General features: G+C 72.2%; 49 protein-coding genes and 1 pseudogene (2 of these 50 cut by a window edge). 29 read left to right on the forward strand and 21 right to left on the reverse strand.

The window, feature by feature from the left end:
- Positions 1–174 carry the final stretch of a hemerythrin domain-containing protein gene (locus tag ACWD4U_RS20510; RefSeq protein WP_363453732.1) on the forward strand. Its footprint begins 324 nt before the window's first position, so 174 of the gene's 498 nt are visible here — the last part of the coding sequence; the start codon falls outside the window, past its left edge; the stop codon is at positions 172–174.
- 79 nt (positions 175–253) lie between these two features.
- On the opposite strand, the gene ACWD4U_RS20515 is transcribed toward ACWD4U_RS20510, so the two are convergent.
- Positions 254–535 carry a hypothetical protein gene (locus tag ACWD4U_RS20515; protein ID WP_363453730.1) on the reverse strand — a complete coding sequence of 94 codons (282 nt, stop codon included), beginning with the start codon at positions 533–535 and terminating at the stop codon, positions 254–256.
- A 98-nt stretch (positions 536–633) separates the two neighbouring features.
- On the opposite strand from ACWD4U_RS20515, the gene ACWD4U_RS20520 reads away from it, so the two are divergent.
- The gene (locus tag ACWD4U_RS20520) at positions 634–1,644 is read left to right on the forward strand and encodes a PHP domain-containing protein (protein ID WP_363453728.1); all 1,011 of its coding nucleotides are present in this window, start codon (positions 634–636) and stop codon (positions 1,642–1,644) included.
- Positions 1,645–1,775: 131 nt separating this feature from the next.
- Here the strand turns inward: ACWD4U_RS20520 and ACWD4U_RS20525 are convergent, their stop codons facing one another.
- Positions 1,776–2,402 (reverse strand): endonuclease, encoded by a 627-nt coding sequence (locus ACWD4U_RS20525; RefSeq protein ID WP_363453726.1) that lies wholly within the window; start codon positions 2,400–2,402, stop codon positions 1,776–1,778.
- Between the two features lie 575 nt (positions 2,403–2,977).
- Here ACWD4U_RS20525 and ACWD4U_RS20530 point away from each other — a divergent pair.
- A complete protein-coding gene (locus ACWD4U_RS20530; protein WP_449787249.1) occupies positions 2,978–3,910 on the forward strand; it encodes a glutaminase in 933 nt (310 codons plus the stop codon).
- 118 nt (positions 3,911–4,028) lie between these two features.
- Here ACWD4U_RS20530 and ACWD4U_RS20535 read toward each other — a convergent pair whose 3' ends face one another.
- The gene (locus ACWD4U_RS20535) at positions 4,029–4,571 is read right to left on the reverse strand and encodes a helix-turn-helix transcriptional regulator (RefSeq protein WP_363453724.1); all 543 of its coding nucleotides are present in this window, start codon (positions 4,569–4,571) and stop codon (positions 4,029–4,031) included.
- Here ACWD4U_RS20535 and ACWD4U_RS20540 point away from each other — a divergent pair.
- Positions 4,554–5,438 carry a hypothetical protein gene (locus tag ACWD4U_RS20540; RefSeq protein ID WP_363453722.1) on the forward strand — a complete coding sequence of 295 codons (885 nt, stop codon included), beginning with the start codon at positions 4,554–4,556 and terminating at the stop codon, positions 5,436–5,438. The genes ACWD4U_RS20535 and ACWD4U_RS20540 overlap by 18 nt on opposite strands.
- A 52-nt stretch (positions 5,439–5,490) precedes the next feature.
- On the opposite strand, the gene ACWD4U_RS20545 is transcribed toward ACWD4U_RS20540, so the two are convergent.
- From ACWD4U_RS20545 to ACWD4U_RS20590, 10 genes are all read right to left on the reverse strand, one after another.
- Positions 5,491–6,372, reverse strand: a complete 882-nt coding sequence (locus tag ACWD4U_RS20545; RefSeq protein ID WP_363453720.1) for a fatty acid desaturase family protein — start codon at positions 6,370–6,372, stop codon at positions 5,491–5,493.
- Between the two features lie 134 nt (positions 6,373–6,506).
- Positions 6,507–7,760, reverse strand: a complete 1,254-nt coding sequence (locus ACWD4U_RS20550; RefSeq protein ID WP_363453718.1) for an ATP-grasp domain-containing protein — start codon at positions 7,758–7,760, stop codon at positions 6,507–6,509.
- Between the two features lie 72 nt (positions 7,761–7,832).
- Positions 7,833–9,059: an ATP-grasp domain-containing protein gene (locus tag ACWD4U_RS20555; RefSeq protein WP_363453716.1), complete on the reverse strand. Its 1,227-nt coding sequence runs from the start codon at positions 9,057–9,059 to the stop codon at positions 7,833–7,835.
- A 124-nt stretch (positions 9,060–9,183) separates the two neighbouring features.
- Positions 9,184–11,097: a condensation domain-containing protein gene (locus ACWD4U_RS20560; protein ID WP_363453714.1), complete on the reverse strand. Its 1,914-nt coding sequence runs from the start codon at positions 11,095–11,097 to the stop codon at positions 9,184–9,186.
- A 59-nt stretch (positions 11,098–11,156) separates the two neighbouring features.
- Positions 11,157–11,393, reverse strand: coding sequence for a phosphopantetheine-binding protein (locus ACWD4U_RS20565; protein ID WP_363453712.1), 237 nt, complete (start codon positions 11,391–11,393; stop codon positions 11,157–11,159).
- A 77-nt stretch (positions 11,394–11,470) separates the two neighbouring features.
- On the reverse strand, positions 11,471–12,841 hold the full coding sequence (locus ACWD4U_RS20570; RefSeq protein WP_363453710.1) for a preATP grasp domain-containing protein: 1,371 nt from the start codon (positions 12,839–12,841) through the stop codon (positions 11,471–11,473).
- The gene (locus ACWD4U_RS20575) at positions 12,841–15,546 is read right to left on the reverse strand and encodes an amino acid adenylation domain-containing protein (protein ID WP_363453708.1); all 2,706 of its coding nucleotides are present in this window, start codon (positions 15,544–15,546) and stop codon (positions 12,841–12,843) included. Before ACWD4U_RS20575 ends, ACWD4U_RS20570 begins: the two co-directional genes overlap by 1 nt.
- Positions 15,543–17,300 (reverse strand): ABC transporter ATP-binding protein, encoded by a 1,758-nt coding sequence (locus tag ACWD4U_RS20580; protein ID WP_363453706.1) that lies wholly within the window; start codon positions 17,298–17,300, stop codon positions 15,543–15,545. The genes ACWD4U_RS20575 and ACWD4U_RS20580 overlap by 4 nt, the downstream gene beginning before the upstream one ends.
- The gene (locus tag ACWD4U_RS20585) at positions 17,297–19,006 is read right to left on the reverse strand and encodes an ABC transporter ATP-binding protein (protein WP_363453704.1); all 1,710 of its coding nucleotides are present in this window, start codon (positions 19,004–19,006) and stop codon (positions 17,297–17,299) included. The genes ACWD4U_RS20580 and ACWD4U_RS20585 overlap by 4 nt, the downstream gene beginning before the upstream one ends.
- A gap of 149 nt (positions 19,007–19,155) precedes the next feature.
- Positions 19,156–20,124, reverse strand: a complete 969-nt coding sequence (locus tag ACWD4U_RS20590) for a methyltransferase (RefSeq protein WP_449787250.1) — start codon at positions 20,122–20,124, stop codon at positions 19,156–19,158.
- 546 nt (positions 20,125–20,670) lie between these two features.
- Between ACWD4U_RS20590 and ACWD4U_RS20595 the strand changes: the two genes are divergently transcribed.
- The 11 genes from ACWD4U_RS20595 to ACWD4U_RS20645 all read left to right on the forward strand — a co-directional run bounded on the left by ACWD4U_RS20595 (position 20,671) and on the right by ACWD4U_RS20645 (position 33,016).
- The gene (locus ACWD4U_RS20595) at positions 20,671–21,807 is read left to right on the forward strand and encodes a glycine amidinotransferase (protein WP_363453700.1); all 1,137 of its coding nucleotides are present in this window, start codon (positions 20,671–20,673) and stop codon (positions 21,805–21,807) included.
- A gap of 32 nt (positions 21,808–21,839) precedes the next feature.
- Entirely contained in the window at positions 21,840–22,949 is a 1,110-nt protein-coding gene (gene dpgA, locus ACWD4U_RS20600) for a 3,5-dihydroxyphenylacetyl-CoA synthase DpgA (protein WP_363453698.1), read from the forward strand.
- A 29-nt stretch (positions 22,950–22,978) separates the two neighbouring features.
- Entirely contained in the window at positions 22,979–23,767 is a 789-nt protein-coding gene (gene dpgB, locus ACWD4U_RS20605; RefSeq protein ID WP_363453696.1) for an enoyl-CoA-hydratase DpgB, read from the forward strand.
- The gene (gene dpgC / locus ACWD4U_RS20610) at positions 23,764–25,083 is read left to right on the forward strand and encodes a (3,5-dihydroxyphenyl)acetyl-CoA 1,2-dioxygenase DpgC (protein WP_363453694.1); all 1,320 of its coding nucleotides are present in this window, start codon (positions 23,764–23,766) and stop codon (positions 25,081–25,083) included. The genes dpgB and dpgC overlap by 4 nt, the downstream gene beginning before the upstream one ends.
- A gap of 7 nt (positions 25,084–25,090) precedes the next feature.
- Positions 25,091–26,383 (forward strand): aminotransferase-like domain-containing protein, encoded by a 1,293-nt coding sequence (locus ACWD4U_RS20615; RefSeq protein WP_363453692.1) that lies wholly within the window; start codon positions 25,091–25,093, stop codon positions 26,381–26,383.
- The gene (locus ACWD4U_RS20620) at positions 26,380–27,573 is read left to right on the forward strand and encodes a cytochrome P450 (protein WP_363453690.1); all 1,194 of its coding nucleotides are present in this window, start codon (positions 26,380–26,382) and stop codon (positions 27,571–27,573) included. Before ACWD4U_RS20615 ends, ACWD4U_RS20620 begins: the two co-directional genes overlap by 4 nt.
- A gap of 91 nt (positions 27,574–27,664) precedes the next feature.
- Complete coding sequence (locus tag ACWD4U_RS20625; RefSeq protein WP_363453688.1) at positions 27,665–28,426, forward strand: O-methyltransferase; 762 nt, start codon at positions 27,665–27,667, stop codon at positions 28,424–28,426.
- Positions 28,423–29,499, forward strand: coding sequence for an LLM class flavin-dependent oxidoreductase (locus ACWD4U_RS20630; RefSeq protein WP_363453686.1), 1,077 nt, complete (start codon positions 28,423–28,425; stop codon positions 29,497–29,499). Before ACWD4U_RS20625 ends, ACWD4U_RS20630 begins: the two co-directional genes overlap by 4 nt.
- Complete coding sequence (locus ACWD4U_RS20635) at positions 29,492–30,403, forward strand: 3-oxoacyl-[acyl-carrier-protein] synthase III C-terminal domain-containing protein (RefSeq protein WP_363453684.1); 912 nt, start codon at positions 29,492–29,494, stop codon at positions 30,401–30,403. The genes ACWD4U_RS20630 and ACWD4U_RS20635 overlap by 8 nt, the downstream gene beginning before the upstream one ends.
- Positions 30,396–31,187, forward strand: a complete 792-nt coding sequence (gene dpgD / locus ACWD4U_RS20640) for an enoyl-CoA-hydratase DpgD (RefSeq protein ID WP_363453682.1) — start codon at positions 30,396–30,398, stop codon at positions 31,185–31,187. The genes ACWD4U_RS20635 and dpgD overlap by 8 nt, the downstream gene beginning before the upstream one ends.
- Positions 31,188–31,441: 254 nt before the next feature.
- Positions 31,442–33,016 carry an ATP-binding protein gene (locus tag ACWD4U_RS20645; protein ID WP_449787251.1) on the forward strand — a complete coding sequence of 525 codons (1,575 nt, stop codon included), beginning with the start codon at positions 31,442–31,444 and terminating at the stop codon, positions 33,014–33,016.
- 75 nt (positions 33,017–33,091) lie between these two features.
- Here the strand turns inward: ACWD4U_RS20645 and ACWD4U_RS20650 are convergent.
- A pseudogene (locus ACWD4U_RS20650) lies at positions 33,092–34,684 on the reverse strand (alpha-galactosidase D); the annotation flags it as partial.
- A 685-nt stretch (positions 34,685–35,369) separates the two neighbouring features.
- Here ACWD4U_RS20650 and ACWD4U_RS20655 point away from each other — a divergent pair.
- Both ACWD4U_RS20655 and ACWD4U_RS20660 read left to right on the forward strand, forming a co-directional pair.
- Entirely contained in the window at positions 35,370–36,920 is a 1,551-nt protein-coding gene (locus tag ACWD4U_RS20655) for an alpha-L-arabinofuranosidase B (protein ID WP_363453678.1), read from the forward strand.
- Positions 36,921–37,014: 94 nt separating this feature from the next.
- Positions 37,015–38,568 carry an alpha-L-arabinofuranosidase B gene (locus tag ACWD4U_RS20660; RefSeq protein ID WP_363453676.1) on the forward strand — a complete coding sequence of 518 codons (1,554 nt, stop codon included), beginning with the start codon at positions 37,015–37,017 and terminating at the stop codon, positions 38,566–38,568.
- Between the two features lie 131 nt (positions 38,569–38,699).
- On the opposite strand, the gene ACWD4U_RS20665 is transcribed toward ACWD4U_RS20660, so the two are convergent.
- Positions 38,700–39,407 carry a FadR/GntR family transcriptional regulator gene (locus ACWD4U_RS20665; RefSeq protein WP_363453674.1) on the reverse strand — a complete coding sequence of 236 codons (708 nt, stop codon included), beginning with the start codon at positions 39,405–39,407 and terminating at the stop codon, positions 38,700–38,702.
- A 567-nt stretch (positions 39,408–39,974) separates the two neighbouring features.
- Here ACWD4U_RS20665 and ACWD4U_RS20670 point away from each other — a divergent pair.
- The 3 genes from ACWD4U_RS20670 to ACWD4U_RS20680 all read left to right on the forward strand — a co-directional run bounded on the left by ACWD4U_RS20670 (position 39,975) and on the right by ACWD4U_RS20680 (position 47,875).
- A complete protein-coding gene (locus ACWD4U_RS20670) occupies positions 39,975–42,206 on the forward strand; it encodes an alpha-L-fucosidase (protein ID WP_363453672.1) in 2,232 nt (743 codons plus the stop codon).
- A gap of 206 nt (positions 42,207–42,412) precedes the next feature.
- Positions 42,413–44,464 carry a family 43 glycosylhydrolase gene (locus ACWD4U_RS20675; protein WP_363453670.1) on the forward strand — a complete coding sequence of 684 codons (2,052 nt, stop codon included), beginning with the start codon at positions 42,413–42,415 and terminating at the stop codon, positions 44,462–44,464.
- A 309-nt stretch (positions 44,465–44,773) separates the two neighbouring features.
- Positions 44,774–47,875 (forward strand): RICIN domain-containing protein, encoded by a 3,102-nt coding sequence (locus ACWD4U_RS20680; RefSeq protein WP_363453668.1) that lies wholly within the window; start codon positions 44,774–44,776, stop codon positions 47,873–47,875.
- Positions 47,876–48,104: 229 nt separating this feature from the next.
- On the opposite strand, the gene ACWD4U_RS20685 is transcribed toward ACWD4U_RS20680, so the two are convergent.
- Together ACWD4U_RS20685 and ACWD4U_RS20690 are read right to left on the reverse strand one after the other, a co-directional pair.
- The gene (locus ACWD4U_RS20685; RefSeq protein WP_363453666.1) at positions 48,105–48,260 is read right to left on the reverse strand and encodes a hypothetical protein; all 156 of its coding nucleotides are present in this window, start codon (positions 48,258–48,260) and stop codon (positions 48,105–48,107) included.
- 158 nt (positions 48,261–48,418) lie between these two features.
- Positions 48,419–49,114, reverse strand: a complete 696-nt coding sequence (locus tag ACWD4U_RS20690) for a TetR/AcrR family transcriptional regulator C-terminal domain-containing protein (protein WP_363453664.1) — start codon at positions 49,112–49,114, stop codon at positions 48,419–48,421.
- A gap of 126 nt (positions 49,115–49,240) precedes the next feature.
- On the opposite strand from ACWD4U_RS20690, the gene ACWD4U_RS20695 reads away from it, so the two are divergent.
- The 3 genes from ACWD4U_RS20695 to ACWD4U_RS20705 all read left to right on the forward strand — a co-directional run bounded on the left by ACWD4U_RS20695 (position 49,241) and on the right by ACWD4U_RS20705 (position 51,028).
- Positions 49,241–49,852 (forward strand): hypothetical protein, encoded by a 612-nt coding sequence (locus tag ACWD4U_RS20695; RefSeq protein ID WP_363453662.1) that lies wholly within the window; start codon positions 49,241–49,243, stop codon positions 49,850–49,852.
- Between the two features lie 36 nt (positions 49,853–49,888).
- Positions 49,889–50,062 carry a CsbD family protein gene (locus ACWD4U_RS20700; RefSeq protein ID WP_363453660.1) on the forward strand — a complete coding sequence of 58 codons (174 nt, stop codon included), beginning with the start codon at positions 49,889–49,891 and terminating at the stop codon, positions 50,060–50,062.
- Between the two features lie 609 nt (positions 50,063–50,671).
- The gene (locus ACWD4U_RS20705; protein ID WP_363453658.1) at positions 50,672–51,028 is read left to right on the forward strand and encodes a PRC-barrel domain-containing protein; all 357 of its coding nucleotides are present in this window, start codon (positions 50,672–50,674) and stop codon (positions 51,026–51,028) included.
- Between the two features lie 282 nt (positions 51,029–51,310).
- Here the strand turns inward: ACWD4U_RS20705 and ACWD4U_RS20710 are convergent, their stop codons facing one another.
- Entirely contained in the window at positions 51,311–51,661 is a 351-nt protein-coding gene (locus ACWD4U_RS20710; protein ID WP_363453656.1) for a hypothetical protein, read from the reverse strand.
- Entirely contained in the window at positions 51,636–52,322 is a 687-nt protein-coding gene (locus tag ACWD4U_RS20715) for a hypothetical protein (protein WP_363453654.1), read from the reverse strand. Before ACWD4U_RS20715 ends, ACWD4U_RS20710 begins: the two co-directional genes overlap by 26 nt.
- A gap of 110 nt (positions 52,323–52,432) precedes the next feature.
- Here ACWD4U_RS20715 and ACWD4U_RS20720 point away from each other — a divergent pair, with 110 nt between their 5' ends.
- From ACWD4U_RS20720 to ACWD4U_RS20735, 4 genes are all read left to right on the forward strand, one after another.
- Positions 52,433–52,870: an Hsp20/alpha crystallin family protein gene (locus tag ACWD4U_RS20720; RefSeq protein WP_363453652.1), complete on the forward strand. Its 438-nt coding sequence runs from the start codon at positions 52,433–52,435 to the stop codon at positions 52,868–52,870.
- 133 nt (positions 52,871–53,003) lie between these two features.
- Positions 53,004–53,303 carry an STAS domain-containing protein gene (locus ACWD4U_RS20725; protein ID WP_363453650.1) on the forward strand — a complete coding sequence of 100 codons (300 nt, stop codon included), beginning with the start codon at positions 53,004–53,006 and terminating at the stop codon, positions 53,301–53,303.
- A gap of 52 nt (positions 53,304–53,355) precedes the next feature.
- The gene (locus tag ACWD4U_RS20730; RefSeq protein ID WP_363453648.1) at positions 53,356–53,760 is read left to right on the forward strand and encodes a DUF2267 domain-containing protein; all 405 of its coding nucleotides are present in this window, start codon (positions 53,356–53,358) and stop codon (positions 53,758–53,760) included.
- Between the two features lie 57 nt (positions 53,761–53,817).
- Positions 53,818–54,216: a DUF2267 domain-containing protein gene (locus ACWD4U_RS20735; RefSeq protein WP_363453646.1), complete on the forward strand. Its 399-nt coding sequence runs from the start codon at positions 53,818–53,820 to the stop codon at positions 54,214–54,216.
- A gap of 473 nt (positions 54,217–54,689) precedes the next feature.
- Here ACWD4U_RS20735 and ACWD4U_RS20740 read toward each other — a convergent pair whose 3' ends face one another.
- Entirely contained in the window at positions 54,690–55,049 is a 360-nt protein-coding gene (locus tag ACWD4U_RS20740) for a hypothetical protein (protein ID WP_363453644.1), read from the reverse strand.
- Between the two features lie 839 nt (positions 55,050–55,888).
- On the opposite strand from ACWD4U_RS20740, the gene ACWD4U_RS20745 reads away from it, so the two are divergent.
- Positions 55,889–56,206 (forward strand): MerR family transcriptional regulator, encoded by a 318-nt coding sequence (locus tag ACWD4U_RS20745; protein ID WP_363453848.1) that lies wholly within the window; start codon positions 55,889–55,891, stop codon positions 56,204–56,206.
- 212 nt (positions 56,207–56,418) lie between these two features.
- Positions 56,419–56,577 carry a hypothetical protein gene (locus ACWD4U_RS20750; protein WP_363453642.1) on the forward strand — a complete coding sequence of 53 codons (159 nt, stop codon included), beginning with the start codon at positions 56,419–56,421 and terminating at the stop codon, positions 56,575–56,577.
- A 608-nt stretch (positions 56,578–57,185) separates the two neighbouring features.
- Here ACWD4U_RS20750 and ACWD4U_RS20755 read toward each other — a convergent pair.
- Positions 57,186–57,487: the 3' portion of a hypothetical protein gene (locus ACWD4U_RS20755; protein WP_363453640.1), read on the reverse strand. The gene runs 19 nt beyond the window's last position; 302 of the gene's 321 nt are visible here — the last part of the coding sequence; the start codon falls outside the window, past its right edge; its stop codon occupies positions 57,186–57,188.

Here is a 57,487-nt window from a genome sequence, read left to right on the forward strand (position 1 = left end):
GGCCATCACATCGAAGAAGAGGAGAACGACTGGTTCCCCAAGGTGCGGGCCGCTCTCGGGCGCAAGGAGCTTCAGGAGATCGGCGCCCGCATGCTCGAGGTCCGCGCCACCGCACCCAGGCGACCGCAGCACCCGGGCGCACTCAAGATGGCAGCCGACGCGCTCCTCGGATGAGGGGAGCCCCCTGAGAATCGCCGAGCCGGTGGACCCGACGCGTGGGCCGGCTCGGCGTGGCCCGAACCACCGACGCTCCTTACTCGAGGGCGCGCAGGATCGCCACCGTGTTGCCCTCGGCGTCCAGGCACTGGGTCGTATACGAGCCGTCCGGGTCGGCCAGGACGCCCAGCACGGTGCCGTCGCCGGCCTCGTCCGGGATCATCAGCCGGTCGTTCGCGAAGTCGCCCTCCACCGGCTCCACCGGGCAGTCGGCCGGGTCGACCGAGGCGCGCTGGAGCATCTCGCGGAGGTTCTCCAGCCTCCAGTCATCGCCCTCGGCGGCGCGCGCGTGCAAGGTGGCGCAGGCGCGCTTGAGCATCCCGGTGCCCGGCTCGATCCCATCCCTGAGGCGCGGTCCCGTGCCGCGGCGTCTTCGAGGAGTCCGCCGACCAGGCGGGCAGAGCAGAGGCTGGAGGTATGGATCCGGTCGACGCACTGCGGCGGATCGCGTTCCTGCTCGAGTGGCGCGGCGCGTCCCCCTACCGGGTGAGGGCGTTCCACACCGCGGCCGATGCCGCCCGCAGACTGCACACGGGCCCGGTCGACCCGGGCGAAGCCCGGCGGTTGCAGGGTGTCGGCCCGGTCACCGCCGAGGTCATCGCACAGGCATCACGGGGCCGCGCCCCGACCTATCTCATCAGGCTCCAGGCCGAGGCAGGCCCGGCGGCCCGCTCCGCCTGGGAACTGGCGGAGGCCACCGAAGGCGACTGCCACCTGCACTCCGACTGGTCGGACGGCAGGCATCCGATCGAGGAGATGGCCGAAGCGGCCCGTGCCATGGGGCACCGGTGGGCCGTCCTGACCGATCACTCGCCGCGACTCGTGATCGCCCACGGCCTCAGCCCCGACCGGTTGCGGCGTCAGCTGGAGGAGGTGGCCGCCGTCAATGCCCGCGCCACCGGCTTTCGCCTGTTGAGCGGCATCGAGTGCGACATCCTGGAGGACGGCTCACTCGACCAGGAGGACGACCTCCTCGCACGGCTCGATGTCGTCGTCGCATCGGTGCACTCCAAGCTGCGCTCGGATGCCGAGGCGATGACCGCCCGGATGGTGGCGGCGGTGCGCAACCCGCACACCGACGTCCTCGGCCACTGCACGGGTCGCATCGTCACGGGCCGTGGCCGCCCGCAATCCTCCTTCGACGCCGAGGCCGTCTTCGCGGCGTGCGCCGAGGCCGGAACAGCAGTCGAGATCAACTGTCGGCCCGAGCGGCGCGACCCACCCGACGACCTGCTGCGCCGGGCAGCCGAGGCGGGCTGCCTGTTCGCGGTGGACACCGATGCACACGCACCCGAGCAGCTGCACTGGCAGTCCTCCGGATACGCGCGCGCCGCCCGCGCCCATCTCGGACGCGACCGGCTCCTCACTACCTGGCCCGTCGAGCGGCTCCTGGCGTGGACCGCGGTCGGCGGGCGCTCACGAGGGTAGTCGTGTCGATCGGATGTTCGGGCGGGGCCGAGGAGCGATGCCGGCGGGGGCTGCCGCCTCCTCGCCGGTGCCGTCCGACAGACGTGCGAGCACCTACCCCGGCGCGAGCGGAACCTTCTGAAACGGTGGCGTCAGGCTGCTTGGAGTTCCTTCGCCGCGTCCTTCGAGAGGCTGACCCGGACCAGGGCGGCGGCCAGTCTGGCGTGGTCCGTCGGCGGCACCAGGTCGCCGAGTCCGCGGGGCGTGTGCGGTAGACCGAGGTCCCGCGCCGTCCCGCACGCGCGGTCGTCGAAGAACGGACGCAGCTGAGGCCAGACCGCCTGGGCCTCCCGGCAGAAGATGTCCGTGCCGACCGGGCCGATCCTCGGAATCTCCTGCAGCAGGTCGCGCAGTGCGTTCAGGTCGCCGTCGGCGTCCTCCTGCATCCGGCGCAGGTCTCCGTGCCAGCGGTCGAGCACAAGCTGCGCCCCGTCGCCGAGAGCCGTGGCGGTGCTCTCGTCGTACCGGACGTAGCGGGCGCGGCCCAGCGCGTTCACGCGGTCCTGCCAGTCGGAGTCGGCCATCGCTCGAGGTGTTCGCAGTCCGGCCCGGAACAGCTCCCGGGCGGCGGCGGTGGCCGTGTCGGACTTGATGCGGATCGCGCACAGCACCGTGAGTACCAGCAACTGGTACAGCGGCGCCGGCTTGTCGCGCAGCGTGATGCCGGCGTCCTCGGCGTACGTCCGGCCGTGTTCGGACAGCAGCCTGGAGGTGATCATGTCGACTCTCATCCCTCCGGCACCTCGCCTTCCGTAAGCCCCCCAGTGCCGCGACTGCCCCGAATCCGCGCCGCCACACCGACGTGTCGGACGACCTCGGCCGGTCACGCGGACCTGAACCCCGGAGGGAAGAACGGCTGTGCCCGGAGCGTCCGCCTCGGCGGAATGGCGCCGCAGACGGGGCTCCCGCAAGACCCGTGAGCCCAGCGGCGAGGGCGGCACCCGGTTCGGGCGGGACCGCGGGTCGGCGACGGTGGCGACGGCGTCCGACGGGTGACGCAGTGGAGGTAGCCGGCGCCTTCGAGGTCGGCGGTGATCCGCTGCACGGCCCGCTCGGTGCGGCGCAGCGGGCCGCGATGTCCCGGACGCACAGTGCGGGATCGCGAGCGTTCTGGACCAGCACCCGTGCGTAGAGATCAGGGCCTGCTCGGCCCGGCGTGCGCGTTCCAGGAGCCGGCTCGGGAATCAGGCGCCGGAGCGGACTCGCGGTGTCACCGGGCCCCGGCCGAGCAGCGGTCTGCCGCGCGTCCGGGGCGCAGAGCTCTGCTTTCGCCTGGGTCGGAACATCCGGTTCAATGGCCCGCGTGGATCAGGACGTGGAGTACGGGCAGCTGCTGAAGGACGTGATGGCGATGGCGCTGGCGGGGGAGGCGCGGGGGCGGCCGGCGGACTACATTCCGGCGTTGGCGGCGGCGGATCCGTCGGCGTTCGGGATGGCGTTGGCGACGGTGGACGGCGCGGTGTTCGGGGTCGGGGAGTGGGAGGTGCCGTTCTCGATCCAGTCGGTGTCGAAGCTTTTCACTCTGGCGCTCGCACTGGCGGAGGGCGGGGACGGGCTGTGGGCGGGGGTCGGCCGGGAGCCGTCGGGGAACCCGTTCAACTCGCTGGTGCAGTTGGAGTCGGAGCAGGGGATCCCGCGCAATCCGTTCATCAACGCGGGGGCGCTGGTGGTCACGGACCGGCTGCTGGATCTCACCGGGAACGCGGCGGGTGCGGTGCGGGACTTTCTGCGCGCAGAGTCGGGGAATCCGGCAGTGGGGACGGACGACGCGGTGGCGGCGTCGGAGGCGCGCCACGGGCACCGCAACGCGGCGCTGGCGCACTTCATGGCGAGCTTCGGGAACCTGCGCAATCCGGTGGAGAGCGTGTTGGTGCACTACTACGCGCATTGCGCGATCGCGGCGTCCTGCCGGGACCTGGCGCTGGCGGGGCTGTTCCTTGCGCGGCACGGGGTACGGGCGGACGGCTCGCGGCTGCTGTCGCGCAGTGAGGCGAAGCGGATCAATGCGGTGATGCTGACCTGCGGGACGTACGACGCGGCAGGGGACTTCGCCTACCGGGTGGGGCTGCCGGGCAAGAGCGGGGTCGGCGGCGGTGTGCTGGCGGTGCTGCCGGGGCGGGGGGCGGTGTGCGTGTGGGGTCCGGGGCTGGACGCGGCGGGCAATTCGGTGCTGGGGGTGGCCGCGCTGGACGCGTTCACGACGGCGACAGGCTGGTCGGTGTTCTGAGCCGCGGTCGCCGGGGGGCGACATCGTGCCAGGCCGAGCCGGGCGCCGGTAGAGGCGAGCTCGGAACCGTGGCCGCGGTGTGCATTGGGCTCCTGGTTTTCGAGAGAACCACGGTGGGTCATTCCCGTGCGGGGGTCAGGGCGTGGGCGAGTTGGACGCTGGAGTGCAGGCCGAGTTTGCGGTAGACGCGGGTGAGGGTGGCTTCGACGGTCTTGACGCTGACGCTGACGCTGACGGTGAGGGCGGCGGCGATGTCGCGGTTGCTGGCGCCGGCGGCGGCGAGTTGGGCGCAGCGTTGTTCGGCGGAGGTGAGGCGTGGGCCGGCGTGGTTGTCCGGGGGGTTGTGCTCCAGGTGGTGGAGGGTGCGCTCGGCGGTGTCGGCCCAGGGCGGGCCTGGTGCGCGGTGAAGAGGTCGGCGGCGCTTTGGGCGGCGGTGCGGGCGCCGGCGCGGCGGCGTCCCGGGGCGGTTCAGAGGGCGGGGTGTGCGCGTTTCCGGTTTGCGGTCGGGTCGGGGTTTGGCGCGCTGTGCGTTCAGGTCCGCGAAGACGGGGCGTTCGGTGTCTGCTTCGACCTGGACGATGGCGAAGAGCGTCGGCGTGGCACCCTTGGCCCGTCCGGAGCCACGAGGGAGTTGAGGTCGGCGGTGCCCAGCAATATCCATGTGGAATTGATGGTTGACGTTCCCGATGACGCTCTCTACCGGTCGTGGGTGCGGAGTTGGTTCTCCAGCGCTCTCGACGTCCTCGGGCACGCTCTGGGCTTGCGGTACGAGCACGCAGACACGGCGCAGCCGGATGAGCTGCCCGACAGCTCTCACAGCGCTGTTGTCTTCTTGGCCCGGGAGTCGCTGGTGATGGGCGAACGCAGTCAACGCCGGGCGTTCTCCTCCGAGAATCTCGACTGGCTCTGCGACGCGGCTGTCGCCGGTCACATCACGCGCTGCGAGGCCGGCTGGGGCCGTCTGCGGGACTTCTTCGGCATCAAGGTGTGGCGCGATGACACGGACAGGAGTTGGGCGCAGTTCATCCTGGAGGTTCCCGAGGAGCACCTTCGCTCGGCGGTCGGCCGATCGGTCCAGGAGGCCGTCCTTCGGGTGCTGCGCGAGCTGGCGGAGGTCTCCAACCCGGTCTTCGGCGCATTCGGGTACGGCGACCTGACGGGGACTGAGTTCGAACACTGCACCGAGAGTTACGGGGCTTGGGACGCCTACCCCACTGCCCGCCGGTACCTGCGCGGGTACGGCTGGCTGACCGTCGTGCCGACCGAAGTCGTCGAGCGGCTCGGGGGCGTCGCCGGCCTGGAAGCCGGCGGGTCGTTCGTCGAGGTTTCCGGACTGGCCGGCGGCGGTGCCTGGCTCAGGGCCGGCATGGACTTCTTCGACTACGACTTGTCGTCTGCCGGGGGAGTGTTCCAGGCCGTCGCCGCAGCACTGAGGCCCGGAATGCCCGGCGTCCGAGAAGAGCTCGGCGTACCGGCACCACGCACCCCCGTCGTCCTGCAGGACGCGGCCGACTACGGAGCGCAGTAGTCGCGGCGAAGCGCACAGCCCGGAACTGGTCGTCCAGAACGCGCCGCAGGGATCAGCGGCGTCGGCCGAAGGAGTTGGCGAGGGCCTCGCGCAGCACGCGGCGGTAGAACGCCGGGTAGCTGCGCTCGACGTGCACGGCGAGCCGGCGGACGTCCTGGTGGCGGGGTGGCAGGCGGTTGATCGGGACGGTCATCGCGGCGTGGTGCTCGATGTGCAGGTTGTTGCCGTTGGTGAACCAGGTGCTGAGCCGACTGCCGTGGATCGAACGGGTGTTGCGCAGCACGTCGGTGGAGTCGGTGTCGCACAGGATGTGCTCGGGCAGCTCGACCAGGAAGTGCAGCGGCACCGCGACGAGCAGCGGCAGCAGCCACAGCCGCAGCAGCAGCCCGCCGAACCCGAGGGCCGCGGCGGCGCCGGCGGCGGCCACGGCGAGACCCATCAGGCGGTACTCGTTGACGACGTCCCGGCGCGCGCGGACCGAGATCTGGCCGAGGTCGTACGTCCAGCGGCCCCGGATGCTGCGGACCACCTCGGCCAGCACGGAGACCAGCCGCGGGAAGTCGAACAGGCCCCGGCAGAGCGCGCGGACGGTGACCGGCTGTCGGGTGTCGAAGCCGAAGAACTCCGAGTCGCGGGAGGTGCCGAGGTAGCGGTGGTGCTGGAGGTGCCGGACGCGGTAGTGGCTGTAGGCGACCAGCAGCGGGAACCCCAGCGGGACGCCGACCAGGCGGTGCGGTCCGGCCCGTCGGAAGGCCGAGTGGTGCAGGCACTGGTGCTGCAGCTCGACCATGTGGGTGTAGGTCGCGCCGAGCACCGTCACGCCGAGCAGCGCGGCCGGTAGCTCCGGCCGCAGGGCCAGCACCGCGCCCGCCGCCAGCAGCAGCGTGGCCAGCAGCAGCTTCCCGACGAACACCGCCTCGTCGCGCCGTGACACCCCGACCCGCCGGAAGAGCCGCTCCGGAGAGCGCGGCGCCCCGCCGTCCGGTGCCCCGGGGCTCGCCGGGCCCCGCCTCGCGCCGCCGTGCCTCGCTTCGCCGCGGTCCACGCCGTCCGCGGGCCGGAGCCTGCTCATAGCTGCGGCTCCGCGGCCGGCGTCGTCGCCTCGAGCCGGAACGAGGCCTGGTCGCAGACCAGGTCGAGCCGGCGCAGCGCCTCCTGCGGGGTGTCGGCCGTCACCACGACCTGGGCCAGCCGGTTGTCCACGTCGCCCGCGGGTGGTGGGGCGATCCGGGTGCCGACCGGGTGTTCCCAGACCATCCGGTCCAGCCAGGGCTCGGTGCGCAGCTCCTCCGGGAAGGACTGCTCGGCCACCCGCCCGTCGAAGGGCGGGTAGAGGAAGCGCACGGCGGCGCTGCGGCGCAGCGGGGCTGCCACCTCGGGGCGGCGGCCGAGGGCGATCGAGGCGGCCGCCTGGACCAGGTCGATTCCGGTCGCCAGCTGCACGGCGTAGCCGATCATGTCGCCCGCCACCCGCGCGTTGACCTCGACGATCTTCGGGCCGTCGGCGGTGAGCTTGAGCTCGACGTGGCTGACGTTGTCGTCCACCCCGAGGGCGCGCAGCGCGGCGAGGGCGACCTGGGCGGCCGGTTCGTGCGACACGTCGCCGTCCTGCGGCTCGACCAGGTGGCCGATCTCCTCGAAGTACGGTGCCAGGCCGACGGTCTTGCGGGTCAGCGCCACCGCCCGGGTCTCGCCCTGGAAGCTCACGCACTCCACGCTCACCTCGGGGCCGACCATCAGCTCCTCCACCAGGACCGGGCGGGTCCCGTCCGGCGCCGGGGCGGTGACCCGGGCCGCGAACTCGTGGGCCGCCGCGAGCTGCTCGGGGGAGTCGACCCGGATGACGCCGCGGCTGCCGGCGCTCGCGGTCGGTTTCACCACCACCGGGAACCCGATCGCGTGCGCCGCGGCCTGCACCTCGGCGAGCGAGGCGGCGCGTACGGACCGGGCGGACGGGACGCCCGCCCGGGCCAGTACGGCCCGGGTGGCGCCCTTGTCGCGGCAGGCCGCCGCGGCCTCCGGGTCGATCCCCGGCAGGCCGAGCTCGACGGCGGTGCGGGCGGCCGCGGGCACCGCGAACTCGCCCCAGGTCATCACCCCGTCGAAGTGGTGACGCATCGCCAACTCCCGTGCGGCGGTGGCCACGGCGGCCGGGTCGGTGACGGCCGCGACGGAGTGGTCGAGGAGGTACCGCGACTGCCAGGTGGGCGCCGCGCGGTCGATCATCGTGACGGTGTGGTTGGTTGCCAGGCTGGCCAGGCCGTACTCGCGGTACAGCGGGTCGCCGCTGCCGATGACGAGGATGTGCGGAAGGTCGGACATGGTGATTTCCCCCTGGTCTGCGCCGCGGGCCCGCGGCGCGGCTCTTCGACGTCCTGCTGACGGGCCGTCGGATCAGACGATGCTGACCATCGCGGCGATGGCCGCGCGGTGGGCCAGCGCCTCGGCGTGGGTGTCGGCGGTGAACAGCGCGTAGCCGAGGCGGCAGCGGAAGTCGCCGAACGGCTCCACCGGGTCGCCGGGGCCCGCGCGCAGCACCGCCTCCCGCACGTACGGGGCGGCGTGCACCTGCTCCATGCCGTGCACGGTGGTGATCACCTCGGTGCCGGGCGCGGTGAAGAGGTGCACGCCCGCGTACGCCGCCCGGCGCTCGCCGGGACGGGCGGCCGACGGCACGTCACCTCCCGTGTAGGCGGCCAGCGCCACCTGCGGTAGCGACACGCCGGTCACCCACTCGGTGAGCAGGGTGACCTTGCCGCCGGGCAGCCGGGCGCCGAGCTCGACCAGCACCGGATCGCCGTCCACCAGGCGCAGTTCGCAGTGGAACGGCCCGAGGACGACGTCCAGGGCACGGCAGACCGCGTCGACGTAGGCCGCCACCCGGTCCCGGGTCGGGGCGTCCAGTTCGGCCTGGGCGATGTGGCCGATCTCCAGGAAGTGCGGCTCCTGGCTGAGGATCTTGTGGGTGACCGAGACGACCACCGCGCGCCCGTCGTGGATGTACCCCTCGACGCTGATCTCCGGCCCCGGCAGGTACTCCTCGAGCACCACCCGGCCGTCCAGGTGGCCCCCGACGTCGTCCGGCCGGGTGTCCGCGGCCAGGGCCCGGTAGGCGCGCTCCAGGCCCGCCGGGTCGTCGACCCGGGTGACGTGGATGCTGCCCGCGGAGGCGGCCGGCTTCAGGACGGCCGGGAAGCCCACGCCGGCCGCCGCGTCCAGCAGTTCGGCGAGGCCCGCGGCCTCGGCGTAGCGCGGCACCCGCAGCCCCGCCGCCTCGACCTTGGCCCGCATCAGCGCCTTGTCGCGCAGGGCCTCGGCACCCGCGGCGGGCAGCCCCGGCAGGCCGAGCCGGTCGGCCAGCCGGGCCGTGGTGGCGACGTAGAACTCGTCGCCGGGCACCGCCCCGGCCAGCGGCGTGCGCGCGTGCAGGCGCGCCGCCAGCTCGCCGAGCCGGGCCTCGTCGTTGCAGTCCACCTCGATCAGGGTGCCGACGTCCGCCCGGACGGCGTCCGGCAGCCGCCGGTCGCCCTGGCCGTGGCTGGCGACGACGCTGTGCAGGCCGAGCGCACGCGCCTGGTGGACCAGCCCGTACGCGGAGGACGTCGGCTCGACGATGAGCACACTGGGAAGGGAGGGAAGGGGGGAACCCGGCATCTGGTCACTCGCAAGCAGGTCGTGGCGGATCGGGCAGGTCGTGGCGGATCGCCGCCGTCGGCGGATCGGGGACGGCGGCCGGATCGGCGGCTCAGCCCAGGTAGGTGGCGCCGTCGGTGGCGCGGGCGGCCTCGGGGCGCAGGCAGCGGGCGATCGCCCGCAGGGTGTACGGGGTGCCGAAGTGGGAGGAGTTCAGGCCGGTCAGACGGCGGCGCAGCAGCGCCTCGACCACCGCCGGGGCGCGCAGCACCAGGCCGCCGGCGGCCACGTAGCTGAGCGCCAGGTCGTCGACCTCGATCCCGTGGGTCTCGCGGATCGCGGCGCACAGCTCCCGTTCGGCCTCGGTCTCCGGAGGCAGCCGGGGCGCGTCGCGCTCCGGCCGCCAGCCGTCGCGCGGCAGGTCGGCCGGCCACCAGCCCGGCGCGCCCGACCCGGCCGGGACCGGCGGCAGGTAGCGGCGCGGCGCCACCACGTCGAGGTGCAGACGCTGCGCCGCCAGCAGGTGCTCGTGCACGTCGAACAGCACGGTGTCCGGCTCCAGCTCCAGACGGGCCGTCAACTCACCGTCCAGCCAGGCGACTTCCGCCTCCCGCACGCCGGCGGCCGAGCGCAGCACCCGGGCCGTGGCGGGCAGGTCGACCCAGTTGTCGCCCAGCAGCCGGCTGTCGGTCCGCACCGCGAAGTCCGGCGGCAGGAGCGCGTCCCCCGCGCCGACGAGCGCGTCGGGCCGCTCCGCCATCAGCCGGATCAGCTCGGGCAGCACGTCCGCGAAGGCGTGGACGGTGTCCAGGGACAGCATCCGGAGGTCCACGTCGACGTCCAGGACCACCTCGGCGCCCTGCACGTACACGTAGACCACCACGCACCAGGGCCGGCCGAGCTCGTCGAGCTCCTCAGCGCGCCGGTCCACCAGCACCTTCGGGTCGGGTGCTTCGGACGGCCCGGCGCCGCGCGGACGGCCCTGGAAGTTGAAGTAGACCGGCACCACGAATCCCGCCCCGCGCTCGGCGGCGGTCCGGGCCCGCTGCTCCGGGGCGACCGGGCCGAACCGGAGGTCGCGCTCGTACGCCCGCATGGTCGCCGCGCTGACGGCCCGCAGGGCCTCGGCGAAGCTCGCGGCCCCGTCGGTCTCCACCAGCACGTCCACCGGCCGCACCCGGCACTCGATCCCGTCGTCGCGGCCGACGCGGTGCGAGACGTAGTTGGCGAACAGCGTCCGCGGATGGCCCGCGTACCGGTTCAGCAGCCAGGCGACGGCGGTCATGAAGACCGTCGCGCGGGAGGCCGCGGTGCGCTCGCACACCCGGTCGACCAGCGGGAGCAGCCCCTGGTAGGAGGTGGAGGACAGCACGTAGCGCGGTCCGGTGACCGGCCGCCCGTGGCCCGGCACCGGGATCTGCGGCGCGTGCGCGGCGAGGTCGGCGGGCGCGTCCGGCTCCGGCTCCCACCGCCCTGGGACCGTCCGCGGCCGGGGTTCCGCGGCCTGGCGGTCGAGCGGGTGGGCGGTCGGGCGGGGCGCGTCGCGGCCCTCGCACAGGTCGAGCAGCTGCTCGCGCCAGTTCTGCAGGCCGGCACCGTCGCTGACGATGTGGTCGAAGACCAGGTCCACGGTGTGCACCCGACCGGCCGCCGCGTGCAGGCGGGCCGACCACAGCGGCCGGGCGAACGCGGCGCCCACGGTGAGCGGCCCGGCCCCCTCCGCCGGGGCGTCGGGTGCCGCCGGACCGGACTCCACCACCGACACCGGCGGCCGGAAGCCCTCGGCCGCCAGCACGGCCTGGACCGGCTCGCCGTCCGGGCCGATCAGGAAGACGGTCCGCAGGATCTCGTGCCGCGCCGCCAGTACGGCGAACGCGGCCGCCACCGCGTCCGCGGAGATCCCGGGCGGCAGCTCCCAGCGCCGGGTCCAGGCCGGGAAGAACTCGCCGTGGCCGCGCCAGTACGAGCGGAGCCACATCCGTCGCTGAGCGAGCGTCAGCGGCCCGCTGCGTGCAATTGCTGCCATCGTTGCTTAGCTCCGTCCGGGGTGGGGCGCCGGGCCGCGGTGCGCGGCCCGGCCGGGGGTCAGGCGGCCGTGGACAGCCGCTCGCCGACCAGCTCGCAGACGGCGGACAGGGAACGGGCGGTGACGATCTCGATCGCGTCGACCGAGACCCGGAAGTGCTCCTGGATCAGCGCGGCCAGGTGGACCGCGCTCAGCGAGGTGCCGCCGTCCTCGAAGAAGTCGGCGTCCGCGTCGGGGAGTTCGCTGTTGAGGAGGTCCGCCCACAGGGCGGCCAGCTTGGACTGGAGGTCGGTCACGATCGGTCCTTCCGGTTCGAGTGGCGACTGCACGATTGACGGACTCTCGGACGGGTCCGCCGGACAGGCGACAGGGCCTAGGCGCCGAAGAGCTCGGCCAGCGAGCGGTCGCACGCCCAGGCCCGGTCCAGGTCCTCGGCGACGACGCAGTACATGACGCCGTTGACGCCGTCGAAGGCGTTGGTGAGGACCACGCCGGTGCGGGTGTCGGGGCGGTACGCCAGGCCGGCCTCGGTCAGCCGGGCGAGCGCCGCGGCGAACGACGGCGTGGACCAGCCCTCCGGCCAGACCCGCTCCAGGATGATGCGGTCCCGGCCGAACCCGGCGCCGGTGACCGTGCGGCCGATCACCCCGTAGATGTGGGTCGATCCGGTGACCCGGCCGTTGAACTCGGTGAAGAGCACCTCGCGTTCCGGCGTGACGATGGCGTCCGGGCTCAGCACGCCCCGGTAGCCGATGGCGCGCAGCGCCTCGCCGAGCCGCTCGGCGCCCCGGAACAGCTGGTCGAGGACCTCCGGCTCCAGCCCCTGAGCGGGCATCACCTGCCCCACCGCGTACGGCGCGGACAGCAGTTCGCCCGTCCCGCCGAGGTCGGTCCCGGAGTCGCCGACCAGGTACTCGGCGAAGAAGGCGGAGCTGTCCCGGTGGTAGCGCTCGACCACCGGACGGCTGCGGCCGCCGCCGCTCAGCCACGCCCAGCGTTCGGCGAGGTAGTCGCGGACGTCGCCCGCCCCGGTGACGTGCACCACCCGGCGGGCGCCGATCGGGCGGACCGTCGGATCGGTGCTGAGGATCTCGTTGCCGCGGCCCCCGGACAGGAAGTCGTGCTTCAGGACGACGGCCTCGCCGCCCTCCAGCAGGTCGAGGACGACCCGCTCGGCGCTCTCCGGGTTGGTGCACACCGCGCCGTCGGGCACCGGCACCCCGGCGCCGCCCGCCACCGCGCGGAACACCGACTTGCTGTTGACCAGCAGCCCGCCGCCCTGCGAGACGAAGCCGTGGCCGGGCATCGCCGCGGCGAGGCCCAGCTGCCGGGCCAGCCGGGCCACGGCCGGGTCGGGCCACAGCGCGGACAGGTGCGCCACCCGGCGTCCGTCGACGGCCTTGCGGAGCTCCGCCACGAACGACGGGTCCGCCAGCCGGGCGGGGCCGAGGGTGCCCGCCGCCTCGGCGTCCTCGGCCGGGGGGACGACCACGGTGAGGGTGTCGCGGCGGGTCCCGGTGAGAGCGGTGGCGTACTCGAGGAACGCCTCGTCCGGGGCTCCCGGCAGGACCAGCACGTCCCCGTCGCGGGCGAACCAGATCAGCCGCTGCACCCACCAGCCGGTCCAGCGCCGGTCGTCGCGCACGTCCTCGCTGAAGTCGTTGCCGAGCAGTACCCGGACGCCGCCGGCGTCGGTGGGTGCGGCGGAGCGGTGCGCGCCGTCGGTGGGCGGCAAGCTGAGCATCACTGCCTCCGTTCGATGATCCGCGCCAAGGTGGCGACGGTGGGCGCGGCGAGGAACCCGAGGAGCGGTATCTCCACCCCGTACTCCTCGCGCGTGGAGTCGAGCAGCGCCAGCATCCGCAGCGAATCGCCGCCGCTGGCCAGGAAGTTGTCGTGCAGTCCGGCCCGTTCCAGCCCGAGGACGCCGCACCAGATCCGGACCAGGCCGTGCTCCAGGTCGGTGCGCGGCCGGGCGTCGTCGTCCGCGTCCGTCGGGCCGCCGGCGGTCTCCGGAGCCGGGAGCCGCGAGCGGTCCAGCTTCCCGGTCGGGCCGACCGGCATCGACTCCAGCGGCACCACCAGGGCGGGCACCGCGTAGTCGGGCAGCGTCCGGCCCAGGTACTCGAGCAGTTCGCGGCCGTCGGGCGGGATCGCGGTGGCCGAGGAGACGTAGGCGAGCAGCCGGGGCGACCCGCCGCCGCCGTCGAGGACCACGGCGGCCTGCGCCACCGTCGGGTGGGCGCGCAGCGCGGACTCGATCTCGCCGGGCTCGATCCGGTGCCCGCGGATCTTCACCTGCCGGTCGCGGCGCCCCAGGTAGAGCAGCGAGCCGTCGGGCAGCCGGCGGGCCAGGTCACCGGTGCGGTAGCCGCGGGTGCCGTCCGGGTGGGTGCGGAACGCCGCCGCGGTGGCCTCCTCCTGCCGCCAGTAGCCGAGCGCCACCGGGTCGCCGAGGAACTCCAGCTCGCCGAAGAGCTCGGTCGGGCGGCCCGCGGAGTCCAGCAGTCGCACGTCCATCCCGGGCACGGGTCGGCCGACCGGCAGCGTGGGCCGCTCCAGGTCGGACCGGGTGGCCAGGTGCTGCAGGGCGAGCGTGCACTCGGTCGGGCCCAGCCCGTTGACCAGTGCGGCGTCCGGCCCGAACACGGCCAGGAACCGAAGCAGGTCCTGCCGGGTCGCCTCCTCGCCGCCGAGCACCACCAGCCGCACACCCGCCAGCGCGTGCTCCGGAGCGCCCTCCCGCTCGCCGAGGTCGCCCACCAGATGGCGGAAGAGCGTCGGCGTGCAGTGCAGCACCGAGGCGTTCGCCGCGGCGAGCACACCGCGAAGCCCGGCGGGCGCCAGCAGCGGGTCCACCACGTGCAGGGTCGCGCCGGTCAGCAGCGCCCCGAACAGGTCCATCACCCCGGCGTCGAAGGTGAACCGGGCCAGCAGCGGCACCTGCTCGCCGCGCCCCAGCCGGATCCGCTCCGCATACCGCAGCGCGTGGGCGAGGACGTTGCCGTGGCTCTGCAGCACGGCCTTCGGCGTGCCGGTCGACCCCGAGGTGTGCAGCAGATAGGCGAGAGCCTCCCGGCCGGCCGGCCCTGGCGGCTCGGCGGCGGTCTGGTGGGTCGCCGGGCCGGAGGTGGTCTGACGGTGCGTCGCGTTGGAGGTGGGCCGGCGGGTCGTCGGGTCGGCGGCGGACTGACGGTGCGTCGGATCGGCAGTGGCCTGGTGGGGCGTCGTGGCTCCGCTGGTCTGACTTGCCGTCAGGTCGGAATCTGCCTGACCGGCCGTCAGGTCGAGGGCCAGCACCGGCCGCTGCCGGGCGAGCCGGCGGGCCCGCTCCTCCAGGGCCGGATCGCAGGCCACCGCCGTGACCTCGGCGTTGGCCAGGATCCGGGCCAGTCGGCCGTCGGGCTGGCGCGGGTCGAGCGGGACGTAGGCGGCGCCGGACTTGAGGACCGACCAGACGCCGGCCACCGCGCCGATGTCGTGGTCGCAGAGCAGCGCCACCCGGTCGCCGGGTCCGGCGTGGGCGAGCAGCCGGTCGGCGAGCGCGGTGGTGAGCGCGTCCAACTCGCCGTAGCGGAAGGCGCCGGACGGGCCGGTGACGGCGGGCGTGTCGGCGTGCTCGGCGGCCACCGCGCGGAAGCGGTCGACCAGCGTCTCCGCGGCGCCGGGCGGCGCGGGGGAGCGGTGGCCGGGCGGGACGGCGAGTGGCCAGGAGGCGTCCGGGGCCGGTGCGTCCTGCACCGGCAGCTCGCGGACCGGCGCGGCCGGGTCGGCGAGCGCCGCGGCGAGCAGGGTCGCCAGGTGGCCGAGCAGCCACCGCGCGCCGCTGCGGCTCGTCCGGCCGCGGTCGTAGCGCAGTCGGAGCAGCGCGGCGCCGTCCCGGTGCGCGAGGGCGAGGGCGAGCGGCGGCTCGGACCCGGCCGCCGCCGGGCCGGGGTCGGCGGCGCACAGGGCGGTCCGCAACGGTCCGCCGTCGCGGTCGCCGGACTGCGGCGACTCCCCGCTGTGCGGCAACTCCCCGGCGTGCGCCCGGGCTTCGGCCATCGCGACGCGGACCTGGCGCAGCAGCTCGCCGAACGGGCCGGCCGGGTCGAGCGCGATCCGGATCGGCAGCAGCACGGCGGCGCCGTCCGGTGCGCCCTGGACGGGTACCAGCAGGCGGGAGTCGAGGCCGGTCAGCAGGTCGGTGCTGCCGGTGTGCCGGTGCAGGACCGCGCAGAGCGCCGCGAGCAGCACTGCGGGTTCGCCGTCCGGGCCGTCGGAGGTGGTGAGCGCGTGTGCGGTCGCGGCCGCGAGCGGGTGCTCCTCGACGGCGGGTCGGGACTCCTGGTCGGCCGCGTACGGGAGGTCGGCGGGCAGTTCGGCCGCGGTGGCGCCGGCCAGCCGGGTCGTCCAGTAGTCGGCGGCGATCGGGGGGTGCTCCGGGGCGGTGAGCCGGCCTGTGGTCATCGCGGGACCTCCTCGTCCTGACCGTGCCAGGACGTCCAGAGCGCGGCGTAGTGGCCGCCCTTGGCGACCAGTTCGTCGTGCGGGCCGACCTCGACGATCCGTCCGTCCTCCATGACCACCACGCGGTCCGCGTCGTGCGCGGTGTGCAGGCGGTGGGCGACGGCGATGACGGTGCGGCCCTCCAGGACCGCGGCCAGTGAGCGCTCCAGGTGCCGGGCGGCGCGCGGGTCGAGCATCGCGGTGGCCTCGTCCAGCACCAGCACGTACGGGTCGGCGAGGACCAGGCGGGCCAGCGCCAGCTGCCCGGCCTGCGGCGGGGAGAGCCGGGTGGCGCCGGCGCCGAGGCGGGCGTCGAGTCCCAGTTCGGCCGCCCAGTCCCAGGCGTCGACGGCGCGCAGCGCGCGTTCCAGCTCCTGGTCGCCGGCGTCGGGGCGGGCCACGATCAGGTTGTCCCGCAGGGTGCCGGTGAAGACGTGGTGCTCCTGCGTCACCATGGCGACCCGGCGGCGCAGTTCGGCCAGCGGGAGGTCGGCGAGGGAGGCGCCGCCGATGGTCACCGAGCCGGCTCCGGGGCGGTCCACGCCGGCCAGCAGCCGGCCCAGGGTGGACTTGCCGGCCCCGGAGGCGCCGACCACGGCCAGCCGCTCGCCCGGCCGGATCACCAGGTCGACGCCGTGCAGCACGTCGTGGCCCTCGCGGTAGGCGTAGCGGACCCCGCGCAGCTCCACCGTCCGGGTGTCGCCGGCCTGGCCCGCGGCGGGGGCCGCGGTCGCGGCGGGGGACTCGGCGGGCGTGCCGACCCCGAGGATGCGGGCCAGCGAGGCGCCGCCGACCTGCAGTTCGTCCATCCAGAACAGCAGCCGGTCGACCGGGCCGATCAACTGCTGGACGTACAGCGTCGCGGCGGTCGCGGCGGCGAGCGTGACCACGCCGTGCAGGTAGAGCACGCCGCCGACGGCCATGGTGGCGACGACCGGGAGGATGTACCCGGTGTCCGCGATCGGCAGGTACACGCTGCGCAGCCACAGGGTGTACCGCTCGGCGGCGTAGGACTCCGCGATGTCGCGGTTCAGCTGGGCGAACCGCTTCTCGGCGACGCCGAGCGCCTCCACCGTGCGGGCCCCGTCGACGGTCTGGGCGATGGTCTCGGTGATCCGCGAGTAGGAGGCGTTGGCCCGCAGGTAGCCGGGCCGGGCCCGGCGCAGGTACCACCGGGTGGAGGCCCACAGCACCGGCACCGCGACCAGGCAGGGCAGGACCAGCACCGGGCTGACGAGCGCGATCGCGCCGAGCGTCAGCAGCACCGTGGTCAGCGCCACCATGGCGTCGGGGGCGGCGAGTTGGACGGTGCGGGCGAGGACGTCGACGTCCCGGGTGGTGCGGGTGATCAGGTCGCCGGCGCCGGCCCGCTCCACGGTGGTGAGCGGCAGGGCGAGGACGCGGTCGACGAAGCGCTCGCGCTGCCCGGCGAGTACCTTCTCGCCGAGCCGGACGGAGCCGAAGGTCGCGGAACGCTCCAGCAGGGACTGGGCGATGACGGCGAGGCAGATCACCAGGCCGGTGAGCGCGGCGGTGTCGACGTGGCGGCCGGCGTCCTGGATCAGCCGGCCGATCATCCACGGCGCGACCAGTCCGGCGACGGTGGCCAGCGCGTGCAGCACCAGCGTGCCCGCCAGCTCCGGCCGGTTGCCGCGGATCAACTCCTTCGCGTGGGCGCGTACTTCGCCTGGCGATGCGATGGGGAGCTCGTTCACGACGGGGCCACCTCCCGGGTGACGACGGAGCGGTAGCGCGGGTCGGCGAGAAGCTCGGTGTGGGTGCCGGTGGCGGCGACCTTGCCGTCCAGGACCAGGACGGTGCGGTCGGTGGCGTTCAGCAGGATCGGGCTGGTGGTGACGACCAGCGTGGAGCGGCCCGCCCGGTGGGCGGCCAGGCCGGCGGCCATCGCGCCCTCGGTGTTCGCGTCCACCGCGCTGGTCGGCTCCACCAGGACCAGGACCTCCGGGTCGGCCATCAGCGCCCGGGCCAGCCGCAGCCGCTGCTGCTGCCCGCCGGAGAACTCCCGCCCGCCGTTGGCGATCCGGGTGTCGAGGCCCTCGGGGAGAGCCTCGGTGATGTCGGTGGCGCAGGCCGCGTCGAGCGCGTCCGCCAGCAGCCGGGGATCGGAGGCCGCGCGGTCGCGCGGGTCGAGTTCGCCGCGCAGCGGGCCGGAGAACAGCCGGGCCTCGTTGTCGGCGACCAGGATCCGGCGCCGCACCTCGGCCAGCGGCAGGTCGGACAGTGCCACGCCCGCGTAGGAGGCGTCCGAGTCCGCGTACCGCCCGACCCGTTCGGCGAGCCCTTCCGCGTCGCGTTGGTCGGCGCAGACCACGCCGAGGATCCGGCCGGCCGGCAGCACCAGTCCGGACTGCGGGTCCAGCAGCTCCGGCGCGTCGGTGGCGGGCAGGGCGCCCTCGCCGGAGGCGAGGTCGGGCTGCAGGTCGAGCAGCTTCACCACCCGGCCCGACGCCACCAGTGCGCGGGTCAGCTGGTCGACCATGCCGGTGGCCCGGCGCAACTGCTCGGTCAGGAAGACCGCGTACCCGTAGAAGGACACCAGCAGACCCGCGCTGAGCCGGCCAGTCGCGGTGTAGTGCGCGCCCAGCCAGACCACGCCGGCGACCAGCAGGCCCGGCAGCAGCAGCTTGGCCGCGCTGATCCAGGCCTCCACGGCGGCCACCCGCACGCTCTCCCGCCGGACCTGCTGCGAGGCGGTGCGGTAGCGATCGGCGTAGACCTCTTCGCCGCCGATGCCCCGCAGCACCCGCAGGCCGGCCACGATGTCCACCGCGAGGTCGGCCAAGTCGGCCTGGCGGCTGCGCAGTTCGTCCTGCCGTGCGTGCAGCAGGCGCATCAGCCGGGCCATCGCCCAGGCGATCGCGGGGATGCCGAGCAGGACCAGCAGGCCGAGCTGCCAGGACTGCGCCAGCATGATGCCGGCCACGACCAGCGCGGAGACCACCGCGCCGCTGCCGCGTGCGGTGCTCTCCAGCGCCACGCCGACCCGGGTCACGTCGGCGGCGCCGACGCTGACCGCCTCACCGGCCGACACCTTGGCGGCCAACGCCGAACCCAGCGAGGCGGCCTGACGGGTGATCAGCTGGGTGGTGGTGTAGCTCGCGCCGTAGCGGTTGCGGACCGAGGCGCGGTCGCGCAGCATGCCGGCGACGGCCTGGCCGACGCCGAGGGCGAGCACCGCCGCGCTCCACAGCAGCAGGGCGTCCTGGCTGCGCCGGAGCAGTCCGGCGTCGATGCCCTGGCCCACCGCGGCCGGGACCAGGCCCTGGCAGAGGGCGCAGACGATGCCCAGCACCATGGCGAGCAGCGCGGTGCCGCGCTGTCGGCCGGCGAGCCATCGGAGGTAGCGGGCCGGTGACCGGTGGTCGGGGACCCCCGGTCGGGGATCGGGGAAAGGACGCATGTGCTCCCACGCCTGTCTTCGTCGTGCCGGTGCTTCGAGGGATCGGAGGAGGGCCGGATCGGGCCCCGCCCGGTGGCCGGAACGGCCTGGCCGTGCCCGGCCGTCAGGGCCGGGCGCCGGAGGGGATCGTCCCGGCCCGGTGGACCAACCTATGCCTTGACGCCGGTGGTGAGTCCGTGTTCGAACGGAAGTCCGCCGATGGTGGTCACCTCGGCGAAGCCGGCCTGGCGGAGCCACTGCTCGTAGTCCTTGGCCGGGTAGGCCATGCCCTGGCCGCTGGCGAGGATGTTGAGGTACAGCGAGAGGCGGGCGGAGAAGAGCCCGCGGGTCTCGTCGTCGGAGACGTTGTACCCGTAGACGATCGCCCGGCCGCCGGCCGGCAGGGCCTGGTGGGCCTTGCGCAGCAGGGCGACGATCTGCTCGCCGGAGAAGATCTCCAGGACGTGGCTGAACAGGACGGTGTCCGCGCCCTCGGGGAAGGCGTCCGCGAACAGGTCGCCGGCGGCCAGCTCGACCCGGTCCGGCGGGACGGCCGTGCGGGTCTGCTCGGCGAGCCGGGCCACGCTCGGCATGTCGAAGACGGTGACCCGGAGTTCGGGGTAGCGCTCCACCAGTGCGGCGGTGGTGGTGCCGTCGCCGCCGCCCACGTCCAGCAGGTGGCGGGCCGGGCCGAAGAACTCCTCGCGGTCCACCAGGCCGGAGAGGCTGTGCATCGTGAACGCGCTCATCGAGTCGTGGAAGACCCGCTCCAACTCCGGCTGGTGCGCCAGGCGTTGATAGAGCGTCGGCTCGGTGCCGGGATAGTCGGCGAGCGCGGTGTTGGTGCCGGCCCGCAGGGCCCCGGTCATCTGGCCGAAGGCCGGGTAGTAGATCTCGCGCCAGCCGAGGAGAATCCGGCGCCAGCTGTCCGGCGCGTCCGTGGCGAGCAGCTGCTCGGCCGCCCGGGCGTTGGTGTATCCGCCGGTCCCGTCCCGCTCCAGCAGGCCCGTGGTGCACACCGCGTGCAGCAGGACGCGCAGCGGATGGGCTGCCAGGCCGGTGAATTCACGGACCTTCTCGAATTCCGCTCCGGGATTGCTGGAGAGGAATCCGAATATGTCCAGTTCGGTGGCGGTCACCACCGCGTTGAAAAGAGCCGGCGCATTGACCAGGAAGTTGAATCGTTCGAGAACGGGATCCGCTTCGGGATCACCAAAAGGCTGATTCATGAGCCACCACCCCCGCGACAGCGTTCGTGCGGCATCGTCCGCCGCAGCGACCTTCTCGGAGCCTGCCACCGCAGCAGGGGCATGTCAACAAATTTTGTTCGCGCAGCTCAGCGGGGCGAGATGTCCGATTTTCCGGGTTCGATCAGGACCGGTCCACTTTCTCCTGGCACGAACTCCGATCCTTCGACAACTGCTTGCTGTCGTCGCCGACTCGTGCCTAGGCTGTGATAGCCGGATCCATTCGCCGCACCCTGCAGGCCCTGCCGAGCCCGGCCGTACGGCATTGCAAAGGATCTTTCAAAGACCCAGTTCAGCGGCCTTGTCCGAGCGATTTCAGCCCGGTTCGTGTCAGTACCGCTGCGCGCACATTCCGCCGGCGCAGTCCCCCGACGTGCGGGACCCCCGGCGGTCCGGCCACCGTTTTTCCGCCCTTCGCCACCAGGAGCGACGACGCCCATGAAGCTGAACAGTTACGACGAGTGGTCACCCCTGCGCGAGGTGGTCGTCGGCTCGGCGGTCAACTACACCTCGCACGAACGCGAGCTCTCCTTCGACCTCTTCTTCCACGACAACCTGGTCCGCTCCGAGTGGTACTACCCCCGGCTCAGCGTCGGCTCCGACCGGCCGGCGGAGCGCTCCACCATCAAGCAGCGCTACGTGGAGGAGCTGCTGGAGGACATCGAAGGCATCGTCGAGGCGCTCCAGTCCCTGGGGGTGACGGTCCATCGGCCGCTCGACGTGCACGAGAGCACCACCGAGGTGCGGACGCCGGCCTGGTCGGCCGCGGTCGTCCCGCCGCTCAACGTGCGGGACAACACGCTGATCCTGGGCGACGAGATCATCGAGACGCCGCCGATGATCCGCTCCCGCTGGTTCGAGACGCAGTTCCTCACCCCGGTCTTCAACGACTACTTCAAGCAGGGCGCACGCTGGACGGTGATGCCGCGTCCGCTGATGACCGACGCGTCCTTCGACCTGTCCTACGCCCGCGGCAGCAGCCGCGTCGGCGGGCCCACCGAGCCGATCGAGAACCCGGAGCCGTCCCCCTACGACGTCGGCTTCGAGATGATGTTCGACGGCGCCCAGTGCCTGCGGCTCGGCCGGGACCTGCTGGTCAACATCTCCACCGCGAACCACGCCATGGCCGTCGACTGGCTGGAGCGCCACCTCGAGGGGCGGTTCCGGGTGCACCGGGTCCACCAGCTCAGCGACAGCCACATCGACAGCATGGTGCTCGCGCTGCGCCCGGGCACGCTGCTGGTGCGCAACAAGGAGGTCGCCGACCAGCTCCCCGAACCGCTGCGCGGCTGGGACCTGATCGTGCCGCCCGCCCCGACGGACAACAACTTCCCGGCGTACGAGGACAACGACCTCATCCTCACCAGCCCGTTCATCGACATGAACGTGCTCTCGGCCGGCCCGGACACCGTCCTGGTCAACGAGGCGTGCCCGGAGCTGATGCGCACCCTCGAACAGCACCGCTTCACCGTCGTGCCGGTCCGGCACCGGCACCGGCGGCTGTTCGGCGGCGGCTTCCACTGCTTCACCCTCGACACCGTCCGCGACGGCGGCCCCGAGGACTACCTGTCCTGACCGCCGACATCCCGTCACCACCGAAGGGGGGAATGGTGGAAGCAGTCCTGGCCCAACCCACCGGGCCGTCCGCGCCGCCGGCCGGCCGCGCACTCCCGCGGATCGCCGCCGTCGGCACCGCGGTGCCGCCCGACTCCTACACCCAGCGCGAACTGCTCGACGAGTTCCGGATCAGCGATCCGCGGATCAGGTCGGTGTTCCTGAACAGCGCCATCGAACGGCGGCACCTGACCCTGCCGCCACGCGGCGCCGACGGCCTGCGCGCCGACGAGACCCAGGGGCAGCTGCTGCGCAAACACCTCGTCAGCGGGGTCGACCTGGCCCGACGGGCCGTCACCTCCTGCCTGGCCGCGGGCGGCTTCGAGGCCGCGGACGTGGGATACCTGTGCTGCGTCTCCTCGACCGGGTTCATCACGCCCGGCTTCTCCGCGCTGCTCATCAAGGAGATGGGGCTCTCGCCGCACTGCTCACGGCTGGACGTGGTCGGCATGGGCTGCAACGCGGGCCTCAACGCCCTGACGGCGGTCGCCGGTTGGGCCGCCGCCCACCCCGGCGAGCGGGCCGTGATGGTCTGCGTCGAGGCATGCTCGGCCGCGTACGTCTTCGACGGCACCATGCGCTCCGCCGTGGTGAACAGCCTGTTCGGCGACGGCGCCGCGGCGATCGCGGTGACCGCCGACGACACCCCGCCGGCCGGCGGCGGGCCCGCCCTGCTGCGCTTCTCCAGCCGGATCATCCCCGAGGCGGTGGGGGCGATGCGCTACGACTGGGACGACGAGCAGGGCAAGTTCAGCTTCTACCTCGACCCCGAGGTGCCCTACGTGGTGGGGGCGCACGCCGAGCAGGCCCTCGCCCGGCTGCTGCACGGCACCGGCGTGCACCGCTCGCAGATCGCGCACTGGCTGGTGCACTCCGGGGGCAAGAAGGTCGTCGACTCGGTCCGGGTGAACCTCGGACTGAGCCGGCACGACGTCCGGCACACGCTCAGCGTGCTGCGGGACTACGGCAACGTCTCCAGCGGCTCGTTCCTGTTCTCCTACGAGCGGCTCTTGGCGGAGCGGATCGTGGCACCCGGCGACCTCGGCGTGCTGATGACCATGGGGCCCGGCTCGACCATCGAGCTGGCCCTGCTGCGCTGGTGAGCGCGGAAAAGCGCGAAGGAGCAGGTGTGATGACGGTGTATTCCGAACCGGTGCAGATCTCCGGGGGGCTCGCGGTCCGCGCGGACGTCGACGCCGCCCGGCCGCTGCCGGAACTGACGGCGGCGCTCGACGCCGCCTGCGAACAGGTGGAGAGCCGCGGCGAGCGGACCGTGCTCGTCCTCGGACTGGGCACCCTGCCGACCGCGGCCGCGCCCGCCGAACTGCCGGCCTGGCCCGGCCGGGTCGCGATCCGCGACGTCAACCGCTGGGAGCGCGCCCTGCGGCGCCTGGAGCGACTGGACGCCATGACCATCGCGGTGGCCCAGGGCGCCTGCGGCGGGCCGGCCCTGGAAGCCCTGCTCACCGCGGACTTCCGCATCGCCGGCGCCGACTTCCGGCTGCTGCTGCCGGTCAACGACGGACACGTCTGGCCCGGCATGGCCGTGCACCGCCTCACCCAGCAGCTCGGCGCGGCCAAGGCCCGCCAGATCGTGCTGTGGGGAGACGAGATCGCCGCCGGGCGCGCCCACGAACTGGGCCTGGTCGACCAGATCGCCGACGACCCCGGCGAGGCCCTGCACACCGCCGCGGTGCTGATGGGCCGGATCTCCGACCGCGAACTGGCGATCCGCCGCCGACTGCTGCTGGAAGCGGCCGCCACCCCGTACGAGGAGGCGCTCGGCGCCCATCTCGCCGCCTGTGACCGGGAGTTGCGCCGCCTCGCGGAGCTGCCCGTGGAGTCGGACGCTGAGTCTGACGCCGGGTCGGACGCCGAACCGGCGGCCGCCGCCGGCACCGAGCGGGGGGAGCGCGCATGAGCGAGCCGACCGCCTCCGCAGGCACCCTGGACGCGTTCGCCGCGCTGCTCGCCGACCGGTGCCGCGCCGTCGAGCACCTGCTCGCCGGACTGCCGCCCAAACCCGAACGCGACGCCGGACAGCAGCGGCTCGCCGCCGACGCCCTCGCCTCCGCCCGGGACATGCGGCGCGCCTTCATGGCACGCCACGCCGAAGCGGTCTACCGGGAGCTCACCGACGACCTGCGCCGCCCCCTGCGGCTCGGCCCGCTGGCCGAAGCCGCCGCCGAGCGGTTCCCCGGCCTGGTTCCCACCCCCGCGCAGCTCGAACGGGAGCGCGCCCGCCCACAGGCCGACAAGGACGGCCTGGAGAAGGACCAGGCGGTCTTCTTCGCCGCCCTGTTCCACACCCCCGCCGCCGGCGAGCACCTGATCGACGCGATGCTCGCCCCCGCGCCCGAGAGCCTCGCACAGCTTCCCGCGTTCCGCGCCACCGGACGCCTGCGGCTGCCGTCCGTGCTGCTGGAACGCCGGGGCTCCACCGCCGAGTTGACCCTCGACAACCAGCACTGCCTGAACGCCGAGGACAACCGGCTGGTGGCCGACATGGAGACCGCCGTGGACCTGGTCGCGCTGGACGACCAGGTACGCGTCGGGGTGATCCGCGGCGCCGTCATGAGCCACCCCCGCTACCTCGGCAGGCGGGTCTTCAGCGCCGGGATCAACCTCGCCGACCTGCGCGACGGCGCTCTCTCCTACGTCGACTTCCTACTCGGCCGGGAACTGGGCTGCGTCGGCAAGCTGGTCCACGGCGTGGTCCTCGACCCCACCCGCCGGTCCCGCTACGAGCGGGCCGCTCACAAGCCGTGGCTGGCCGCCGTCGACACCTTCGCCATCGGCGGCGGCACCCAGATCCTGCTCGCCTGCGACCGGGTGATCGCCGCCCAGGACGCCTACTTCAGCCTGCCCGCCGCGCACGAGGGCATCGTGCCCGGACTCGCCAACCTGCGCCTCGGCCGGCTCACCGGTGCCCGGCTGGCCCGCCGGATCGTGCTGGGCGGCCACGTCGTCCACGCGGGGGACCCGGAAGCGGCGCTGCTGTGCGACGAGGTGGTCCCGCCCGAAGAGATGGACACCGCGATCGAACGCGCGGCCGCCGACCTGGCCGCGCCCGCCGTCGCCGCCAACCGCTTCATGCTCAACCTCGCCGACGAGCCGATCGACCAACTGCGCCGCTACCTGGCCGAGTTCGCGATCGTCCAGGCCGAGCGGCTCTACAGCGCCGACGTGCTGGACAAGGTCGAGCGACGCTGGGCCCGCTCCCGGGCCGGGCGGTGACGGCGCGATGCTCCCACTGACCCGCGAGGACCTGCACCCCTCCCTCGCCGACCCGGCGCTGGCGACGATCGGCTTCCTCAACGAGGTGATGAGCCGTCACCCCGAGGCGATCTCCCTCGCCCCCGGCGCGCCGCACCCGTCGTTCATCCGGCAGGCCGACGGCCGGCGCGCCGTGGAACGCTACCTCGACCACCTGGCCGACACCGAGGGTCTGGGCCGCGACCGGGCGCAGCTCCTGCTGCACGAGTACGGGCCGAGCCGCGGCCTGATCAACGGCCTGATCGCCACGGCGCTCCACCACGACCTCGGCATCGAGGTCCCGGCCCGCGCCGTGGTCGTCACGGTCGGCGCGCAGGAGGCGATGCTGCTCACCCTGCGGGCGCTGTTCCGCTCGCCGGACGACGTGCTGGCCGTCACCGACCCGTGCTTCCCCGGCGTCATCGGCGCCGCCCGGCTGCTCGACATCCCGCTGGTGCCCGTCCCCGACGACGGCGACGGGCTGGACCTCGACCGGCTGGAGGACGCCTGCGCGGCGGCCCGCCGGGCGGGCCGCCGCATCCGGCTCTGCTACGTGGCCCCGGACTTCGCCAATCCCAGCGGCAGCCGGATGGACCTGGCCGCCCGCCACCGGCTGCTCGACCTCGCCGACCGCGAGGACCTGCTGCTGATGGAGGACGGCGTGTACGGGTTCACCGCCCCGCCCGCGCAGGAACTGCCCACCCTGCTCAGCCTGGACCGCGGCCACCGGGTGGTCCACGTCGGCAGCTTCGCCAAGATCTGCTTCCCCGGCGCCCGGGTCGGCTTCGCCGTCGCCCCCCAGCCGGTGACCCGCGCCGACGGCAACGGCCTGCTCGCCGACGAACTCGCCGCCGTCAAGAGCATGGTGACCGTCAACACCTCGCCGTGGAGCCAGGCCCTGGTCGGCGGCATGCTCCTCGAACACGGCGGCTCGCTGAGGGCGCTGGGCCAGGCCAAGTCCGAGCTGTACCGGCGCAACCTGGACCTGCTGTGCGACGCGCTGGAGCGCCACCTCGGCGCCGACCCGCCCGCCGGAGTGGCCTGGAACCGGCCCGAGGGCGGCTTCTTCGTCCGGATGACCCTGCCGGTGCCCGCCGACGCGGCCCTGCTGGAGGTCTCCGCCGCCGAGTACGGCGTGCTGTGGACCCCGATGACGGGCTTCCGGCTCGGCGACGCCGGCGCGCACGCGCTCCGGCTGTCCTGCAGCTACCTCGACCCCGAGCAGATCGAGACCGGCGTGCGCCGCCTCGCCCGCTTCCTGCACGCCGAGGTGGCCCGGTGAACGGCGCCGAGACCACCCTGCCCACCCGGCGCGAAGGCTTCTTCGACCCGCCGCCCGAACTCGGCCGGCTCGGCGAACAGGCTCCGCTGCACCGCCTGCGCTACCCGGACGGACACCTCGGCTGGCTGGTCACCGGCCACGCCCTGGCGCGCACGGTGCTGGCCGACCCGCGGTTCAGCGCCCGCTCCGAGCTGAAGCGCGCCCCGGTCGCCCGACCCGGCACCGACCCGTTCTACGGCCGCGCCGCCCTGCCCGGCTGGCTGGTCGACATGGACCCGCCCGACCACACCCGGATCCGCCGGCTGCTCACCCCCGAGTTCACCGCGCACCGGATGAAACGGCTGGCGCCCCGGATCACGCAGATCGTCGACGAGCGACTGACCGTGATGGAGCGTCAGGGGCGCGGCGCCGACCTGGTGGCGGAGTTCGCCCTGCCCGTGCCGTCCCTGGTGATCTGCGAACTGCTCGGCGTCCCCGCCGCGATGCGCGACCGGTTCCAGCACGAGAGCAACCGGCTGTTCCGGCTGGAGAGTTCCGCCGACGAGGCCAGCGAGGCGATGGACTGGCTGGACGGCTTCCTGCGCGAACTCGCCGAGCACCGCAGGACCAGCCCGGCGGACGACCTGCTCAGCCGGCTCGCCGCGGACGGCACCCTGAGCACCGACGAGATCGCCGGCACCGGCGTGCTGCTGCTCACCGCGGGCCACGAGACCACCGCCGGGTCGCTCAGCCTCGGCACCTTCGCCCTGCTGAGCCACCCCGACCAGCTCGCCGCGCTGCGCGCCGACCCCGCACTGGCCGACAACGCCGTCGAGGAACTGCTGCGCTACCTCACCATCTTCCACTTCGGGGTGCCGCGCACCCCGCTGGAGGACGTCGAGCTGGCCGGCCGGCTGCTGCGGGCCGGCGAGTCGGTGACGGTGTCGCTGTCCGCGGCCAACCGCGACCCCGAGGCGTTCCCCGACCCCGACCGGCTGCGCCTGGACCGCCGAACCGCCGCGCACATGGCCTTCGGCCACGGCATCCACCAGTGCATCGGCCAGAACCTGGCCCGCACCGAGATGCGGATCGGCTTCCCGGCGCTGCTGCGCCGCTTCCCCGGCCTACGGCTGGCCGTACCCCCGGAAGCGGTCCCGCTCAACCACGACATGGGCTTCTACGGGGTGCACCGACTACCCGTCACCTGGTGACCGGCCGTCGACTCCCCGGCGCACCCGACGCGACCCTCCGATCCCCGGCGCACCCGACGCGACCCTTTGACCAGACAAGGCGGGACCAGCTTTGATCGACGACGCATTCAACGCCGCAGTGAGCACCCTGTCGGTGCCCGAGATGTGCACCGACAGCACCGCCCCGCTGCTCTACTGGCTGATCCGCACCACCCGGCCGCAGACCGTGCTCGAAGTCGGCATGGGCTACACCACCCCGTTCCTGGCCAAGGCGCTCAAGGACAACGCCGACGCGGTCGAGCTCGAACGCTCCCGGCTCGGCGACCCGCAGGCGAGCGAACTCCAGCCGCTCGCCCACCCCGCCTACTACGACCAGCCCTACCGGCCGCGGCTGATCTGCATCGACCGGATGACCGACCCCACCTCCTCGGCGCCGCGCGCCCTCAAGGTGCTCGACGAACTCGGGCTGACCGATGTCTGCACCGTCCTGGAGGGCGAGATGGCCGACCTGGCCGACGACGTCCGGGACCAGTTCGGCCTGATCGACTTCGCCTGGATCGACACCTGGGACACCCTGGGATTCGTCCGCCGCTACTGGCAGCTGATCAACCCCGCCGGCGGCATGCTCGCCGTGCACTACCTGATGACCTATCCGCAGGGCCGGGCCGTCCTGCACTACCTGGAGTCGCTCGCCGGGCCGGACGGCGGACGGCTGGAGATCACCAACCTGCGCGAGCCGCACCGCACCGGCCAGAACAGCACCACCCTGATCCGGCGGGTCCGCGACTACGTCGACCCCGAGGACCTGCGCCCGCAGGGCACCGCCCACGACCCGGCCGGCGTCCTCGGCCTGACCGACGGAGCCCCGCAGTGACCGCGCCCCCCGCCGCCCCCGAACTGCAGGTCTACTCGGTCACCCCCGAGTCGACCAGCCCCCGGCAGGAGTTCCGGGAGGACTTCCGCACCCGGCTCGCCGCCACCGCCGCCGCCTCCGAACAGGCCGGCTGGGCGGGCATCCTGGTGCCGCACAACCTGCACGAGGTGGACCCGTGGATCGTCGCCGCCCACCTCGGCTCGGTCACCAGCTCGCTCGTCCCGCTGCTCGCCCTGCAGCCGGCCTGCACCCCGCCGCACACCGCCGCGGCCTGCGCGGCGGCCTACGCGATGCTGTACGGCCGCCCGCTGCACTTCAACCTGGTGACCGGCGCGCGCGGCGACGAGATGAACCGGATCGGCGACGAGCTGACACACGATCAGCGCTACCAGCGGCTGCTCCGGTACGCGCTGGTCCTCAAGGCGCTGCTGCGCGGCGAGAGCGTCGACGAGGACAGCGAGTACTACCGCTACCGGGGCCTGCGGCTGGAACCGCGGCCCGAGGTCCTGGAGCAGTGCAGGTTCTTCGTGGCCGGCTCGTCCCCTGCCAGCCTGGCGGTGGCCCGCGAGGTCGCCGACGTGGTGGTGACCCACCCGGTGCCCTACCCGCAGTGGCGGCAGGACTTCCTCGACCCGCTCCGGGACAGCGGCTACACCGGCGAGGTCGGCATCCGGATCGGCGTGCTGGCCCGCGAGGACCCGGCCGAGGCCTGGCGGGAGGCCCACCGGCGCTTCCCCGAGACCTGGACCGGCCGGCAGGAGACGCTGCTGAAGACCCGCTCGCAGAACGCCTGGTCGCGCGAGCTCGCCGTACGGGCGGTCGACGACGAGGCGGCGGCCGCCGCAGACCCCTACTGGCTCGGCGCCTTCCGCAGCGGGCTGGCCAGCGCGCCGTTCCTGGTCGGCGGCTACCAGGAAGTGGCCGAGCGGCTCGGCGAGTACACCGCCGCCGGGGCCGGCCACATCCTGCTCAACGGCGGGACGGACGACGACTTCCCGCACGTCCGCCGGGCCCTGCCGACCGGCGCGGGGCCCGCTGTCGCCGAGCCCCGGCGAGGCGGTGCCCGTGCGTAGCGTCCACCTGTCGGGCATCGGCCACGTGCACGGCGAGCCGCACCAGCTGTCCGAGCTGCGGGCGGAGCTGGGTGACGCCCTGGCACCGATGGCCGAGGACATCGCCTCGTACCGCGCGAGCACCGCCGAGATCTGGGAGCTGGCGGCCGAGGCGGCGGCCCAGAGCCTCGCCGGGTACGACGCCGACCCCGACGCCCTGCTGTACGTCAGCCAGAACGAGCCCGACTCGGCCGGGGCGCTGGCCCTGCTCGCGGACCGGCTCGGGCTGCGCTCCTGTGCCTCGCTCGCGCTGTCCGGCCAGGACTGCGGGAACTTCGGGCCCGCGCTGCAACTCGCCCGCGACCTGGTCCGGTCCGGCAGCCGGGAGCGGGTCCTGCTGGTCCTGGCGGACCGCGCCCGTTCGCCGCGGGACCGACTCATGGGCAGCGGGATGTCGATCTTCAGCGACGGCGCGGCGGCCTGCCTGGTCACCACCGAGCAGGCGCGCGCGGCCGGCCCGGGCTTCGCGGTCGAGCACATCGCCGGCCGGACCGAGGTCCGGCTCGCCGAACCGGCCGTGCCCGGCGAGGCGCTGCTGACGACGGTCCGGCTGGCCCGCGACACCACCGCGGAGATCCTGGCCGCGACCGGCCGGCCGCGCGAGGACGTCCGCCACGTCCTGTTCGCCAACTACCGCCTGGCGTCGCAGAAGTTCCTGTGCACCGCGATGGGCTTCCCGCACGAGCAGATCACCACGGGCGCGGTCGCCGAGCTGGCGCACTGCTTCTCCGCCGACGTGCCGGTCACCCTGACGCAGCGTCGGGCCGACGGCACCCTCGCCCCCGGCGACCTGCTGCTGGCCTCGGCCAGCGGTCCGTACTCGTGGAGCACCGTGGCGCTGACCGTGGAGGAGGACCGTGGATAAGGTCCGCTACCGGCGCGAGGGCCACGTGGCCTGGGTGACCCTGAACCGGCCCGAGGTGCTCAACGCCATGGACACCGGGATGCACCAGGAGCTGGCCGCGGTGTGGGACGAGGCCGAGGCCGACGACGCGGTGTGGCTGGTGGTGGTCACCGGCGCCGGGGACCGGGCCTTCTCCGTGGGCCAGGACCTCAAGGAGCGCGCCCGGCTCACCGCGGACGGTGCCCCGCCCACCACCTTCGGCAGCCGCGGCCAGCCGGGCTGGCCCCGGCTGACCGAGCGGTTCGGCTTCTCCAAGCCCCTGCTCGCCCGGGTCCAGGGCTACGCCCTCGGCGGCGGCTTCGAGCTGGCGCTGGCCTGCGACCTCATCGTGGCCGCCGAGGACGCGGTGTTCGCGCTGCCGGAGGCCCAGTTGGGCCTGGTGCCCGGTGCGGGCGGCGCGTTCCGGCTGGCCCGCCAGCTGCCGGTGCGCACCGCCCTCGGCTACCTGCTCACCGGCCGCCGGATCGGCGCCGCGCGCGCCGCCGAACTGGGCCTGGTGAACGAGGTGGTGCCCGCGGAGCGGCTCGACGAGTGCGTGGAGCAGTGGGTGGCCGACCTGTTGCGCTCGGCACCGCTGTCGGTGCGCGCGATCAAGGAGTCGGTGACCCGCTCGCTCGACCTGTCCCTCGAGCAGTCCTTCGCCACCCGCTACCACTGGGAGGAACGCCGACTGGCCGGCGAGGACGCGGCCGAGGGCCCGAGGGCCTTCGTCGAACGCCGCCCGCCACGCTGGACCGGCCGGTGACTGGCCGGTGACCGGCCGGTCCGGCGCGGCGGGTGACGGCCCGTCAGCCGGTCGGCACCTGGAGGCGGGTCCAACCGGAGGAGTCGGGGATGCCGTCCGCGCCAGAGCCGGTGAATCCCGGCGCGCCCCGGCTACCCGGGCGTGCCCACCGCGGAGCGCAGGCAGCCGGCACGGCGTCACGGCGGTCCTTCAGCGTTACCCGTGGTGTCGCTTGCGGCGCCTCACCGTGGAGGTCGACGGCCTCACCATCCGCTATGGCCGGCGATCCGCGCCCGTCGATCAGGTCCGCCGCGCGAGTAGCCCCTCACGAGCCGCGCGCGCTTCCGAGTGCTCCCAGGGAAACGGGGTTCGGACGCCGCCCGCGTGCTGCGAGTCGGCGCGGGTGGGCGCGGACCACCGAGGGACGTGGCGGATGGGTGCTTCGGTGCGGCGGCGCCGTGCCGCCCGTGCGCGGACAATGGTCTCAGCGATCGTGTAGACCGTGGGTGGCGATTTCGCTGGTACCCGGTCGACGGGTGCGCCGACTGGAGGCGGACGAGGAGGCAGCCGTGTCGGTGTGGCATCTGCGGGATTTCCACGAGGACGATCTGGATCAGGCGATACAGCTGTGGGACCAGAGCCGTCAGGCGGGCCTGTCCCTTCCCGTCTTCCCGGTGTCCGAGATCGTGGCGACGGCCCGTGCCGACCAGCCGGCCGTGGTGGCGCTGGTCGGGGAGGAGTTGGTCGGGACGGCGGTCGCCCGGGCTGAGGGCGAGCGTGGGTGGATCCTGATCCTGGCCCTCTCGGGTGTGTGGCGTAATCGGGGCCTGGGCAGCGCGCTGATCGCGGGGATCGAGCAGCGCCTGCGAGCCAGGGGCGTGCGACGGATCGGCGCGGTCCTCGCTTCGGGAGCGGCTGGCACGACCGCCCTGCAGAACTCGGGCTATCGCCAGACAGGCGACCTGGCGTACTTCGAGAAGGTCGAACACCTGGGGGCGGGAGACGCGGGGCTGCTTGCGCAGCTCGGCGGTCGGGTGCTGCCGCGCGGCCTGTGGGAGCAGCTGTCCGGGATGCGGGAGGCCAAGGAGTCCATCGAGAAGCGCATCGTGCTGCCGCTCGCGGAACCGGAGACGGCGGAGCGCTACGGCGTTCGGCCGCCGAAGGCCGTCATCCTGTTCGGTCCGCCCGGGACCGGGAAGACCAGCTTCGCCAAGGCAGTCGCCTCGCGCCTCGGCTGGCCGTTCGTGGAACTGTTCCCCTCACGTCTGGCAGCCTCCGCCGACGGGGCACTGGCCGCCGCGCTCCGCGACGCGTTCGCGGACCTGGCAGAGCTGGACAGCGTGCTGCTGTTCATCGACGAGGTCGAGGAGGTCGCCGCCGCCCGCACGGGCACCACGGTCGCCCCGGGGCACGGCGTCACCAACGAACTCCTCAAGCTCATCCCCGCTTTCCGCGAATTCGACAACCGCCTGCTCATCTGCGCCACCAACTCCCTGCGCACCTTGGACCCGGCTTTCCTGCGCCCCGGCCGATTCGACTACGTCATTCCGGTGGGCCCGCCCGACCCGGTCGCGCGCGAGGAGATCTGGCGCCGCTACCTCGGCGCCGCTGCGGAGAAGGTCGACATCGACGGGTTGGTCGCCGCGAGCGAGATGTTCACGCCGGCGGACATCGAGTACGCCGCGCGCAAGGGCGCCCAGCGGGCGTTCGAGCAGGAGATCGCCCACCGTGCGGGAATCCCTGCGGGCACGGAGGACTTCCGCGCGGCGATCGCCGACACCCGGCCCACCCTCACCGCACAGGCCCTGGCCAGCTTCGAAGAGGACATCCAGCACCACGTCCGCCTCTGAGCGCCCGCCCGACGACGTGCACGCCGAAGCCCTGACGCACCGAACCGCGCGGTGAGCGGCGCGGGGTGATGGGCTGTTGAAGGTCAGCGTGTTGGCGGAGCCCTTTGCCAGCGGCACCTCGACGGAGACGGTGCCGGAGGTGCTCCAGGAGCCGGTCGGCGGGAAGGAGACCGTGGTGGCGGTCTGCCCGTTGACCTGCAGCTGGGCCCGGCGCGGCCGGCTGTCGCCGTTGACGTAGGCGATGTCGACGACCTTGACGCCGGTGCTGCCGGCGGCGACGCCGTTGAACCGCATGGTGTTGGCGGCGCCGTTGCCGACGTTGCCGACCTTGGTGCCACCGGAGCAGGTGGCACAGGCCGCGTTGGTCGCCGATCCGGCCTTGGTGTTGGCGGTGGACTCGGCCTCGTAGGTGGTGCCTGCCGCCTCGGTGCCGCTGACGGTGAGCAGCACCGCGTCCGTGGCGGGGACGCTGGTGGTGAAGCCGGTACCGAAGCCGCCCAGGTCCGTCTGCGTCCACACGTCGTGGACGGTGGCGGACGCGCCGGTCAGGCCCAGGTCCGACCAGCGGACGGTGATGTTCTGGGTGCTGGAGGTGCGGTTGAGGAGGACGACGGCGCGCTTGCCGCTGCCGGAGAGCACCTTGCCGTACACCTGAAGGCCCCGGGCGTCCTCGGCGACCTCGACACCCTGCAGGCCGCGCGGATCCTGGTCGACGGCGATGACCTCGGGGTTCTTCAGGATTCCGGCCGTCTCGGCGGTCATCGTCGCCAGGTCGTTGCCGGCCAGCAACGGTGCACCGGAGACCGCCCACAGGCCCATGTGAGCGCGGTTCTGGGCGGCGGTGAAGCCGGTCATCCCGACCATCAGCATGTCCGGGTCGTTGTAGTACCCGGTGTGCTGCGCCGAGGGGTGCAGGGTCTGGTCGAAGTTGGACAGCATCCTGGACCAGGACGGCGAGTTGCCGAAGAAGACGATGTCATCGCTGGTCCGCCAGATCTCGGCCATGCCGGCGCCCCAGTTCCACGGGTTCTGCCTGCCCCAGTTGCAGATGGACAGCGTCAGGGGGCGGCCCGTGGTGGCCGCTGCCTGTGCGGCAGCGTCGCTGATGGCCTGGTAGGTGCTCTTGGCGTCGAGCTTCTCGGCGTCGCCGCCGCACCAGTCGACCTTGACGAAGTCGAAGCCCCAGTTGGAGAACTGCAGCATGTCCTGCGCGTAGTGGCCCTCGCTGCCGGTCCCGGGCGCCGCCGGACGGCCCGTCGGGAAGTAGAACCCGCAGCCGTCCCTGCCCGCGTCGGTGTAGATGCCGGCCTTGAGGCCCTTGCTGTGGATGTAGTCGGCGACGGCGCGCATTCCGCCGGGCCACTCACCGGTGTCGACAGTGATGTTGCCCGCACTGTCGCGGGTGCCCTGCCACCAACCCTCGTCGATGTTGATGTTCGTGTATCCGGCGGCCGGCAGGCCGGCTGCCACGAGGGCGTCCGTCTGCGACTTGATCACGTTGAAGTCGATCTTGGCGGCGAAGCTGTTCCACGACGCCCAGCCCATCGGCGCCGCGGGTACGGGCACCTGGTTCGACGTCACCGCGGTCGGTTCGGTGCGGGCGAGATCGGTCGCCGGCCTGTGCTGAACCCCGACGAGCGCGGCGACTGCGGCCGTCGCGAGCACCACGGCCTGGACAAGGGCACTTCGAAGAGGGCGTCGTCGGGCTACCGAACGTTGCTGGGACACAGGGGAACCTCCGACCCAAGGCTGTTAGCGTTAACAATTCTTGCCCTGCGGCGAGTGGGCGGCGCGGCGGACATCACTCTGGGGCCACTGCGGCGTTAGGTCAAGGTTTCCGGCACGTAAAGCGTGACCGGTCGCAAAAATCTTCACGGGCGAGTCCGTCTCCGGGAACTGACGGAACGCCAGGTGCGGCTCGGCCGGCGGCCCGCGTCCCGGACGTCGCCCACCGGTTCCACACGTACGTCGCGGCTCTCGTCCGGCGGCGTCGAGCCCATCCGCCGCGTGCTCGCCGAGCACGGCTGCAGCATCGCCCCCTCCACCTGCTGCGCCTTCAACAACCGTCCCGTTTCTGCCCGTTCGGTCGGTGAGTGCCCAGGCCGCAATCGACCGGCCCGCACGGGGTGCGCCGGCCGGCGGGCGAGCCCGAACCGGACGAGCTGGTCGTCCCCGCCGTCAACGCTCCGTCGTGCGCGACATCTTGACGGTGCTTCGACAGATGGTCATATTGATGGGCGTTGCGGCGCGGCGTGGTGACCGTTCCTACCCTGCGCGCTGCCCGGGCCAAAATTGTTAGCGCTAACAATCATGGGCCGACGTGTTCCCACCCCACCCGCGAAGGAGTCCATCCATGACCACGCGATCCTTGCTGCGCCGCGCCCGGCGGGCGCTGTCGGCGGCGGGGACGACCGCCGTCCTGGTAGCCGGCCTGCTCGTCGGCGCGGCGACCGCCTCGCAGGCGGCCACCCAGGGGCCGTGCGACCTCTACGCGGCGGGCGGCACGCCGTGCGTCGCGGCGCACAGCACCACTCGTGCGCTGTTCGCCTCCTACAACGGTCCGCTGTACCAGGTGCAGCGGACCTCGGACAGCGCGATGCGGGACGTCGGAGTGCTGTCCGCCGGAGGCATCGCAGACGCCGGGGCGCAGGACTCCTTCTGTGCGGGCACCACCTGCACCATCACCCGGGTCTACGACCAGACCGGCGGCGGCAACACCCTGGTCTATCAGGGCCCCGGCGGGACCGGCGGCGCCGACACGGCGGCCACCGCGAACACCGAGGCGCTGAGCGTGGGCGGCCGGAAGGCGTACGCCCTCTACATCAACCCCGGCAACAGCTACTTCGCCTACAACTCCACCGGGGGCGTACCCACGGGCAGCGCGCCCGAGGGCGAGTACATGGTCACCAGCGGCACCCACGTCAACAAGGGCTGCTGCTTCGACTACGGCAACACGGAGATCGACCACCACGCCGACGGCAACGGCGCCATGGACGCGATCAACTTCGGCACGGAGTGCTGGTTCGGCGGCTGCAGCGGGACCGGGCCGTGGGTACAGGCGGACCTGGAGAACGGCCTGTTCTCCGGTGGCAGCAAGTCGTGGAACCCCAACCAGGTCTCCGAGGCCAGCCGCTTCGTCACCGCGATGCTCAAGAACGACGGCACCACCCAGATGGCGCTGCAGGGTGCCAACGCCCAGTCCGGGAGCCTGACCCAGCTCTACAGCGGCGCGCTGCCCGCCGGGTGGAGCCCGATGCACAAGCAGGGCGCCGTCATCCTCGGCAGCGGCGGCGACTGCTGCCAGACGAACCGCAACGCGAGCGCCGGCACCTTCTACGAAGGCGCGATCGTCAAGGGCTACCCCTCCGACGCCACCGACGCCGCGGTCCAGGCCAACATCGCCGCGGCCGGCTACAGCACCACCACCCCCTTCACCCCGGGCGCGAAGGTGTCCCTGCAGGCCACCACCTCCTGCTGCACCGGCGACTACCTGAAGCACGACACGGCCGACGACCACGTGGTGATCGCGCCGGTGACCTCCGGCAGCTCCGCCGCCGACAAGGGCAGCGCCACCTGGATCGTCCGGTCCGGCCTGGCCGATGCCAGCTGCGTCTCCTTCGAGTCGGCCGACACACCCGGCAGCTACCTCAGGCACTACGCGTTCCAGCTCCACCTCCAGCCCAACGCCGGCACCAGCCAGTTCGCCGCCGACGCCACCTTCTGCGTGAAGCCCGGGAACAGCGGCGCGGGCTACTCCCTGCAGTCCTCCAACTTCCCGGCCAAGTACGTCCGCCACTACGCCTTCGCCGGCTACCTCGCGAGCAACGGCGGTACCAACGCCTGGGACAACCCGTCGTCATGGGCCCAGGACACCAGCTGGCTCGCCGCCGTCGCCTGGAGCTGACGAGCGGCAGCCCGTGCCGGGCCCGGCATCGACGACGGACAGAGCCGAGCCGGACCCGCTCACCCCTCACCCCCACCCCGTGAAGGAGTTCTTCGTGTTCAAACCCTCGATCCGCAAGGTCAGGCGGGCCCTCCTCGCCACCGGCGCGGCCGCCGCGCTCGCCGTCGGCCTGCTGACCGCCACGGCCGGGACCTCGCAGGCGGCCACCCAGGGCCCGTGCGACATCTACGCCGGCGGCGGCACGCCGTGCGTCGCGGCGCACAGCACCACCCGGGCGCTGTACGGGACGTACAACGGCCCGCTGTACCAGGTCAAGCGCGCCTCCGACGGCGCGACCAGGGACATCGGCCTGCTGAGCGCCGGCGGCTACGCCGACGCCGCCGCACAGGACTCCTTCTGTGCCGGCACCAGCTGCGTCATCACCGTTCTCTACGACCAGTCCGGCAAGGGCAACCACCTCACCCAGGCGCCCGCCGGCGGCGCGGCCGCCGGGCCGGACAACCTCGCCAACGCCTTCGAGGCGCCCGTCACCGTCGGCGGCCACAAGGCTTACGGCGTCTACGTCGCCCCCGGGACCGGCTACCGGAACAACACCACCAACGGCATCGCCGTCGGCGACCAGCCCGAGGGCATGTACGCCATCTTCGACGGCACGCACTTCAACAACGGCTGCTGCTTCGACTACGGCAACGCCGAGACCAACAGCAAGGACACCGGCAACGGGCACATGGAGGCCCTCTACTTCGGCAACAACAAGGCCTGGGGCTCGGGCAGCGGCAACGGCCCCTGGGTGATGGCCGACCTGGAGAACGGCCTGTTCTCCGGGGTCAACCGCGGATTCAACGCCAACGACCCCAGCGTCAACAACCGGTTCCTGACCGCCATGCTCAAGGGGGGCCCGAACCAGTGGGCCCTGCGCGGCGGTGACGCCCAGTCCGGCGGCCTGTCCACCTTCTACAACGGCGTGCGCCCCAGTGCCTCGGGCTACAACCCGATGAGCAAGGAAGGCGCGATCATCCTCGGCATCGGCGGTGACAACAGCAAGTGGGCCCAAGGCACCTTCTACGAAGGGGTCATGACCCAGGGTTACCCGTCGGACGCCACCGAGAACGCGGTCCAGGCCAACATCACCGCCGCCGGCTACAACAGCGGCTCGACCGGCACCGGCACGCTGACCCCCGGCTCCCGGATCTCCCTGCAGGCCACCACCGCGCCCTGCTGCACCTCGCACTACCTCCGCCACGACGACGCCGACACCAAGGTCGTCATCTCCAGCACCAACGCCGCCAGCTCGGCCACCGACAAGGCCGACGCCACCTGGATCGTCCGGGCCGGCCTGGCCAACAGCTCCTGCGTGTCCTTCGAGTCCGCCAACAGCCCCGGCCAGTTCCTGCGCCACTACAACTACCAGCTCAATCTGAACACCGACAGCGGCGCGGCCGCCTTCGCCCAGGACGCCACCTTCTGCCCCACCGCGGGCAACAGTGGGACCGGCACCTCCTTCCAGTCCGTCAACTTCCCGACGAAGTACCTCCGCCACTACAACTACACCGCCTACATCGCCAGTAACGGCGGCTCCAACGCCTGGGACAGCACCACCAGTTGGGCCGCCGACACCAGCTGGCTGGTCGCCCAGCCCTGGGGCTGAGCCACCGGCCCACCCGCCCGCCCCGGGCGGGCGCGCCACCACTGCTCCAGCGGTGGCGCGCCCGGCGGCTGTCCCGTCGGACGCCTACCGAGACCACCTGCGTCGAGGCCGGGCCGACACCCCGCGGCGCTTCATGCCCACGGGAGGGACTCTCCCGAACGCAGGTGCTCGCTCAGCCACAGCGCGGTGTTGCTGACGTGCATCAGGGCGGCGGCCCGGCTGAGCGATGCGTCGCGGATCGACAGCGCCCGGAAGATCGCCTCGTGCTCGGCGACGGTCCGGCCCGAGGCATGGGTGTCGACCAGGCCGCGCCAGGTGCGGGCGCGCAGCGTACGCCCGGAGATGCCCTCCAGTAGCGTGAGCAGCGTCTCGTTGCCGGTCGCCGCGATGACGGCGCGGTGGAACGCGGCGTCGTGGGCGTTGAGCAGCTCCACGTCGTCGCGGGCCTCGCGCATGGCCTCCAGGTGCCGCTCGACCTCGGCCAGCTGCGCGTCGGAGATCCGGGTGGCGGCCAGCGCGGTGGCGGCCGGTTCCAGGAGCCGCCGTACCTCGATGAGGTCCTGAACCGCGGCTGAATCGCCCTGCAGCAGCTCCACCGCGCCGCCGAGCCCCTCCAGGAGGAGGCTCGGCTGCAGGCTGGTCACGTAGGTGCCGTCGCCCCGTCGGACCTCCAGGACGCGGGCGACCGCCAACGCCTTCACGGCCTCCCGGGCGAGGTTGCGGGAGAGGCCGAGCTGAGCGGCCAACTCCTGCTCCGGCGGGAGCTTCGAGCCCGGTGGCAGCGCTCCGCTGCGGATCAGCTCCCGGATCTGCGCGATGGCCTTGTCCGTCAGAGACACCGCGCACTCCGTCCGGGTCCGTTCGCGAAAGGCACGTCCGACCGGTTCCGAAGTCGCCATGCCGAGGCTGAGGTTGATGATACTGGGACGGTTGCCCGCCGGACGGTTCGTCAGTGGTGCGAGGTGGTCGCGGCCGCGCGCACGTCGCCGCGGGCCGTCCAGACCGGGCCGTCGGGTCGACGAAGTGCTCGTGCGGATGGTCGACGTACTCGATGACCCGGTCCTCGGCGGTGCCGGAGACGGCGACGTTGTCCGGTGGTGAAGGCGAGCGCACGGCCCTCCGGCCCGTCGTCGGCGTCGGTGCGCAGCACCACGGAATCGATCCCATCAATCGGACGGACAGGCCACAGACATGTGATGTCTCGGGTCGAAAGAACCGGTCTAAAGCTCTCATATGCGGACAACTGATCGTCCAGAAACGCGTTTTCATCCCAGCACACCCGTTGACACCGGGGCGTCACATGGACGAGTTTCTTGCGTAACCGCCGGTGCTCCAGGCGGTGCACGCCGTACGTCCCCGGTCTACCTTGCCCTTCTCTCTCCCGACCCCACTGCAGGGATGTCCTCATGGCGAATTCTCTGAACCGACGTCAGTTCCTGTCCGTCGCCGCAGGTGTAGCTGCGGCAGCCATCGCCGGCGGCGGCCTCGGGGCCGGCATCGCACAGGCGGCACCTAGCACCTACACGCCCGACTGGACCTCGGTCGACCAGCACCCGGCGGCTCCGGAGTGGTTCCAGGACGCGAAGTTCGGGATCTACTTCCACTGGGGGGTCTTCAGCGTTCCCGCGTACGAGAGCGAGTGGTACCCGCGGAACATGTACAAGGCCGGCAGCGTGGCCAACCAGCACCACATCGCCACCTACGGCCAGCCGTCAGCCTGGCCCTACCACAACTTCATCAACGGAGCGCGGGACCTCGCGGGCAACTTCGTGCAGTTCGCGCCGAAGCTGAAGTCGGCCGGCGGGAACTTCGACCCCGACGAGTGGGCGCAGCTGTTCCGCGACGCCGGCGCCAAGTACGCCGGACCGGTCGCCGAGCATCACGACGGCTTCTCCATGTGGGACAGCCAGGTCAACGAGTGGAACTCGGTCGCCAAGGGCCCGAAGCTGAACCTGCTGCAGCTGTTCTCCACGGCGATCCGCGCCAAGAACCTCAAGCTGCTGGTGGCCATGCACCACGCTTTCAACTTCAACGGCTTCTACGAGAGCGCCCCCGCCCAGACGGACCCGAGCCTCAAGAAGCTCTACGGGCAGCTGGGTTCGGCCGCGGAGAACCAGCTCTGGTACGACAAGCTGAAGGAGGTCGTCGACCGCGCCCAGCCGGACATCCTCTGGCAGGACTTCGACCTGAACAAGGTCGACGAGACACAGCGTCTGAACTTCCTGTCGTACTACTACAACCAGGCCAACTCCTGGGGCCGCGAGGTCATCGCCACCTACAAGGACGGCTTCGACAACAAGGGCGAGGTCTTCGACTACGAGCGCGGCGGCCCGGCGGACCTCACCACCCCCTACTGGCTGACCGACGACAGCATCTCCAGCAGCAGCTGGTGCTACACGCAGGGCATCGGCTACTACAGCATCCAGCAGATGCTGCACTCGTTCATCGACCGGGTCAGCAAGAACGGCAACGTTCTGCTGAACATCGCGCCGATGGCCGACGGCACCATCCCCCAGGGGCAGAAGGACGTCCTGCTCGGCATCGGCGACCACCTGAAGCGCTTCGGCGAGTCGATCTACTCGACCCGCGCCTGGACGGTCTACGGCGAGGGCCCGACGAGGATGGGTGGTGGCTCCTTCACCAACCCGACGGCGGGCACGCCGCAGGACATCCGCTTCACCCGGAACAAGGACAACAACGTCCTGTACGCCACCGTCCTGGGCTGGCCCGGCAGTTCACTCACGATCAAGACCCTCAGCTCGGACCGGATCACCCTCTCGTCGCTGACCTCGGTGAAGCTGCTCGGATCCACCGCCGGCGCCACCATCGACCTGGCCGCACCGGTGCAGAGCACCTCCGGCCTCACGGTCACGCTGCCCTCCTCCGCGCCGTACAGCGCCAACGCGTACGTCCTGAAGCTCTCCTTCTCGGGCGCCATCCCGGACCTGCTGCCGCCGGCCGGCGCCGTCGCCTACAAGGACGTCAACTACACCGGCACCTCCGCCGCGCTGACCGTGGGCGAGTACACCGCGGCCGACCTGACCGCGGCCGGTGTGGGCGCGGCCGCCATCTCCTCCCTCCGTACGTCCCCCGGCTTCCAGGTCATCGGCTACTCGGCGGACAACTTCACCGGCACCGCCTGGACCTTCACCGCCGACAACCCCGACCTCAGGGCCACCGGCAACAACGACCAGATCGCCTCGCTGAAGGTCCAGTTCAACCCGGCGACGTACTTCCGGCTCACCAACGTCACCGACGGCCTGGCCCTGGACAGCGGCGGCAACGTCGCCTCCGGGTCCAACCTCAAGCAGTGGACCTGGAACGGCAGCACCAACCTCCAGTGGCAGGCGCTCGACGTGGGCGGCGGCTACTACAAGCTGGTCAACCGCACCAACGGCATGGTCGCCGACGGCTGGGGCGCCACCACCGCCGGCTCCGCCGCCCAGCAGGCGCCGTGGAACGGCGGCACCAACCAGCAGTGGAAGATCACCCCCCGTGGGGCCAACAGCTACTCGATCGCCAACCGCACCACCGGACTGGTCCTCGACGGCGGCGGCAGCGTCTCGTCGGGCTCCGTCACCAAGCAGTGGACCTACAACAGCAGCTCCAACCTGCTGTGGACCTTCACGGCGGTGTAGCGATCCGGGACACCGGCTTGCCCGACGTGAGGTCGTCGTCATCGATCGGTGGGCGCCGGAGGCGGCGAGCGGACGCGGAAAGTCGTTCCCCCGGACGGTCCCGACCGGCCGCTGCCCGACCGTTCGGGCACCACGTCATGTTCGCTCGAAGAAACCTGCCGGCGCCTCTGACGACCGGCGGGTTTCCCCTGACCAAGGACGGACTCATGGACATCACCAGACGTCAGCTCGGCCGGTTCGCGGCGGTCGGCACGGGGGCGCTCCTGCTGCCGGGACTGCTGCCACCGGGCCGGGCCGCAGCGGCCGCGCCCCCGGCGGGGACGTGGGGCGACCAGGGCGACGGCACCTACGCCAACCCGGTCCTCCCGGGCGACTTCAGTGACTGGGACTGCATCCGGGTCGGCGCCGACTACTACGGCATCACCAGCACCTTCGGGTACTCGCCCGGCGTGGCGGTCCTGCACTCGACGGACCTGGTCAACTGGCGGACGCTCGGCGGCGTCGTCGACGACGTCACCGCCATCGGACCGCTGCTGAACTGGGACCGAATGGGACGCTTCGGCCGCGGCGTGTGGGCCGGGTCCATCCGCTACCACGCGGGGCGGTACTGGGTGTACTTCAACACCCCCGACGAGGGCTTCTTCATGTCCTCGGCCCCCTCGCCGGCCGGGCCGTGGGACCCGCTGACGGCGGTGTGGCGGACCTCCGGCTGGGACGACCCGTGCCCGTTCTGGGACGACGACGGCCAGGGCTACCTGGTCACCACGCACTACTCGGACGGCTACAAGATCCACCTGTTCAAGCTGTCCGACGACGGCAAGTCACTGGTCGGCCCGTCCACGGTGATCCACCAGTCGCCGGGCAGCGAGGCCAACAAGCTCTACAAGATCAACGGGCTCTACTACCACCTGTACAGCGAGGTGAAGCCCGAGGGCCGGGTGCTCATGATGAACCGCGGTACCAGCCTCACCGGCCCGTTCGAGACCAAGCAACTGGAGCACGTCAACGCCGCGGTGGACCGCGAGCCCAACCAGGGCGGACTGGTGCAGGCTCCGGACGGCACCTGGTACTTCGTGACCCATCACGGCCACGGCGACTGGGAGGGGCGGCCGCTGTCCCTGCTGCCGGTGACCTGGGTGGACGGCTGGCCGATCCTGGGCCAGGTGGGTGCGGACGGCATCGGCACCATGGTGTGGACGGGCCAGGTGCCCGCCGGCGGCACGCCCGGCCTGCCCCTCGACGCGCTGCCCCCCGTGGTCACCAGCGACCTGTTCACCGACACTCGCATCAAGCCGCAGTGGGAGTGGTACTACCAGCCGCGCGCGGACCACTGGTCGCTGACCGAACGCCCCGGCTACCTGCGGCTGAAGGCGTTCGCACCGCTGGCGGCCGACAACCTGACCAAGGTGGGCAACACCCTCACGCAACGCGTGCTGCGCGCGGCCGGCGGCGCGACGGTGACCGTCCGCATCGAACTGGACGGCCTCGCCGACGGCCAGTTCGCCGGGCTGTGCCACTACGCGGCCACCTACGCGGGGTTGGGCGTCCGGTGCTCCGGGACCACCACCACGATCTCGCAGAACGTCAACGGCACCCTCACCGACGGTCCGGTGCTCACGCAGAACGCCGTGTGGCTGCGCACCACCTGGGACGTGAACGGGGTCAGCCGGTTCTCCTACAGCCTCGACGGGACCACCTTCGCCTCGTTCGGCGCGACCTACCAGCTCACCTGGGGCGGTTACCGCGGCGACCGGGTCGGCCTCTACACCTACAACCCGGACGGCACCGGCTATGTCGACTTCGACTCGGTGCAGTACGCCCTCGGGGCCGCCAAGGCGTACAAGATCGTCAGCGTGCGCAGCGGCAAGGTCGCCGACGTGGGCGGCGCCTCGAAGGCGGACGGCGCGGGCCTGGTCCAGTGGACCGACAAGGGCGTGCCCAACCAGCAGTGGACCTTCCAGTCCACGGCGGACGGCTACCACACCATCACGTGCGTCAACAGCGGCAAGGTCCTCGACGTGGCGGGCTCCTCGACGGCGGACGGCGCACGGGTCGTGCAGGCCACCGCCGACGGCCGGGCGAGCCAGCAGTGGCAGCTGCGCCCGCAGACCGGCGGCCAGTTCGCCCTGGTCAACCGCAACAGCGGCAAGGTGCTCGATGTCAGCGGGGGCGGTACGGCCGACGGCGCCGCGCTGATCCAGTACTCCGACCGGGGCAGTACCAACCAGCGGTGGACCTTCCAGCGCGTCACCGGCTAGCGGTGGTCTGACGCTCCCGTACCGGCCCCGCTGCCCCGACGGGCAGCGGGGCCGACTCGTTCGCGCGCCAGAAATGAGTAGTACTCATTAGTGGTGAGATTGCATGTCAATAACCCTGAGGATTGAAGGGGCCTATGGGAAGTTACCGGACATAATTCCATCCAGGAGAGTATCGATGCACTGCTTTGTCGAAATGAAGCCTGTGTAAACCCTTGACGTGGCTGGCGATAGGGCGGCTAATTTCACACGGAAGTCACCGAGCCGCGATGAGCGTCTGCTCGACCGTCCGAGCCACCAGGATGGATCAGGATGAAACCCCTCACCTCCGTCGTCCGCAAGGCGCCAGTGGCGCTTGCGGCGGCCGTCTCCGCCACGTTGCTGGCCTCCCTCGCCACGCCGCCCGCGGCCGCGGCCGCGACCCAGGCGACGTACTACGTCGCCCCCGGCGGTGACGACGCCAACCCCGGCACGATCACGGCGCCGTTCAAGACCCTCCAGCACGCGCGGGACGTCGTGCGCACGGTCGACAGCAACATGACCGGGGACATCAACGTCTTTCTCCGGGGCGGCACTTACCCGGTGAGCAGCACCGTCGACTTCACCTCGGCGGACTCCGGCACGAACGGGCACCGTGTCGTCTATGCCGCCTTCCCGAGCGAGAAGCCGGTCCTGGACGCAGGTGTCCAGGTGACCGGCTGGACGCAGCACAGCGGGAACATCTGGAAGGCCACGCTCAACCGGGACGACAAGCTCCGCGCGCTCTACGTCAACGACAAGCGCGCTCAGATGGCGTCGAAGACGATCAACTCGGCCGGATGCTACGGGACTTACAGCGTCACGGCGGGCCAGGCTCCCTGGGCCTGGGAGTCGGGTTCGCAGTGCGACGGCGCCAAGTACAGCCTCTCCGACCTGCCGGCCATCGCCTCCAACCAGGACGACGTCGAGATCAAGTCGATGAGCACCTGGAACACGGCCATCGTGGGCGTCCGTCAGATCACCACGAGCTCGGACGGCGCCAACCGCGTGGCCCTGTTCCAGCAACCCGGCGCGGCCATCGCCCAGGGATCGGCGTACGCCAAGTTCGCCGCCGGCAGCGGCAGCCACACGATCATGAACGCGTACGAGTTCCTGGACCAGCCGGGCGAGTTCTACTTCGACAAGAGCACCCACACGCTGTACTACGACAAGTCCAGCTCCGATGACATGACGACGGCTCAGGTCTTCGCGCCGAACAACGTGTCCACCATCCTGGACATCGGCGGCACGTCCACGACCGACCACGCGAGGAACATCACGTTCTCCGGGCTCACGATCGAGCACTCCGACTGGAACCTGGTCAACGTCGCGGGCTCCGTCTTCCGGCAGGGCCAGCAGGGCAACGCCAGCACGAACGTGTACGCGAAGCAGAACTTCCACGCGTACACCTACCGCAACGTCGACCTGCCGCCCGCGGCCGTCCAGATCGAGAACGCCGACGGGATCGTCCTGCAGGGCAACACGGTGCAGCACACCGGCGCCGACGGAATCACCCTGGCCAACGACGTGACGGACACGCAGTTGACCGGCAACGTCACGAACGACATCGCCGGGTCCGCCCTCACCGTGGGACACCCCCAGCACGTGTACATCGGGGACCACACCTCGACCAACCACGAGAAGTACCCGGTGAACGTCGAGGGCCTCTGCAAGAACATCACCGTCACGGACAACTACCTCTACGACAGCGCGGTGCTGTTCGAGGGGTCCAGCCCGGTGTCGGCGTACTTCGTCGATTCCCTTTCCGTGCAGCACAACCGGATCGAGAAGTCCCCGTGGGCGGGCATCACGCTCGGCTGGGGCTGGTGGAACTTCGACGGCTCGACGAACTCCATCAATCCCGGGAACCCGACCACCACGGCCAAGAACAACACCATCAAGTACAACGAGATCTTCGACACGATGCAGGTGCTCGGCGACTCCGCTCCCATCTACACGCTGGGCAGCCAGCCGGGAACGGAGATCAGCAACAACTACATCAAGGGCGTCCCGGCCGGCCACAAGTACGGCCTGCACCCCGACGAAGGCTCCGCCTTCATCAACGAGCACGACAACGTGCTCGACGTCGACCCGGGCGTGTACTTCGCCATCAACTCCGGCACCTGGGGCCGGCAGCACGACCTGACGCTCACCAACAACTACGGCACCGTCAACAAGATCGCCGGCAGGAGCATCCCGAACAGCACGGTCACGGACGTGCGGGGCTACGGGGACAACGTGTGGCCGTCGCAGGCGTACGGCATCGCCCTGAACGCGGGTCTGGAGGAGGCCTACAAGAACCTCCTTCCCGCCGCGGTCACGGCTGCGCAGGACTACGCGCTGTCCGCGAGCACCTTCGCCGGCACGGGCGTGATGACCATCCCGGTGCGCAGCCCCAAGGACGCGACGAAGACGCTGTGGCTGGCTCCCGCCGGTACGACGACGTTCGCCGCCGGTCCCACCATGACCAGCGCGAGCGGCACCTCGACGAGCATCAGCGTCCCGCAGGCGGCGGGTGACTACCGCCTCTACGTCGTGGACGCCCAGGGGAAGGCGTCCCCCGCGTCGAAGGCCCTCGTACGGCAGCGCTGGAACCACGTCGACGACAAGGCCGCGGGTGTGACCTACTCAGGGACCTGGTCGAACTGGAACGACACGAAGGACATGAACGGGTCCGAGAAGTTCACGAGCACCGCGGGCAACTACGCCGAGTTCTCGTTCACCGGCTCGGGCGTGCGGTACCTCGGCATGACGCAGCCGAACATGGGCAAGGTGGACGTCTACCTCGACGGCACCCTGACCAAGGCGGGCGTCGACGCCTACGCCCCGACGGTGACGAAGCAGGTGCCGCTGTTCGAGAAGACGGACCTGGCCGCGGGCCCGCACACGATCCGGGTGGTGTGCACCGGGACGAAGAACACGGCCGCCTCCAACACCGTCTGCGCGGTGGACGCGTTCGCCTCCATCCAGTTCCCCACGGCGGGCGCCAACTACAAGCTGGTCAACAAGAGCAGCAACAAGGCCATCGACGTGTCCGGCGGATCGCTGTCCGCCGGAGCCAACGTCATCCAGTGGACCGACTCCGGAGCGGGGAACCAGAACTGGCGCTTCGTCCCGGTGGGTGACGGCAGTTACAAGGTCGTCAGCCGCAACAGTGCCCTTGTCATGGACGTCAGCGGTGCTTCCACCGCGGACGGCGCGTTCATCGTCCAGTCGGCCGACACCAATGCCGCGGACCAGCACTGGACACTGGTCGCCGCCGGAACCGGCTACTACAAGCTCAAGAACGTGAACAGCGGCAAGGCGGTCGACGTGTCCTCGGGAGGCACGCAACTCGTTCAGACGGCGGACACGAACGCCGACAGCCAGTCGTGGAAGGTGGTCAACGTGGAGTGACCCGGTCCGTGAAGGAGGCGGTCCCCTCCCACTTCGCCTGCACCAGCTCGCCCTGGGCGCGCTCACGTAGGACCTCGATCGGCCGGGCCGGCGCCGCCTCGACCGGCCACGGGAACGGGAACGGGAACCGGATCACACCCGGGGTGGCCCGGAATACGAGCCGTTCCCACCCTGATGGGGTGGGAACGGCTCTGGTGCGGTGTCGGCGGGCGCAGGTGGGCGTCCGTGGTCACCAGTAGTGGCGGCGGCCGGCGACCTCGTGGCCGACTGCGCCCATGACCAGCAGGGTGACGCCGATGAGGGCGACGACGGCGCCGATGGTCCACAGGAAGGGAATTCCGGCGATGAGTCCGATGAGGAGGAGGATGACTCCGAGGACGATCATGGTGTGCTCCGTTTTTCTGCTCCCCCTGGTGTGATTCTCCGTCAGGATCTGCGGCGGGGAATGTGCTGCTTTCCCTTTCCGGGTCTTGGGCGGGGATCGTTCCTTTTCCTTTCGCTCGGCGGTCGACGCTTCCGGCCCCATTTTTCTGTGCAGGGGCGCTATGGGGGCGTGGTGGTCAGGCCGGTGAAGAGGATGTCGAGGCCGCGTTCGAGTTCGGCCGCGCCGTCGTAGGCGAGCAGTGTGTCGGCCAGGCTGCGCAGGTGCGGGAATTCGGCGATCGGTAGCCGGTATAGGCCCAGGCGCAGCAGGGCGTCGGTCTCGTCGGGGTTGTCGACCAGTTCCTGGAGTTCGTTGAGGATGTGGCCGTTGAGCAGTCCGAACAGGGCGCGGTAGGCGTGGAGGGCGCCGGTGTCGGTGAAGCCGGCGCGGGTGAGTAAGTCGAGGGTGGCTTCCAGGGGTCGGAGCGTGCCGAGCGGGCGCAGGGCCAGTGGGGTGGCGAGGGGCCGGGTGACCAGGAGCGGTACGACGTGCGGGTGGGCGAGTGCGATGCGGCGGAACTGTCGGGCGAGGGAGCGTAGTTGGCCCTGCCAGTCGGGGTCGGTGGGGTCGACGCGGAGTTCGGCGAGGACGGTCTCCGTGACGCCGTCGAGCAGGGCCGCCTTGTTGGGCGCGTAGCGGTACAGGCTCATCGGGTCGTGGCCGAGGGCGCGGGCCAGGCGGCGCATGGACATCCGCTCGACGCCCTCGCGGTCGATGATCTCCAGTGCGCAGGCCAGCACCCGCTCCCGGCTGAGCCTGTTGTCCGTCGGTGCGTCGCGTTCCTCGACTGCCGGGATCGCCGGTGGAGTGGTCATCTCGGCACCTTCCGTCGCTAGGGGTCACCGGTGGCCGACATAAAGTTTGTAGACCTACGGTGTATCTTTCAGTCTACTTCAGGAGTTAGCTGTAGGTATACGCCGTAGATCTTCTGGAGTGAAGTCATGATTGTTGTTCTCGGACTTTTCGTCCTGATCGCCGCGGCCGTCGTCGCGTTGGCCGGGATTTTCACCAACACCGGCGCCGCGCACGACCTGACGAGCAATTTCACGGTGTTCGGCCACCAGCTCACCGGTTCCACCGGGACGCTGTTCCTGTTCGGCATCATCGTGGGTGCGGCAGCCATGCTCGGCCTCGGCCTCCTGCTCGCCGGAGCACGTCGCACCTCGCGGCGCGGTGCCACCGCCCGGCACGGGCTGCGCGACTCCCGCCGTGAAACGGACGCGGCCACGAAGGACCGCGACACCGCGGTCGAGGAGCGGGACGCCGCCCGCGTGGAGGCGACCGCAGCCGCCGACGACCGGGACAGTCTCTCCCGGGAGCGCGACTCGCTCACCGACCAGCGTGACGCCCTCACCGAGCAGCGGAACGTCCTCACCGAGCAGCGCGACGACCTGCTCGACGGCGGACCGCACCGCGCCCACGAGCAGACCGCCGGGACAAGGACCGGCCCGATGCGCCAGCAGGAAGCCGTACCGCTCGGAGCTGGCGAGGCGTCACCCGCCAACGGGCACCGCAGACCCCACCTGTTGGGACGCGACGGCGACTCCGGCTGATCGCACACCGACGTGCAGAGGAAGGACAGAACCATCATGGGTATCGGCAAGAAGACCGCTCACAAGGCCGAAACGGTCAAGGGCGGCGCCAAGAAGGCCGTCGGACGGGCAACCGGCAATCGCAGCCTCGAAGCAGAGGGCCGCGCCGACCAGATGAAGGGCGACGCGAAGCAGGCCGGCGCCAAGGCGAAGGACGCGTTCAAGCGGTGACGGCCCGGTCGCGCGAGCGCCATGCACTCGTGCGGCCGCGGGCGGCCGACCACCCGGGGGAGGAGAAGGATTACACCATCTCTGAAATGTGGGGCTTCAGCACCGAATCGCTCCACACGCCCGGCACCGGTCTGACCGGCTACAGGGTCGAGGCCAGTGACGGCCACATCGGCAAGGTCGACGACGCTACCGACGACACAGCAGGGTGGTGGCGGCGACCGCCACCTGATCGGCCACGCCGGGCACCAGCTCGGGTCGATCTCCTCCAATGCCCGTCGCCGCTCCGGGGCGGAGGGCCCCGGGCTTGGCCTCGGGCACCTCCGCCGCGGCGCGCCGGGAGACGAGCCAGTTCCCGAGCTGGTGGCTGCCGATCGACGCCCGCGCCGGCTGAACACGCGCGCCTGTGGGCCGGTGCACACGATCTCCCGGTGTCGACGGAGATTGGGATTCGCGCCAGTGTGGCTCTGGTGGTGTCCGCGCTCGTGCGGGGGCAGGCTGGTACGTGTCCAGGTACTGAGTGCAGAGGTCGCAGCCACCGAGTGGTGTCGCGACCGGACGGTGATGGCGGCACGGGGACGTGCCGGGGTGGGGCGGCGCGAGGGAGTCACGGTGATCCAGGTAGGCGACATCCGCGAGTGGCGCACGCACGACGTCGTCGATGCGGGCGGTCACAAGATCGGCACGATGGAGGCGGTCTACGTGGACACCAGCACGGACGAGCCGGCCATGGCCACCGTGCAGGTGGGTTTGGTTACGCGGCACCGCCTGGTGTTCGTGCCCCTCGACGGCGCCTCGGTCGGGCCCGGGTACGTGAAGGTGGTCTACGACAAGGCGCTGGTGAAGGACTGCCCGGCGATCGGCACCGACGACGTCCTGCCCGCCGGCGACGAGGAAGCCGTCTTTCGGCACTACGGCCTGGACTACCAGCCGGGCGCCGGCGGGGAGCGCCAGCTCGCCCGCCGCTGAACGCCCCCGTCTCGCGCAGGGAGCCGTGTGACGGTTCCCTTCCTCGTGGTCGTCATCGTGGCGATCGTGCTGGGTGTCGTCGGTGTCGTCGTCCACGGCATGCTCTTCCTCCTTGCCGTCGGTGTCCTCCTTCTCATCGGGGACGTGGTGGGTTCCTCGCCGTCCGCTCGGCGCGCGGGCGGGGTTCTCGTCGATGACCTGTCCCCGCGGCCTCGCTTGCCGCCGGCGGGTTCCGACCGGCCGTGCTCCCGGCGTCGCGGTCGAGCCGTTCTGGAATCGGTGTCACGCGGGTACCGGGATGGCCGCCGGGTGGCTGTCGGCCGCACCGGGTTGTGCCGACTCGTCCGGAACGGTCCGTGCGCGCTGGTGGCCGACCGTTGCGGGTGGGCTCTCGACGGGGGCTTGCGCGGGTTGCGGCGGTGTGGCAGGGGTCGGGGAGTGTGGCGGCCAGGGGCGGTGGGCGAGGGAGTGGCGGATCGCTGCGAGCCGGGCGAGGTGGGCGTCGGCGGCGGCGACGGCTGCATTGCCGTGTTCGCGGATCCGGTGCTCGATGGCGGCGAGCCGGTCTTCGATGTGCCGCCAGCGTTCCTCGGCCGTGGTGCGGGGGTCAGATGCGTCGTTGGTCGCTGTCATGGCGGAGTCGGTCGGTGCGGGCGGTGAAGTCGTCGAGGCGGTCGGCGAGGTCCGGGTGCGCGGCGGCGAGGTGGGGGCGCATCTCGGTGAGGGGCGCGACCAGGTCGGCCGGGTCGGTGGAGCCGAGGGCGGCGGTGAGCGCGGCGACGGCGGGACGGGCCCGGGGTGCGAGGCCGGACGCGGTGGCGATCTGCGCGGCGAGGACGCGCAGGTCTGCGGCGTTGTCGCGGGCCCAGACGGTGACGGCGCGGTCGGCGGCTCGGCGGTCGCGTACGGCCTTGACCCGTTCGGCGCCGGTCTCCGTGTCGGCCGAGGCGCCGCCTGCGGGGCGCAGGCGCAGGTAGCGGTTCTCGGCGGCCTGGCGGCTGGCGACGCCCATGGGGTGGGCGAGGTCGGCCCAGGTGGCGCCCTCGGCGCGGGCGGCGTCGACCAGGCCGGCTTCCCAGCCGGCGAGTTCGGCGCGCAGTTCGCGCAGCAGCAGCAGGGCGGCCAGGGCGGGTTCCGGTCCGTCGTCCGGTGCGCCGGCCTCGGGCGGGGCGGTGTTCCGGGCGGTGCGGACGGCGTCGTCGATGGCGGCTAGCGCGGCGGCGGCGGCGAGGAAGGACGCCGGTCCCGTGGGCGGGGTGCCGCTGGTGGTGGGTGTGTCGGACCGTCTGCCCATGCGTGTCACTCCTTCGGCGACTCGGGTGTTTGTCATCGGATGGATGACATGTTAGAACGGTTTCAGGTGAAAGCGCACTGGCACCCATCGATCAGTGGAGGTGTTTCACGATGCTGATGCGCACCGATACGTTCCGTGAACTGGACCGTCTGACCCAGCAGTTCCTGGGCACGACCGGCACGTGGTCGCGGCCGACGCCGATGCCGTTGGACGCCTACCGCGCCGGTGACGAGTACGTGATCTGCTTCGATCTTCCCGGCGTGGACCCGGACGCGATCGACATCGACGTCGAGCGGAACATGTTGACCGTCAAGGCCGAGCGCCGGCCGCACCGCCAGGGCGACGACGTGAAGTGGGAGCTGTCCGAGCGTCCGCTCGGCGTGTTCTCCCGGCAGGTCATGCTCTCCGACACCCTCGACCCCGCGGGGATCAGCGCCGACTACGACGCCGGCGTGCTGACGCTGAAGATTCCGGTCGCCGAGAAGGCCAAGCCCCGCAAGATCGCGATCAGCCGCAGCAGCGGCGACCGCAAGCAGATCCAGGCCTGACCGGCCCCGGTCCGCCGTCCCGCACCGCTCACCCCCCGGCCGTGCGGGACGGCCACCCCGGCCGGCTCCACCGCCCGGCCCGTGGTCCAAGCCGTTCCACACCGCGCGGGCCGGGCTGACAGCGGAGGCCGCCATGCGCGACGACCAGGGACAACACGAATCCGTGGTGGTCCGGGCGTGCGGGGAGATCGACCTGGACACCGCGCCAGGCCTGCACAGGGAGTTGGCCCGAGCCCTGACGGAGCGGCGGGAGGTCGTACTCGACCTGTCGGGGGTGACGTTCATGGACTGCGCGGGCCTGGGCGCCCTGGTCCGGGCCCGCAACCAGGCCGAGCGGTGCGGCGCGCGCCTGGTCCTGCGCGGGGCCGGCGGCTGCGTGGTTCGGCTGCTCAGGCTCACCGGTCTGCACCGGCGCCTGACCGTCGAGCCCTGACCGGGCGCCGACGGTGTTCGCGCCGGTGCCGTGGAACGGAGGGAGAACCGCGGTGACTCTTCGATGGGAGGCGTTCCTGGAGGAGATCCGGGAGCGCGGTGAGTACGACACCCTTCAGGAGGCCGAGCGGGCGGCGCGTGTCGTCCTGGCCCTGCTCGGCGCCCACCTGGTCGGCCGCGTCCGGGCCGACCTGGCTGCCCGTCTACCGGAAACCCTCGCCCTGGTCCTGCTCAATCCGCTGCAGGCCGCCGAGCCGCTCAGCCCGGAGCGGTTCGTGCGCGCGACCGCGGCCTGGATCGAAGGTGCCACCGAGACCACGGCCCTGTGGGACATCGGCGCAGTCCTGTCCACGGTCGCCGACGCGGCCGGGGACGGCCTCACCGAGCAGGTCCTGCTCCAACTGCCGCCCGGCTACGACCTCCTGTTCGGCCGGCCCCAGCCCGGCCACCGCCCCTGACCATCCATCCGCGCCGCCTCGCCCGCCCGACCGGCGCCAGCCCGGAAGGCCACCGCCATGACCCGGTACCGCCTCTTCCTCCAGCAGGTCCGCACCCTCGGCCGCTACACCACCGACCAGGAGGCCGAGCGCGTCCTCACCGCCGTCCTGGCCGTCCTCGGCGGCCAGCTCACGGGAGAGGAACGCTGCGACCTGGCCGCAGCCCTGCCCGAGCAGGCCCGCGCGGTCTTCGCCGCGCAGATCCCGCTGCCCCAGCCGGTCACCGCCCCGGCCTTCGTCGAAGCCGTCGCCCGCGCCCTGAACACCAGCCTCGCGGGCGCCCGCTGGGACGCCTCCTCCGTCCTGGCCGCCCTCGCCGCCCTCGCCGGCGACCGACTCACCGACCGCGTCCTCGCCCACCTGCCCCGCGGCTACGCACTGCTGTTCGGCCGCGCCGACCTGGCGGTCGCCGCCTGAACGGACGGCGCCGCGGTCCTCAGGGCGGAGCGGCTGAGACGTCGACCAGCCATGTCAGGGCCCGCGCGACCCCGAGCGCGCGGCGGCGCTGCCTGCGCCCGGCGAGGGGCTCCTCCACGGTTCGCCAGGCGGCGCGTCGTTCGCTGTCCAACTGGACGAGGCTTGGCAGTGACCCCGGCAGCTCCGCGTGGGTGACCGGACCGTCGTGCCGGCGCCCGACTGCCCAGTCGCACGCCTCGCGGGCACCGGCGACTGCCGGGTCCGGGGAATCACCGGGCAGAGCGGACAGCACCGCGTTGACATCCCGCAGGGCGCGGATCCCGATCAACGCCCCGTCTGTGGTCATAGATCAGCGTAGCCCTGTCCGATCCGGCAGCGCCGACGCCGCAGTGCTCCTGAATCCCGCTCCGGCACGGGCGACGCCCAGCGGTCGTGCCGTCGCCTCCGCCTCGGGCCAGGTGCGATCGGGCCGGTCAGGCCGGGTACCGGCCGGCACCGGCGCCGTGGCGCAGCCCGTCCACCGGGCGGGCACCGGCTCCGCCGTCCCGACCAGGCAGGACGAGCGCGCCGCGCGCCGCGGTATCGGGAGTGGGATCGTCGTGCGCACCCGGTCGAGCTGTCCCGCGAGTGGGTTCCGGCGGGGCCGCCTGCGCCTGTGCCGGCCGGAGGGGAAGGGCGTCGCGCAGGACGTGCAGGTCGGCGACGGTGGCCAGTTCGGCGAAGCGTGCCAGCAGGCGGCGGACGGTGCGGTCGTCGCCGTCGTGCACGGCCTCGGTGATCGCCTCGATCAAGGCCGCCTGCCCCTCCCGGGCCGTCTGCGGTGCTGCGGACACCACGTCTTCCACTGCCGCCTCCCTGCGCGGTGCTGCTCGATGGCTCGGCGCGCGGCGGCGGCTCGGGGGGTGGCGCCGCCGCGCAGCGGGAGACTACCTCACCCGCAGGCACGGAAATATCTGTCCTCGCCGGAGTAGACATTGCTCGCGGGCGGGTCTAACGTTTCTCTCGTTGGAAGAAGTCGGCGATACCGGCCAGACATGAACTGGCCGGATTGTTGGACGGAAGTTCGCAGGTCGGTCCGGCAGTGGAGTTCCGAAGCCAGGCAGGTGCAGGGCGGCGACGGGGCTGGCTGCCGGAGCGGGCGGCCCGCAGGTATCAGGGGCTGCCGATGACGGTCTCGAGCAGTGTGCAGTTCGGCGAGTGCGGTACCAGCAGTCGCGAGACCGGCACGACCTCGGTGAAGGCGCCCAGACTGCGGGCGCGCGTGCCGAGGGCCCGGCAGGGGAGTTCCAGGCCAGAGCAAGCGCAGGACGGCCGACGGAACCTACTGGCGGGGTGCAGGACCAGCAGTACGCAACATGACAGGTCAGTACAGAGGACGAACGGAGGGCGCAAGCGCCATCAGGATCGCCCGGCCCGTGAGGACCAGCCCGGGCGGACACCGCAGACCCCAATCCAAGGACGGTGGTTTCCGGTCACGCATACGCGATCCCCGCACACCCCCCAGGGGCAGTGCGGAAGTCACAGGACCGGCCCAGGCCGGTAGATGGTGTTGTTTCCCCTTCGGGGCCCCGGGAGCCGACATGGCCCCGGGGCCCCTCGACGCGTTCTCCCCGAGAACCAGAGAGGTGCAGTGACTACCACGGCCCGCTACGACACGCCCGACACACCCGGCATGCTCGACGACGACGACTATCCCGCCTACACCATGGGCCGCGCCGCCGAGATGACCGCCACCACCCCCGGCTTCCTACGCGCCCTCGGCGAACACCGCCTCATCACCCCACTGCGCTCCGACGGCGGACACCGCCGCTACTCCCGCTACCAACTACGCATCGCCATGCGCGCCCGCGACCTCGTCGACCAGGGCACCCCCATCGAAGCCGCCTGCCGCATCATCATCCTCGAAGACCAACTCGAAGAAGCGCTGCGCCTCAACGAACAACTCCGCGCCCGCTCCCGGCAAGACCAGGAGCCCGACGCCGGCACGTGACCCCGCCCGATCCCAGGTCCGCGGCCCCGGCCAGGCGTGGCGGGGCGGCGACCCCAGGGCCCACCAGAGCCTGACCCGGTGCGCCTGCGCCCGTCGCATGCCGGAACCTCCGCCGGAGAAGGACGCTGCTCCCCGTCCTTGCCACCCTTCGTCTGAACAGCGGGAATGCACCTGCCACTCTCGGAAGGACCACCACAGCCTGGGGCGCTCCGGTGGCGGGTGGCACGTTCGCCGACACCGCCATGCGCAAGTCCGCCCAACTGCCTACCACCGCCGGTCGCTTCCTGCGCCTACGCGCCCTCACCGAAGCCGGCAACCGTGGACCCTGGACCAGCGCAAGCGAGATCATCCTCGCCGGCACACCGCTCTGACCCCACGGCCGACACCGCCCAGCCAACGCTGCGCCGCTCAGCCAGCCACGGCCGGCCGGCCGCCAACTCCAGCAGGACAGGGGCTGCCGACGGCTCCCCGGTAGTCGGCCTCGGCCGGCCGCGGGGCGGCGGCGGGGGAACCGTGCGAGGCCCTGCTCCCGGCGCCGCCAGCTCGTCCACTCCGCGCGCCTGCCGCGACCCGCTCGCCGAGCGGGTCGCGGCGGCGGAGCCGGATGCCGAGGACGCCACCGCCGTGGTCCGATCGGACCCGGTCCGCCTTACGAGGCGATCGGGCGGTCGGGCAGGTGGGCGGGCTCGGTGAAGAAGCCGCGGTAGAGGCGCACGTCGGTGGCCGGGATCTCGTGCCGGAAGAACACCAGGTCGACCGCGGGATCGTCGAGGTCTTCCGGCGCAGCGACGTCATCGGGCCGTACCGCTACCCGCTGGCCTGGGTGACGGTGTACGCCGAGGTGCGTCGAGCGGGGCGGACCCGGCCGGACTTCGGTATCGCCGAGGGTCCGGGCGAGCCGATCTACGGGAGCGTGCCGAGCTCCGGACCTGGAATGTACAGGCGTCGTGCTGGAACCTTCGGCTCCGCCGCTTCCCTCTCAGACCACCCGCCGGTCGGCGAGCGCGGCCACCTCGGTGAAGTACGCGCGGAACAACGGCTCCTCGTGGAGCGGGACCCGGAACTCGGGCGTGGTGCTGTACCAGAAGGCGGCCCGGTCGGTGCCGTAGAGCGCGGTGTTCGGGTCGCGTACGGTGCCGATGAACAACTCGCCGGGCCGGTCGGGCTTCTTGTAATGCACCAGCACCCCGAGCCACCGCAGCGGCGTCCGAAGCTCGGAGCTGCCCCTGGCGAACAGTTCGAACACTCCCCGATCCACGCGCAGATGCAGGCTCTCGTAGT

It is taken from the genome of Kitasatospora sp. NPDC002522, assembly GCF_053595195.1.

Bases quoted from the DNA above. Each gene is read 5' to 3' on its own strand.
- ACWD4U_RS20585 (WP_363453704.1), bottom strand. From the start codon at position 19,006: ATGCGTCCTTTCCCCGATCCCCGACCGGGGGTCCCCGACCACCGGTCA.
- ACWD4U_RS20575 (WP_363453708.1), bottom strand. From the start codon at position 15,546: ATGACCACAGGCCGGCTCACCGCCCCGGAGCACCCCCCGATCGCCGCC.
- ACWD4U_RS20570 (WP_363453710.1), bottom strand. From the start codon at position 12,841: ATGCTCAGCTTGCCGCCCACCGACGGCGCGCACCGCTCCGCCGCACCC.
- ACWD4U_RS20680 (WP_363453668.1), top strand. From the start codon at position 44,774: ATGAAACCCCTCACCTCCGTCGTCCGCAAGGCGCCAGTGGCGCTTGCG.
- ACWD4U_RS20645 (WP_449787251.1), top strand. From the start codon at position 31,442: ATGGCCGGCGATCCGCGCCCGTCGATCAGGTCCGCCGCGCGAGTAGCC.
- ACWD4U_RS20515 (WP_363453730.1), bottom strand. From the start codon at position 535: ATGCTCAAGCGCGCCTGCGCCACCTTGCACGCGCGCGCCGCCGAGGGC.
- ACWD4U_RS20560 (WP_363453714.1), bottom strand. From the start codon at position 11,097: ATGGCAGCAATTGCACGCAGCGGGCCGCTGACGCTCGCTCAGCGACGG.
- ACWD4U_RS20595 (WP_363453700.1), top strand. From the start codon at position 20,671: ATGAAGCTGAACAGTTACGACGAGTGGTCACCCCTGCGCGAGGTGGTC.
- ACWD4U_RS20745 (WP_363453848.1), top strand. From the start codon at position 55,889: ATGCTCGACGACGACGACTATCCCGCCTACACCATGGGCCGCGCCGCC.
- ACWD4U_RS20550 (WP_363453718.1), bottom strand. From the start codon at position 7,760: ATGTCCGACCTTCCGCACATCCTCGTCATCGGCAGCGGCGACCCGCTG.
- ACWD4U_RS20535 (WP_363453724.1), bottom strand. From the start codon at position 4,571: ATGGATATTGCTGGGCACCGCCGACCTCAACTCCCTCGTGGCTCCGGA.
- ACWD4U_RS20720 (WP_363453652.1), top strand. From the start codon at position 52,433: ATGCTGATGCGCACCGATACGTTCCGTGAACTGGACCGTCTGACCCAG.
- dpgB (WP_363453696.1), top strand. From the start codon at position 22,979: ATGACGGTGTATTCCGAACCGGTGCAGATCTCCGGGGGGCTCGCGGTC.
- ACWD4U_RS20615 (WP_363453692.1), top strand. From the start codon at position 25,091: ATGCTCCCACTGACCCGCGAGGACCTGCACCCCTCCCTCGCCGACCCG.
- ACWD4U_RS20525 (WP_363453726.1), bottom strand. From the start codon at position 2,402: ATGATCACCTCCAGGCTGCTGTCCGAACACGGCCGGACGTACGCCGAG.
- ACWD4U_RS20710 (WP_363453656.1), bottom strand. From the start codon at position 51,661: ATGACAGCGACCAACGACGCATCTGACCCCCGCACCACGGCCGAGGAA.
- ACWD4U_RS20695 (WP_363453662.1), top strand. From the start codon at position 49,241: ATGATTGTTGTTCTCGGACTTTTCGTCCTGATCGCCGCGGCCGTCGTC.
- ACWD4U_RS20655 (WP_363453678.1), top strand. From the start codon at position 35,370: ATGACCACGCGATCCTTGCTGCGCCGCGCCCGGCGGGCGCTGTCGGCG.
- dpgA (WP_363453698.1), top strand. From the start codon at position 21,840: ATGGTGGAAGCAGTCCTGGCCCAACCCACCGGGCCGTCCGCGCCGCCG.
- ACWD4U_RS20725 (WP_363453650.1), top strand. From the start codon at position 53,004: ATGCGCGACGACCAGGGACAACACGAATCCGTGGTGGTCCGGGCGTGC.
- ACWD4U_RS20735 (WP_363453646.1), top strand. From the start codon at position 53,818: ATGACCCGGTACCGCCTCTTCCTCCAGCAGGTCCGCACCCTCGGCCGC.
- ACWD4U_RS20670 (WP_363453672.1), top strand. From the start codon at position 39,975: ATGGCGAATTCTCTGAACCGACGTCAGTTCCTGTCCGTCGCCGCAGGT.
- ACWD4U_RS20700 (WP_363453660.1), top strand. From the start codon at position 49,889: ATGGGTATCGGCAAGAAGACCGCTCACAAGGCCGAAACGGTCAAGGGC.
- ACWD4U_RS20675 (WP_363453670.1), top strand. From the start codon at position 42,413: ATGGACATCACCAGACGTCAGCTCGGCCGGTTCGCGGCGGTCGGCACG.
- ACWD4U_RS20690 (WP_363453664.1), bottom strand. From the start codon at position 49,114: ATGACCACTCCACCGGCGATCCCGGCAGTCGAGGAACGCGACGCACCG.
- ACWD4U_RS20520 (WP_363453728.1), top strand. From the start codon at position 634: ATGGATCCGGTCGACGCACTGCGGCGGATCGCGTTCCTGCTCGAGTGG.
- dpgC (WP_363453694.1), top strand. From the start codon at position 23,764: ATGAGCGAGCCGACCGCCTCCGCAGGCACCCTGGACGCGTTCGCCGCG.
- ACWD4U_RS20715 (WP_363453654.1), bottom strand. From the start codon at position 52,322: ATGGGCAGACGGTCCGACACACCCACCACCAGCGGCACCCCGCCCACG.
- ACWD4U_RS20530 (WP_449787249.1), top strand. From the start codon at position 2,978: ATGGCCCGCGTGGATCAGGACGTGGAGTACGGGCAGCTGCTGAAGGAC.
- ACWD4U_RS20685 (WP_363453666.1), bottom strand. From the start codon at position 48,260: ATGATCGTCCTCGGAGTCATCCTCCTCCTCATCGGACTCATCGCCGGA.